The sequence below is a fragment of the Sphingobacterium spiritivorum genome, from assembly GCF_016724845.1.
Lineage (GTDB): Bacteria > Bacteroidota > Bacteroidia > Sphingobacteriales > Sphingobacteriaceae > Sphingobacterium > Sphingobacterium spiritivorum_A.
This window is the reverse complement of the sequence record NZ_CP068082.1, coordinates 57,672-115,342: the sequence shown is the minus strand read 5'-3', so window position 1 is coordinate 115,342 and position 57,671 is coordinate 57,672. Positions and strand designations below refer to the sequence as shown.

The following is a 57,671-nucleotide window of genomic DNA, read 5'->3' as shown; positions in this document are numbered from 1 at the left end:
ATCTCTTATTTTTGATACTATTGATGATACTTTTTCACTTGTAACTATGAACTTTTCCCTTCAGCCCCTTTTAGAAAATGACTATGTAGCCTTAGTCCCCTTATCCGAAACTGATTTTGAACCGCTATATGCTGCTGCTTCAGATGAAAAAATATGGGAACAGCATCCTAATAAGGATCGGTGGAAGAGAGAGGTTTTTCAGTTGTTCTTTGAAGGTGCTGTGAACAGCAAAGGTGCTTTCAAAATTGTAGATAAGCAGACGGAGGAGATCGCCGGAAGTACACGCTTCTATGACTATGACGAAGAAGCCAGAAGCATTCTGATCGGCTATACTTTTTACGCGACGAAATATTGGGGTAAAGGAATTAATCCCGCGGTCAAGAAGATGATGCTGGATTATATTTTCCAATATGTAGATACGGTGTATCTGCATGTCGGAGCAGATAATATCCGTTCACAGACTGCCGTTGAGCGAATAGGTGGAGTAAGTCTGGGTAAGCGGGAGGTTGCCTATTATGGCGAACCATCCCGTACAAACGTCGTTTATCAGATTACGAAGGAGTCCTGGCTTTCCGCCCAGGGTAATTCCTGAAGTACGATTAATAGACTACTGTTTCTTTGACTTCACAGTTTTGGGAAATCCATGCTTCATCAAAGTCACTTATTTCTTTGCGTTTGCCTTTGTAGATATAATAGCTTCTTTCTTTTTCTCCTTTTACAGCCGGGCCGGGCATTTTGTTGGTGATCTTTTCTTCGGGACAATCTCTGATGAGTTCTTTAGGTTTCGATGTATTTTGCTTAACGGCATTGCAACTGCTTAACAGGAAGATAAAGGATAAGTAAAGTATAGGTTTCATATCGTATTTGATTTGCTAACAGAACGAGTATTAAAGGAGATACGATACACAGACCGCATAAAAAATATAGCGTAGATAAAGGAGCACGGACCGCTAAAGAAAGATTTTTGAAACAAGATGTGCAGTTTATTGTTACTTTTTTAGCTTTGGACTTATTGTTAAAAAGTACATATGCTGTTATAGGAATGAAAAACAATAGTATGAAAAGATCTATTTTAAAAGGAATTTTAATCCTGACATCCGGAATATTACTTGTATCCTGTCAATCTGCAGGCCGTTCGGATTCGACTAAGGACAGTGTTGCCAATGTCGATGGCAATCCTGTACCTGTAACGTACAGCTATCAGAATAACGGAGATACTATAGTGCTTCAACTGACCAATCTGGAAGGTAAGGTGACAGGTGAACTGGCTTATCAGATTAAGGAAAAAGACCGCAATACGGGAAGTATTGAGGGTGTATTGACGGACAGCCTGTTGCTGGCGGATTATGTGTTTCAATCTGAGGGTACAACTTCTGTGCGTCAGGTCGCTTTTAAGTTTAAAGGAGACACGGTAATCGAAGGGTATGGAGATATTGAAGAACGGGATGGTAAAATGGTTTTCAAAGATCCGGAAAAACTTCAGTTTCTCTCTGAAATGCCTTTGGTGAAAAAATAGTATGAGAATAAAAGATATCGCTGTTTCGGCGTCCGTAATACTTATTTAATCGTTACTCCTGCTCTGGCGCAAGGATGTTGCTTGTGCCTTTATAGTTTAATGTTTGTAACCTCTCTGCCCTGTGGGCATCTCTCCTTGAAAAGGAGAGAATTGTTCAGGCTTAAGCATTGTCATTTCTCTGGCGCAAGCATTTTGCTTGTGCCTTTAACAGACAAATGTCTAAGGTGTATATATTCCGTTGAATAAAACAACCCGCCAGCCATCGGGATCTTCATAGGTTTTACTTTTTCCTTCCCAATATGGGTTTTCAGGTGCCACAGTTTGAATATTCATGTCCTGTAATCTTTTATTGGCTGCTTCATACTGTTCCGGAATATCATAATATAGCACCAGTAAATTTTCCTTTGTAGGAGCTGGCAGTGAAACAGGGTCTGCATATTGAGTGAATTCGAGATGATGTCCGCTGTCCGGAAGCCCTAACATGACACCATCGTATCCCTGATGTCCCTTGAAGGCGCCTATCTCTGGCAAACCTAAGCCTTCTTTGTAGAATCTGACGACCTCTTTTAAGTTGTTGGTCGGTCTTGCGATCCGGAATTGTACTGCTTTTATTTTTGCTTTTGTCAAGGTTGAGGATTGTGCATACACAGGATTATTTACCATAGCACTAAGAAGAGGGATAAGAGTAAGGCAAATGAATGTTGATTTTTTCATAAATGTATTGTATTTGATAATAATACAAAAGTCACCTGTTTAGGACTGCAGTACAATATCGATACTACGGTATGACGTACCAATTTTACGGATTTTGGCGAAATTCTGTTGGAGAAATGCCTTTTGCCGTTTTAAAATATCTGGAAAAATGAGAAGCGGTGTCGAAATGCAGTTCCTCCGCAATTTCTTTGATACTCAGAGAACCGTAGTTGAGCAGGAGTTCAGACTCCAGGATTATGCGCTGTTGAATAATATGGATAGCAGGTACGCCCAGTTGGCCTTTGACACATTCGCTTAGGTATTTGGGAGAAATATGTAATATTTCCGCATAATCCTTTACGGTTTTCCATTCTTTAAAATGCTGTTCTACCAGTTTTCTGAATGCGTACAGAATCTGAAAAGGTCTGTTGAGCCCCGTGCCTGAATTTAATAAACAGATCTCACAGATACGGTTGTAATCATACAGCAGCTGCAATGCATAGAGCCGGATAATGTCCGGAAAGAAAGGGGATTGTAACCTGATCTCGTGCTGTATGCGGTTTAGCTTATACAGGGTATCTTCATAATCTGCTTCCGGCAGATCAAAAATAGGGGGGTACTCCGGATTGATATATAAAAGTTCGTCCATGACTTCGCTTCTGACAAATCCTTTTTTTATGAAGGCGCTATCAAAAACAAAGACAACAGCATGGAAATCTGCACTGTAATGCTGCAAACTGTAGCTGATCTCTGCTGGTATGATGGAGATGGATGAAGGCCGGATCTCAAACTGATGCCGGGACACGGTTGCATGACCTTGTCCTTCTATACCGAGGATAATCAAATAAAAATTATTCCGGGCAGCAACAACTTCCTCCGATAAAGCATGAAGTCTGACAAAAGCAAATTCTGCAGGCTTTAGCAATATTGTATCCTGGGTGCAGGTATATTTTTCTGAGAAATCGTTAATGGACAGGAGCATAAGCTATGGATATTATATTATCCCTCATGGGTAAGAGCCTGATGCAGTCCTATTCTGTTGCCTTCACTATCTTTAAATTCAGCAACAAACCCCCACTGACCATTAGAGGTCACCGGATAAAGTATCTCTGCACCATTTTGGACGGCAGTATTCAGTGTTTTTGTAATATCCTGTGTATAAAAATAGACCAGAATGCCGGCCAGAGAAGGCTGATAGATCTCACCTTTAGCTAAAGCTCCGGATATTCCCTTTTCTTCCTCTTTAAAAGGAAAGATAGCCATTTCATTGTTATCAATATTATCCATCTCAAACTCAAAACCGAATACCGCTTCGTAGAAAGTCCGTGCACGGTGCAGATCAAGAACGGGAATTTCAAAATAAACAACCGGATTGGAAGACATAGTATACTCCAATTAAAATGTTAATAAACTTGTATTAAAAAGGATTTAAATATAAAGATCTTTATCCGTAATTCAGGTCTGAGAAAAGTCTTTAAAGGAAGTTTATTTCTTATTGCTGATAACTTTAAGATGATTTGCTATTTCTTTAAGACTTTCATTGCTCTCTTGATATAGTTTTACAAAACGTTTTGTAAAAACCAATCCTACGTAATAGACTAAGGAAATTATAAATACGATCCCAGATTAAATAACGATCATAAATTCGAGATGATCTTCATATTAATGATGTTAAGAATTCTTATGAAACGCTATTACTGATATTGCTCAGCAAGCATTACTTTTTCCTCTCTAATGTTATTCTTAAAATCCAGAGTTGTCATGCCCAGTTTTTGTCGATGATAATAGAAGTAAAAATCAAAAGAGCCTCCAACTATACCTCTGTCAGGCACATAGATAAACCGGTCAATACCCCTTTCATACTCATAATAAAAATCAGGTTCATGCCAGTCAGTATATGTCCAGAATTGGAATGCACTATTTCCGTCTTTAAGTTCCCATTTTTTAGAAAGATATTCTCTTCTATCTCTAAGACGGTCAAGGGTAGCTACATACGTTTCATTTGGTAAAGTATAAATAGGAAAGTCTGTTTTAGTATAAGTAGACTCAAATATTAATTCGAAATCTGATACAGTTACAGGATTTAATTTAGTATTGATAGTTCCATAAACATTGCTGAAGATTTCTGGTCGATTTCTGATAGCATAAAACTGTAAAAGGCAATTATAAGGTGTAAAATACTTTCCATCTTTTCTAATCACTATTTTATATTCGTTAAAATACTTTGTTTTTTCACCATATTTTTCAGAGAATATAGACATTGTATTTCGTTGAAAAAGGTTTTTAAGCTTTCCAATAGATAGCAATTTGGATTGTATACTGTCTAAGCTAATTTCTTTCCAATTATCGCTGCTGCCTTCTAAATTTGGCAGTACTGAAAACAATATTAGGTTCTTTTCTGGATCTTCATATTTATCGTAGATGTTATTTATATATACAATATTATAGAGTTCTACACTATTATCTATTCCATATAAAGTTTTTGTAGATACTTTATAAGTATGTAAATCATAATTTTGATTTTCCTTCTTGGGTTCAATTATGAAATATTTTGCCTGTCCAGATAAATATGAGTTACAAATTATTAGAAACAAACCTAATAGTGTAAATCTACGGATTGCATTTTGTGCCAGTTTTTCCATTTTTATGATTATAATTTACACTACCCTCGATTGTGTTCGTATCTGAAATTACTCCTTAAAAATACTTTTATGTAAGAATACTCTGATTAATCGTAGTGAACTCGTCCCACATAATTTTTGATATAAACTTCCGGATATATATTAATATTTCCTTCTAATTCTTCTCCGGAAAAATGTAGAAGATTTAACCGGTCGTTTGGAAGAATAACAGATTTGCAGCCGTTAATATATTGTATACCAATATGTATAGGGATAAGTACAGAGTTGTTACTGGCATCAATTTTAACGATGTCCTTATATACACTTTTAAAATCTAATTTGTCTTTTATTCTAAATATTTCATTTACAAATTGTGAAAATGCACTATCTGAAAATTTAATATAATCTATATCTCCGTTACTTTTAAACTGGACAAACATCATTGTAAAAATAGGGATGCAACGTTTAGCTAACTGGTTGGGATATTTGAAATTTGTGTTAAGACTGTTATAAAAACTGTCGAATCCCTCATGTCTCGTAATATTTTGAGCAGAGGTATTATTTATATATATGAGTATCATTAGTGTTGTAATAATACTCTTTATGGTAAAAAATAAAATGTGTTTCATGCAAGTAATTTAAACTGTTTAGAAAGAATTTGCAGGATCAATCAGATATAAGGTCTTGTACAGATAATAATTGCCTGAAATTGGCTGTCCTTGAAAAGAATAAAGTTTTTTAAGTGATTCTTCATCCACAATTGATAAACATCCATTATCACCTTTCTGATCTGCATCAATCTGTATAGGTATCAAGACATTTCTATTTTCCTTATTGTTATTACTTACGGCTTTATATATACTCTTAAAATCTAGCTTATCTTTTATTCTGAGCATTTCGTTCACAAATGGGGGGAGAGCACTATCCGAAAATTTTATTGCTGTCACATTCCCATCAATTGAAAAATGAATAAACATAAGTGTCAATGTGGGAATACATTTGTTATCCAGTTCTGACGGATATTTGAAATTTAGAACAAAGCTTCGTTTGAATTCTGCAAAATTTGAATCTTTATTCGGTTGTTGGGCATAGCTTCCCTTTAAAAATAATAGGATAGCAACTAATAATAGAATAATTCCTTTCATAAACTCAACGGTTACTATATTAATAGTTGGGTATCCCAACAAAATTTTTGAAATAAATTCCCGGATACATAAAATAATTACCCGTTAATCTTTCTCCTGAAAACTTAAATAAATCTACTATGTCCTGCGGTATGATAGTAGATTTGCATCCTCCTATCTGTTCAGTGTCAATATGTATAGGGATTAATACAATATCATTATTTCTGTTTATATCGACCAGATCATTATAAATGCTTTTAAAGTTCAAATTATTTTTTATTCTAATAACTTCAGTTACAAATTGTGGAAATGCACTATCTGAAAATTGTATTGAATCTATATTTCCTGTTTTTCCAAACTTGATCATCATTACGGTATATACTGGAATACATCTCTTGGACAGCTGTTGAGGATATTTAAAATAGGTGTTAAAGCTCTTGTAAAATGCTTCGTAACCTTTGTAATCATTATTTTTTTGAGCTGAAACAGAAGCATTTAAAAAAGTAAGTGTAAAGAATAGTAGGATTATATTTTTCATAAAGAACAGAATTGTTGAAATAAATACTTTTGTTTTGTATTCCTCAGTTTAATACAACTGCATTGATAATATAAAGACTAGAGTATAAGTAATAATTTCCTGCTATTGGCTTTCCTGAGAAATTATAGAGGTTTTTGAGGTCCGAAGCAATGATATTAGATTCACATCCTAAAGGCCCGGTTTTTTCAGATTCTATAAATATGGGGATGACAGCTATTTTATTCTCTTGATTTATATTAATGATGTCATTAAAAACACTTTTAAAGTCTATTTTATCTTTTACTTTAAAAAATTCATCCTTAAATTGATCAAGTACACTATCTGAAAACTCGATTAAGTCAACACTTCCATCACTACGAAATGTAACCATCATCAAAGTTACAGTTGAAATACATCTATCTTCTAATTGAAAAGGATATTTAAAATTTTTAGAAAAACTGCGATTGAATTCAGCAAAACCAGGATTACGATCCTTTTGTTGAGAAACTCCATAATTTATTAGAAGGGTCATTGCAAGTAAGAATATGATTGCTTTTTTCATCTATTATACTTTATAATTTTGCTATTTCTTTTAGACATTCGTTGCGCTCTTGATATAGTTTTAAAAAAACTTTTTGTGAAAACCAATGCTAAGTAATAGACTAAGAAAATAATAAATACAATCAGCGCCAGATTAAATAATGGCCATAAATTTGAAACGGTGTGCATAATAATATCTGATGAACGCTATTACTTATATTGCTCCGCAAGCATTACTTTTTCTTCTCTAATGTTATTCTTAAAATCCAGAGTTGTCATACCCAGTTTTTTTCGATGATAATAGAAGTAAAAGTCAAGAGAACCTCCAACGATTCCTTTGTCAGGTATATAGATAAACCGATCGATTCCCTGTTCCCAACTTTCTCCATGACTTACTCCATATCTGGGCTTGAAGGTCCAAAACTGATATGCATCCATATTCTTAATCCTAAATTTCCTTGACAGATAGAAACGCTCTAATCCCATATTATCAAATCCCTGAAAATAAACGTTCGGAAATATGGGTAAATCTTTGTCACTATAATTTGCTTCATATACTTTCTCCATATCTTTTATCGATAGAAGTTGTTGATTAGTATTAATTACGTTTGCTGGAACATTAAAGACACCTGGATAATTATTCACATAAAATGTCTGCATATAAGATATGTTTGATTTGTAATATTTCTGACCTTTCTTTATAAGTATCCCATACCGCTCAGGAATTTTTGGCTTATTTTTTAATTCAATATTTGATGGTCCATCTGCTAAAAGCTGTTTAAAACTTAGAATGTTAATATTATGAGGAAATTCTTCATATGTTGTCCATTGTTTAACCGAATTTAATGTTGGGAATACTACAAACAAGAATAGATATTTTATTCTATTTTTAGCAAATTCAGGATTTTCTCTTGGATTTTCTATATATTTTGGCATTATATTAAAAAGATAGACAGAATCATTAGTTCCATAAACATCACGAGTTGATAAAGAAAAACGGCTTACAGAATATTCATTATGGACTGAATCAAGGTCTATTAAAAAATTGGTCTGTTGAGCCAGTGCCGTAATGGCAAATAAACTTATAAAGATACTAATCAGGACATTTTTGACCACTTCTGTTTTGTGTTGCATTTTTCTCATTTCTATTGCTTAAAGTGCTTTGACGTAATCAATAAGAAGATTTTACATAAATAAAAGTCAGAGTATTCTTGTGAAAATTATTGATTAATTATAGCAAACTAATCAGTGTATATCTTTAGTAAACTTCATTATTTTAATAATTTGCTCTCCCTACAAGGTTTTTGATATATACTTCAGGGTATATGTAGTAGTTGCCAACAATTGGTCTTCCTCCAAATTGGAAAAGATTCTTTATATCATTTGCAATGATTATTGATTTACAGCCTCCTATTTGCTCAGAGTCTATGTGTATAGGTATCAACACTGTTTTGTTATCTTTCTTGGCCTTTATTATATCTTTATATACACTATAGAAATCTATGTTATTTTGTACGCGTTTTATTTCATCAACAAATTGTGGAAATGCTCCATCTGAAAATTTAATAGATTCGACAATTCCTTCCGTTGAAAACTGTACAAGCATTAGAGTAAAAGTAGGAATACATCTGTCAGAAAGTTGGGTAGGATATTTAAAGGAAGAAGAGAAGCTCTGATAAAAATTTTCATATCCCATTTGCTTATCATTATTTTGAGCAAATACATTGGTGGAAAATAAAATGATTATACTTGTTATAAATTTTCTCATAATTCTAGCGACTTAATTTAACACTTAATATGTATAGCATTGGATATATATGATAATTTCCGGAAACCGGTTTCCCAGAGAAATTATATAAATTTTGTTGATCTGCTTCCATAATTTGAGGTAAATGTCCTGATATTCCTGTTTTTTCAACATCAATCTGTATTGGTATCAGAACAACTCTAGCTTCTTTGTCTATTTTGGTTACATCATTATAGATATATTTAAACTCTATTTTATCTTTTACTCGGTGAATTTCATCGACAAATTGTTGTAAAGCACTATCCGAAAATTTGATTTCCTTTACAGTTCCGTCATTATTAAACTTTACAAGCATTAGTGTAATTGTTGAAATCCCCCGATCTTTAAGTTCTGATGGATATTTAAAATTATCGAGAAAACTAAATTTAAACTTCATAAAACTTGGATGAGAATCGCTTTGCTGTGTAAAAGAACTGTTAACAACAGCAAATAGAATTAATATCAGAAAATATGCTTTTAATTTCATAAAATAATGTTTTATTGACATTTTTGTCCTTTATAACCAGATTGATACTGATCCAACAAGTTTAAACGTTCGCTTTCAGTAGTTAATTTTGAACCAAGTTTATCTTTTATATTTTGCCAAGACTGATTATTAAGACTATTCTTATAAGCGTCATGTAATCCACTAAAAGATAAGGCATATGCGTCCTTGTCCGATATCTGAAAATTGGTTGTCAAATAGTTTGCCATTAATGTAATGTAATTTGATAACATTATATCATGTTGGTTTGGATTGAAAATAAATCCTTTGTAATTAAGATAGGCATGAATTGATTCGTGAATGATAACAGTAGTAATAAATTCTTGTGAAGAATTTGGTAATGTTTTAACATTTAGCTTTACGTTTATATCCATTGTAATATATTGACCTTGATTATTGATTTGTAGATTTGAAGGAATTGCTCTTCCAAAATTATAATCCTCAAGATCAGTTGTTTCGCTGTAGAAAATATTAAATTTATTACTTTCTCCAAAAATGGATAATAATGTTTCTTCAATTGCAAATTCTATATCTTTTTTTATGATTTTATCGACCATGTTTTTAAGACAAGGATTCTCAATTTTATTTTCTATGTTTTCCTCTTCATCTTGATTTCCATTACCACCACCACCGCCAGGAGCCATTTCGCTGTCATCAACCTCTTCTGTAATATCTTCCGGAAAAGGTGATTTTCCCCGGTCATCGCACACTTTTTCGTATCTAGGACTGCAATAATTTCCTACGCAAACTTCCCCAACTTTAATCCTTGCACAAGCTTCTTCTCCTAATCTTGCAATCATTTTAAATCCTTCTCTATTTTGAAGTGAATTATTTGTTGGATAAATACTGTATGTCGTTTGCCCCACAAAATAATCATCTGTAAGAACAACTCCTGAAAATATTTTTGCATTACTCTTCTTATCAGGAAAGAATGTCAGCATTTCATACTGTGGTATATTGGCTTTAGGATCAATCCGTAAAAGTACTTTGAAACCATAATCTTTAGAGCCATTTTTGAAGGTTGCTAATTGGTTAGCCGGAAGTGATAGTTTAACTGGTATATATACAAAGCCATCTTTACTATGAATGGCTTTATCCCACATGATTTTCCTTTGTAAAGATTGTCTGAAATTAAAGTCAGGCGGAACATTGAATTTAGAAAAAGCAATACTATCTGAATGAAATCTGGCTTTAAGCAATTCAACACTTACTTTGTTGCCAGATTCCTTTTCTAAAGGAAAATCTTCTCTTTTACAGTTATATAGGAATAGGGTTGAAACTAAAAACAGCAATATTTTATATTTCATAATTAAACAGGTTTTTAATAGTTGTCATCAAATGTATATTTATTAAATTGAAATAAAAAAAATATCGACAAATATCTTATAGCCTGAGGTTATAATTATGAAAATTTATCTGAAAATGAGGGTAATACGATGAAAGAGTTCTTATCAGCTCTTAAAAGAAATACTAAGAACTGATTATCATTGATGAGATATAATAACTGTCAATTCCAGAATTCAATGAAATGTAGCAATCAGAGAGGTATTACAATACTATATTATCAGTAATCCATTAACTCCGCTTTAAAACCTTACTCAACAGCTTGTGTTCCTCTTCTGTCAATGGAGTTAATTGTTCCATAAGAGGCAATATATTTTCACGTTGTGGGCTGGACAAGAGTAAGTGCAATAACCCAATTAATGTTTTTTCGGTTTCTGCTTTTATACCCATGAATATCTTGGGTTGTATACAGTAGAGTTCTTTGATCACCTGGAGCAAGTCTTGTTTTTGATTCTGCTCATCATAGGAGAATACCGGAAGTACAGCCTTTTGTTCTATATCTGCGAGGTAAGTGGCCGCACCCTTTTCTTTGATGTACTTCTTCTGTTTCCGATAGAGAAATTCTTTCAGATCACTGTTGAGTTTCCGATAAACAATATGGTGATTGAGCTGACTGAAAAGATTATCCTGTTCTCCGTCAGCTAAGGATTCCCGTTCAAAGGAATCAAAAAACGGGGATTCGATATAGACACTATGATGAAAATCTATCGCATTGTTATTGTAGCTGGTCAGTTCCTTTGCGATCTCTACTTTATCCTTATTCAGAAAATAGTAATAGTAGCGGTCACCGATGCTGTCTCCCCAGCGGATATAGTTGATGCGGAAAGGGTAGACCTGCTCCTGATGATCAGCTATAGTCCATACAACAGCATCTTTTTCCAAGATGAGCTGCTCATAGGCCAGCGGTTCGTCAGAGACAGACAGGTTGAATCCCAGGTCCTTATTTAACAATAAAAACCAGCCAAATTCCTGTGCCAGAAACGTGTTAAATTCCGCACTGTTCAGTTGTGCTGCAGTGATGCCGAATACACCCTCCAAAATCACCTTTGTACCGGCATGTGCAGCTTTGGAGATCACTTTATTAATATCTTCATATTCGTCTTTCTGATTGCGTTCTATAACAATACTGTATTCCAGAAGACTTCCTTCGTGAAGGTAAACGGTCTGCCAGGTCGCCCGGGTCGCAAACAACGAAAAAGAAAAACGACCTTTTCCTTTTTTACCCCGGGTGTAAGAGGAGCGTTGTATATTTTTCTTTTTAAGGGAATCCAGAAAATTTCCGAAAGAAATATTCAGAGTTTCCAAAGGAATCCCCTCACCATTGTCCTCTATGACTATACGCTGAATATGTCCCAGTTCATTGGCTTCAGCATACAGATTGACATGTGTCGCTTTGGCATCAAATCCATTCCAGATATACTCGGCAATTGCCTGGCGGTAATCTTTTGGAAGTCCTGCTGAATCAATACTGGCATTTGTGACGTTGGCTTTGTTCTTCATTTCGGAGAAATTATATCAATATACGAATGTAAGAAAACTTTAAATGTTTATCATCTTTTGCTTTTTAAGGAGCTGATCGTAAAAATATGAACGATCATAAGGGAAGATTGTATAATAAGCAGTATTTTCATGTCGGACAGTATATTGCGCTTATGCTATATCTGCAAACTTACGCTCTGTAAAATTGTTAATGCATTAAATACATGCGTATATGAACCTTTTATATTCCCGGAAAAGTATGACTGCAATAGTTGTAGCATCTATCTGTGCAGCGTTTGTGGCCTGTAATTCGTATAAATTTTATCAAAATAAAGACTATTCTTTTTACCAGCCGGACTTTGGGTTGAGCGACACCTCTATGTTGCGTACAGACGGAGTGTATGTCCTGCAGGAAATATGGACCAGTCAGCGTGACACTAAAAGAACAGTGACAGCGAAGGAAAGAGAAATTTATAAATTTTATCCCGCAGGTCAGGTGAATATGGTGCTGGATCCGGAAGATACTATATCCCGTAAAGGTGCCTATGCAGCTGCATTTAATAACAGTATTGCGGATCAGATCGCAAAAAAAAGCCGTACGCTTTTTCAGAGTTATTACAGAACAGAAGGGGACAGGTTAGTAGTACAGCGTATGAATACCCCTTTGGCCCGGTTTAATTATACCTATTTTACGGTAAAAAAGGATACATTGATACAGGTCTCCTCTACTATAGATGGAGGTGGGAAGATCAGGGATAAGTATTATACGGATTATTATAAGGCATACTATATATTTGTGCCGGTGAAGGATACTTTTACGGCGCCCAACTGGTAAGCTGTCGGGTCGCAAAAGAATTTAGATATCATCTGCTGAAATTCATTTAAAAAATAAAGTACATGGCAATACAGATCAACTGGGGTATGATCGGAGCGGGGGATGTCACGGAGGTGAAGAGCGGACCTGCCTTTAAGAAAGTTGCAAATTCGGATCTGATCGCTGTTATGCGCAGAAATGAAGAAAAAGTTAAGGATTATGCCGAAAGACATGGCGTGCAAAGATGGTACACGGATGGACGGGCATTGATCGGGGACAAGGATGTGAATGCTGTATATATCGCTACTCCTCCGGATTCACATGTGGCGTATGCGATAGCAGCTATGGAAGCCGGCAAGGATGTGTATGTTGAAAAACCTATGGCATTAAACAGTGCGGAAGCAGAAAAACTGGTACAGGCTCAGCAGTTATACGGACGCAAACTGGTGATTGCTCATTACCGCAGGGCTCAGCCTTATTTCAGAAAAATAAAAGAGCTGCTAAATAATGGGGCTATCGGCACCGCAAGACTGGCTTCTGTTCGTTATTTTCAGAAGACACTGACTGCAGAACAGTTGCAACAGCCCAAGATGCAGTGGCGTATAGATCCGCAACAATCCGGAGGGGGGTTGTTTCATGATATTGCACCGCATCAGATCGATCTGATGTATTATTTTTTCGGTAAAGTAACAGCAAGCAGCGGTATCTCTCACAATCAGGCCAAAGTATATCCGGCCCATGATATTGTATCAGGACAGATCTTATTTGAAAGTGATGTCGTGTTTCAGGGGACATGGGCATTTAGTACATATGAAGAGCGGGACGAATGCGAAATCATAGGTTCAGAAGGGCGCCTATCCTTTTCGTTTTTTGATCAGCGTATTATACGGTTATCCAATAACGATGGGGAGCAAGAGTTTAAATTTGAGCCTTTACCTCATGTACAGCAACCTATGATCGAAGAGGTGGTAAATTATTTTGGTGGTAGAGACACGAATCCCTGCAGTGCCGCTGAAGGTCTGGCAGTCATGCAGGTAATGGATAGTTTTACTGGAGATGAATCTCTATCTGTCTTAAAATAAAATATTTTGGCTATTGAGCAGCAGAATAATCCTCTTCTTTACCGATGTTGTTGTATACCTTTTATTGAAATTTCTTTTTTTTCAATCGTATTTTTAAATTTGTATCACATTGTTACCTAGTACCTATAAAAAACGACGTCTGTTATTCGTCCAATTCATTCTTCATGAAACTTGTGTTTTACTTTTTGTTATGGTTTATTCTGTTGGTAGTTCCTTACCCATTGCTCGCACAACAAACCGCAGCTGACAGCCTATTGGCTAAGATTGATAAAGAACCTTCCGATTCTTTAAAAGCCGTTTATTATTACAAGCTGGCTTCTACAACGTATCTGCAGGATGCTAATCGTGCTCAGGAATGGGCAAATAAGGGCATGCAGCTGACAAAAGAGCGAAAGTTAAAAGACCTGGATCTGGACTTTCTGAACCTTAGCGGTGTTATTTATCTGAAACTGAATGAGTATGATAAGAGTATTGAAACTCATTTTAAGGTATTAAAACTCCGGGAAGCGAAAGGTGACAAAAAGGGTATGGTGCGTGCTTTTATGAACATCGGAAATGTGTTTAATAAAAGCGGAGACACCAAGCAAGCTTTACGCTACTATCAGGAGAGTCTGACGCTCGCCGAACAGATCCGGGACAATCAGTCTATCGGCAATCTGTATAACAATATTTCAAATATATACAGTCAGGATGCACTGGATAACGGAAAGCCTGATGCCATCAAACAGGCGGTGCAGTATCTGCTGAAAACAATACAGTTTGCAAAAAAGAATGTGCCGGATCAGGATCTTTCAAATACGTATATCTTATTGAGCTATGTCTATCTGAAAGACGACAAACTGGAACTCAGTAAGAAATATACGGATCTTGCTGTAGCCCTTACTGATAAGACAAAGGATAAGCTGGCCGGTTCGTATGCACGTATTAACCGTGCTAATATTCTGGTAAAACAGGGTTTGTTTGAGGAGGCTACACAGGAGGTTGCCCGGATCAAAAAACTGATCCGTGAAAGTGGATTGGATTATCTGAATGATGAATTCAGTACCGATTTTGAGAAAATAGCAAAAGCTGTAAAAGAAAAAGATACTTCCGTCTTATTAACGGACAAGGATAGTCTGCTGCGGGTGAGTGAGGAAGAGGCCGGGCTGCAACGACTCAAAGTAAGAGAAGAACTGCGTGAAAAATATGAAAGTGAGAAAAAGGATCTGGAGAATAAAAATCTGTTACTGGAAAACCGCAGTATAGAGCAGGAAGCTAACCGGATCAAGATATTATGGGTGGCTACAGGAGCTATTGTGCTGATACTGGCAATGCTGTTTGTACTGATACGCAAGAAAAATCATTTGTTAAATGAAGAGCGGGAAAGACTGCTGGAGGCTAATGAAGAAATACGGCAACAAACGGAGATGATAAAGGAGCAGCATCGATCCCTGATGGAAGCAGAGCGGTTCCGGTCGCGTATATTTTCGGTGGTTTCGCATGATCTGCGTGCACCGATCAGTACTTTTCAATCTTTATTATCTTTTTCCAAGATAGCCGAGATTCCGCCGGAAGATATCCGAAGTTCGTTGCTCAAGATTGGCCTTGAAGTCAATATTGCCTCTACGATGCTGGATGAATTGTTAGTCTGGTCTGCGGGACAAATGTCCAGCGAGGAGTTGCGGTTAGTACCTATTGAAGTCCGCGAAATCGTGCAGTCCAGTCAATTGCTGTTTCAGGAAAGAATTACAATGAAGAGTTTAGCGCTAATCAATGATGTATCGGATACATTGGTTGTGCAGGGAGATAGAAAACGCTTTGAGTTCATTATCCGTAATCTGATCAGCAATGCCATTAAATTTAGTTTTACAGGCCGTCCTATTACAATAGGCGCAGAGCAGTCGGATACTGAGCTACAGATCTATGTGAAAGATGAAGGCGTAGGGATGAGCGAAGAGCAACTGCTAAGTCTGAAGAGTATCTCGACGAAAAAAAGCCATCCCGGCACCTGGGAAGAAAAAGGTACCGGCCTTGGTCTCTTGTTATGTGATGACTTTGCTGCCCGAATGGGCTGGTCCATTTCTGTCAGTAGTCAGGAAGGGTTCGGAAGTATATTTTATATCCACATACCTCTTTCTGATATTAGATAAGCAGAAGGCTTACTTCGATATATGGATTCGTCAGATTTTAGACGGCTTTCGCAATCCGTATGTCAGAGCTACGATAAGCATCAGGAAGGCAATCAGCAAAAATGCCGTATCTATCGAAAAACGGAAGGATATATAACCTAGCATTGCCGGACCAGCCAGCTGACCTGCATATCCCATGGTACTGATAACCGGTATTGCGATAGTGGCCGGAACATTCCGGATGCGTCCGCCTTCGCTAAAGAATACAGGAACAATATTCGCAGCACCGATTCCCAAAAGTATAAATCCGAACAGCGTAAGCGGTAGCCAGGAAGCAGCTACAGCAATAAAGATACCTGCAGCAGCGATGACTGATCCGCCTACTACAACTGTCTTCCCGTCTAATCGGGAAATAATACGGTCACCTAACAGGCGCATGGTTGCCATGGCTACAGAGAATGCGGCATAGCCAACACCGGCAAGCTCCGGTGCTACACCTTTATTTTCCCGAAGGAATATTGCACTCCAGTCTAACATTGCCCCTTCAGAAAGAAAAGTGATAAAGCACATCAGCCCCAAAAACAGTATACTTGCCTGTAGCCAGGATACACCCGTCTTTTTCTTTTCGTCCGGTGCAGCCGCAAATTTTGCAATCAATTCCTTCTCTGTGTGCATATCAAACAAAAACCTGAAATTCCAGGAGACAATACAGATGAGTAAAATACAGATAGCGACAATGGCGGTGATAGGGGGAAGTCCCATCTTAATCAGAAAACCTAAGCCCAATGATCCCAATAATCCGCCAACACTGAAAAGTCCGTGAAGGGAAGACATAATTGGTTTTTCAGCACTATTCTGTACCTGTACCCCGTGTGCGTTCATGGCAACATCTACAGTACCGAGCGCTCCTCCGAAAAGGAATAAGGAAACACCCATCCATATTGGCGAGCTGATAATCAGCAGTAAAGGCAGGATAAAAGCCGTGGCCAGTGCTGCCACCAGTATAACCCGGCGTGTACCGTATTTGTGTGAAAGAATTCCACTGACGGGCATCATAGCGATAGCTCCGGCACCCAAAAGCAAAAGCAGGATTCCAAGATCAGCATCATTAATTCCTAATCTGTCCTTGGCATAAGGAACCATAGGCGCCCAACTGGAAATGGCTAATCCGCAAACCAGAAATATAGCTTTGGTTGCAGTAGTGGCCCTTGTTGTTTTGAGTTTCATTTCCATCATTATGATAATCTTATTATTGCAAATAAATGCAAATTTTCATAAAATTGCAAAATAATTAAAGCGTTGTCGAAAAATAAAATTGGTATTTGCAATGAAAATAGAACATTTGGCCATATGGGTAGCAGATCTGGAAAGAATGAAAAACTTCTATATAAAATATTTTGCTGCTGTGGCGGAGGAGAAATATATAAATGAGAAAAAACAGTATATGGCTTATTTCCTGCAATTTTCTGAAGGGGGTACCCGTCTGGAACTGATGAACAGGCCGGATATCTTTCCTGCTACATGCCGGGGGATTATGGAAGGGCTTACGCATTTTGCGATTACTGTAGGAAGTAAGGAGGATGTGGATAGCATGACAGAAAGATTGCGCAGGGACGGATATACGATCTACAGTGAACCCCGGATTACCGGAGACGGGTATTATGAGAGTGTAGTGTTTGATCCCGAGGGTAATCATCTGGAGCTTATTGCTGCTTAAGGTTGGATGTATAATCATTAAATTTTTAAGTCATGTTAAAGGAAGAACGTTTTGATCATATTCTGACTGTTCTGAGGGATTCTGGAAAAGTGGGATATACTCCGCTTTCAGCTGATCTTTCTGTTTCAGAAGATACGATCAGAAGAGATATAGATACCCTGTCAGACCGGGGACTGCTTGTAAAAGTAAGGGGCGGGGCTATACTGCCGGCCAAAAATCCGCTTAATTTTCAGGACCGCAGCTCTTATTTCACTACAGAAAAGGAGATCATTGCCTTGAAAACGCAACCATTTATCAAAGCCGGACAGACGATATTTATGGACGGAGGTACGACTATTTGCGAGATTGCAGCTCATTTGCCTGCTCATTCAAATTTCAGAGTTATTACCAATAATCAGGCTTTGATTCCTCTGCTATCCGTATACAAAGGGATAGAAATTATTGTTTTGGGAGGAATTTACAACCGGGAGGCGCAGGTAAACATCGGTTTACAAACCTGTGAAGAAGTACGTACATATGTGGCCGATCTGTATCTGATGGGGGCCTGTGCTATTCAATATCAGTACGGTATTACTGCCGGCACTAAAGAAGAACGAGATCTAAAACAAGCTATGTTAAAGTCTTCCTTGCAACAGATCGTGGTGAGCCATACGGATAAACTGAACAGTACGTATCCGTTTAAAGTATGCGATGTGTCGGATGTAGATACCTTGATAACGGAAGCAGCAAGTGATGATAAGCGGCTGGATGATTTTCGCGGGTCGGGAATTCAGTTGGTTTAAGATATCCGAAATTATCTTTGCAACAAATGTTCTTCAAAGATGAACGTTGGTCTTTCCGGTTTTTTATTCTTATTTTAGATACAAAATGTAGCAGATGCTACAGGATGTTTACCTTCTAATGAGAAACAGTTATGATTAAAAGAATCTTTTTATTTACACTTTCGGCAGGTCTTCTTGCGGTATCATGTCAGTCTAATACAAATCAGAACAACAACAGTACAAATACATCTGATACCAGCGAAAATGTGCTTTCTGAAAAGATACCTGACATTCCGTTTACAGAAGCTGAACGATACTTTGTCAAAAACACCTATAATAACAGCAAAACCGAAGAGTTAAAAATTACTTCGCAGGAAGAATTTGATCGTATTTTTGGTATGGCAGCTGTGATGGGAGAGGATGGAACGCCTACCTCTATCGACTTTGCTAAAGTATATGTCTTAGCAGTGATCGGTACGGTCACAGATACAGCGACTACCATATCGGCTTCCTCACTGAAGCAGGTCGGTGATCATCTTGTGCTGGATTATATAGTCAAAGAAGAAGGTAAACAGTCATTTACAGTACATCCTGTACTGTTGGTACTTGTTGATAAACAATATCAGGGAGAAGTCAGGTTCAATAAACAATCCTGATTACTGCATTTAAAATTACTGTATGTGCAGAGAAAACGTATTTCTTCTGCACATACAGCTCTTTTTGAAGTGAGCTAAAAAGGGGGACATATCAGTACTCTTGCCGTTACGAGTAATTGTCCCGTATGACGCTGTGTATGCTCTGCTGCATGGAAAAGCAAGCCCGTTAAAGTCGTCGGTATACGCTTACGACCCAGATAGCGGATAGCAGTCAGCTGATCAGTATCCGTACTGCACAATTGGGAGATAGCGGATTGCAGTTGTATTTCCAGTTGGAGCAGGAGACTTTCTACAGTCACTGTGGGATCTACCAGGCCCTCCTTTGCCAGATAGCTCAATTGCTGCTCAGAAAGCGGACGATCCTGTGCATAGGTAAACATACGGTCTATAACTCCGATCATATGCTGTAAGTGAAATCCTATAGACGCAACTCCGGAAGGACGTTGCCAGAGGCTCTGTTCATCTATGCCTTTTACAGCATCAGTAATATCTTCCTGCGCCTGTAAAAGGGCGTGCGCGACAGGCTGCAATAACCCTGGTACGCCGGCAATCGGCCCCCGCATCCACACTTCAGGTTCTGTTGCCTTTTTCATATTTATCTGTAAATACCATAAGTTAGTAATTATTTTTTGTATATGAGGGCTTTCTAACTACCGGTTTTCTTATTTGTATTGTCTTCGCAAACTGTGTTTTCTTTTGTGAAAAGCATCCATACTCCATAGTGCCCAGATAATAAGTACAGGCTGCATAAATAGCCGAAACAGCCGGAGTCCGTCGGTATTTAATCCGAAAGCGTCCCTCTGTTCTGTGTATTGTGCTATGTTGCCCGGAAAAACAGCAATAAAGAACAGTGCTACAAACCAGGGGATCCAGTTTTTACGATGTCCCCAGATAAGGATCAGTAAGGCAAGCCCGATCTCTGCAATACCGGACAGGATGACAACCAGATCTACATCCATCGGAACCCATGGCGGTACTTGTGCACGAAATTCCAAACGGGCAAAACTCAGATGACCGATACCCGCAAATAGAAGAAATAATCCCAATGCAATACGGGCAATATGTTGAATCGTTGATATCTTTCTGTTTCTCATGGTCAGGGTAATTGATATGTAAGATTAGAAACAGCCAACGATGGATAAAGTTTAGTAAAATATAACCCTTTTTTGAAATTCCGTAGTCCGTAAGGTTAGAATATAGCTAGTGCTGTGTAATAACAAACCATAGGCAGCCTTGTTAGGCTGTCTATGGACTCTTTTGTATTTAACGTGTAGTATAACCCCCATTTGCAAAAATGGTCTGCCCGGTGATCCACCAGCCTTCTGTAACCAGAAACCGGATCAATGGCGCGATATCGTTGATATCTGTCAGTCCGCCAAGTGCAGAGGCAGATTTGTGATAGGCGACAGCATCTGCTGATTCCTGACCGTAGAAGAAAGGCGTGTCCATCGGACCGGGGCCCACCGCCGTAACAGAAATACCCCGTTCCCCAAATTCCTTGGAAGCCATTCTTGTAAAATGCTCAACAGGTGCTTTAGCTCCGGCATATGTGGAATATAATCCTGTATAGGCTGCCAGAAGGGAAGTAACTATTGTACATATCTTGCCATTGTTGTTTAATGTTTTACCGGCTTCCTGTATAAAGAAATAAGCGATTTTGGAGTTGATATCAAACATGGTGTCGTATTCTTCCTCAGTTGTTTCCAGAAATGGTTTTTTGAGGACCATTCCAATGGTGTTGACAGCGATATCAATACCCCCGAATTTTGATATGGTTTCGTTGAAAAGTTTTTTGATATTTTCTACATGAGTCAGATCTGCCTGAAACAGAAACGCTTCTCCTCCGGCATGTTGAATCTCCGCCAACGTTTTTTCGGCTTCGGCTTTTGTGCTCTCGCTATTAAAGTGGATGGCTATTTTTGCTCCCTGACTTGCAAAATTCCGGCTCAACAGTCCGCCGAGGTTTTTACCTCCGCCAGCTATTAATACTACTTTTCCTTTTAAATCATTTCTTGCCATAAGATTTTTAATTTGTTTGTATGGCAAAGTTCTGTAATGAAAATCAGAGTGATATGGTGAACTTTTCGGAAGTTTTGGCAGGATACTTACTTTGTGCCGGAATTACGAAAATTTCCCGGGGTCATACCTGTCCATTTTTTGAAGAACTTGGAAAAATTAGAAGGATCGTATGTAAGTCTCATCGCTATATGTGCGACCGGAAGGCTCGTCTCCGTTAATAATGCTTTTGCTTTTTCGATGATCTTTTCATCATAGAAATGGCAGGGATGATTTCCTTTTTCCTTCTGAATTGTATCTGTGAGGTGCGTATGTGATACTGCCAGTGCGCTTGCGATCTGATTGAGTTCCATGAATTCGTCAGTACGTCCGTTTACGACATCATCTACATGATGATCTAAAAAATCAAAGTATTTTGAAGTTATCTCTACGCTTCTCTTTTCCTGACTATTTTTGATCTTACTCATATACAAGTATACTAATAATGAGGAGAAATAATAATATAGTTATTCTATCAATCCTTATTGTATAATTCAGATCAGTACTATATTTTTGTGGGCGGATAGGGGAAAGTATTTCAATTAATTGGAATTTATAGAAATATAGATCAGTCTGGTTTACTTATATAAGTTTACCGGGAATAATACCTCTATTTACCAGTACCGTACCGAACATACCATATTTTAACTACTATTGCTAACAATAAAATGCTACTAAAAAACCTCAGGGACCTCAGCATAAAAAGATTGATGGAAAGGAGAAATCTTATTAAGGGAATTCTTATCAGTGCTGTAATCGTATGGTTTTTTATAATAGGGATGGCATTTTACGTCTACATTAATATTTCTTCCCTTAAGTTATTTATTCCTGCTGTTGTATTACCTGTAACATTTATACCAATGATTAACGCATTGAAAGTGTTGAATGCCGAGATTAAAACCAGATCAATCAAGTAGAATTATAAACCAAATGACAGAAAAAAATTGCCTGAATTGCCACGACGAGATAACCGGAAATTATTGTAAGACCTGTGGGCAGAAAAGCAGTACGCACCGGTATTCTCTTAAACATTTTTTTGAACATGACCTGGTTCATGGTGTATGGCACGTAGACAAGGGGATTTTGTTTACCATTAAGGAATTATTTACCCGTCCGGGGCACAGTATAAGAGAATATATATTAGGTAAGCGGGTGGGTTATTTTAATTTTGTGACTCTTATACTGATCATCATAGCGATGTCGGGCATCATCGGACATTATTCAGATATCAAATTGAGTGATCTGATGCCTGAGCAGAGCCGCGAGGCAATGGGGCCCATTGAAAAGATTTTATCCAAATATCCTAAGCTGGTTCCGCTAATCACGATCCCATTATATTCTTTATTTAGCTTTTTATGGTTTCGTAAAGCTAAATTCAATTATTCCGAGCATTTGGTGTTGAATTCATATAAGTCTGCAGCCGAGTTAGTTATTGGTTTGCTGTTTACAACCCTTACCGTTTTCTATACCGACAAAACAGTCCTGTTCTTTTTGTATTATACCGTTATCAGTATATCCATGTTGATTTATTCCGTGTGGATATATTATCAATTCTTTTCAGAATCAGGGTATTCCAGGAGAGGACGAATTATAAGAAGTATAATGATTCCGGTGTCATATATATTCCTTTCTATGGTATTTGGTATAATATGGGGAATAGCCAGCAGGTTCAAATAGAAGCTATTCAGGATTAAAACTTATTTTAGCCGATTTTTTTGATATTGTAAACCGGATCAGGCCATGAACTAAATAAGAGAAGGTGACCAAAAGGTCACCTTCTCTTATTTAATTTTTCTTTAAAAATTCCTGAACAAATACATCATCATTCAAATGCGGATACTCTATATATATCCTGTCAATTTCTTCTTTTTGTCCGGGGGACAGTTTTTCATTTGGATTGAGACACCATATACCTTTCATCAGGCCTTGTCGTCTCAATACTTCATGAATGCCGGGGATACATCCATGAAAGTGGTGTGCAGGGTCAAAAAATGCAGCATTAGCATCCGTTACTTCTATGTTTCGGGATAGCAGATCGTCTGCTTTCTCATTGGTTTTGTGTTTACGGTATTCCTTTATTTTTTGCATCAGGTCTACAGCCTTCTGCGTCCATACAGCCCAGTGTCCGAGCAGACCGCCTTTAAAGTTTATTTCTACAGATTCCCCATTTACCGGAAACCGGTAAGTAGATAGCAGATCGGCAATAATATTGTCGTCGTTGCCGGTATACATTGCGATGTCATTTCTTCGGGATGAATTGGCCAGTGCCCGCATTACATCTAAAGTCTGATAGCGGTTGAATGAAGCACATTTAATGGCTTCTACATTGTCAATCTCTACGAATGCCTGCCAGAATGCATAGGAAAATATTCTTCCGCCTACGGATGGCTGGAGATAAAATCCGAATACAGGCATGATCTCAGCGACTTTGCGTACCCGTTCCAGAATCTGTTCTTCCGTCCAGTCCTGCAATCCGCCCATACTCAGTAGTCCGATGTCATAGTTGTATCGTACGGCAGTTTCTGCTTCCCGTACGGCTTGTTCTGTAGGTCCGCAGATACCGGCTACTTTAATAAAGGGACGGTCTAAGTTTGCTTTCTGCACTTCTTCCGCGGCCCACTGAAGTACGGTTTCGAAGAGATTTATCTTCGGATCGCGGATTTCAAACTGAGTCGAATGTACAGCTACTGCGATACCTCCGGCACCACTTGCCATATAGTATCTGGATAACAGACGCTGACCTTCTTCATCGATACTGCGATCCTCATGCAGAGCCAGCGGATGAGCCGGAATGACAGTGCCTTCGTGTAAAAGCTGTTTTAAAATGGGATCTAATTTTTTCATTAGAATTTTCCTCCTCTCTCCTGAAAATGGGTATCCTTATTGAAGAGCTCGCCTCCTTCTGTAAGCCATCTGGCTGTGATATCGATTGCTTCGCGGATAGTAACTCTCGGATAACCAAACAGACGATGACACTCGGAAGCATTATTGAGCAGAGCTGTACCGGCTGGTTCGTGTTCAAAATGTACTGTCTTACCAAATATAGCTGCAAATCGCTCCGCAACCCAACGTGTGGACAGTGTTTCCGGGCCGGTTACATTGAGCATTTTTGCCGGAGCCTCGCAATGCAGTAAGGATCTCAAGGCGATCTCGTTAGCATCTCCCTGCCAGATTACGTTTACATTTTCTGTCCGCAGATCAATAGGTCTGTCCTGAAGTACTGCTTTGGCAATCTCTACCAGTACACCGTAGCGAAAGTCTACCGCATAGTTGAGTCTGTAGATCAATACATCTGTCTGATTTTTTTTTGAGAAATACTGAAAAATCCGTTCCCGGCCCAGACAGGATTGCGCATATTCTCCGATAGGTTCCGGCGATGATTCTTCCGATACGCCTCCGGATGTGACAGGGACAAAGGGAAGTACATTTCCGGAAGAAAAGGCGACAATTTTAGAGCTCCTGAAATGCTGTGCTACCATACCCGGCAGATAGGTATTCATCGCCCATGTAAAATCTTCGTTTCCTGTTGTGCCGAATTTGTGTCCGGCAAGGTAAATAATATTAGGTACCTGTGGGAGTTGCTGTAACTCCTCCTGATTGAGCAGGTCACAGGATATCGTTTCGATACCATAAGCCTCTAATTCTGATTTGACCTTGTTATCCGAGAATCTGGAAACCCCGATCACTCTTTTTGATAATCCGGCTTCCCGAATGGCACGCACGGCAAGTCTGCCCATGCTTGGTCCCATTTTGCCTCCTATGCCGAGGAGCATAATATCACCTTCTATACGTTTGATATCTGCAATAAGTGCGGCAGAAGGAGCCAGGATCTCTTCTTCTAATTGTACTAAGTCTCTGTTCATATGCTTTATTTTATTAAAGTGATCAGGTTACTTACAGCCAGACCTATGATCAGGATCAGGCCCAAAGCACCCCATATTTTGGTTGATGTTGAGTTGACGCGTTCCTTCATGAGCGTTTTATCATTTCCTATCAGATATAAAGTGAAACCGATAAACGGAACGAGTAAGGTGGTAATACTCTGCGCAAAGACAATGAGCTCCAGAGGAAGCTTGCCAAATGCCAGAGCGATTATAGATCCGAAAATCATAACAATGGAGATAAATAATTTCACCATTTTATTGTTCAGATTGTTGCCGTATCCGAAAGTATCGCCTAACAGAGAACCCCCCAGCACGGCATTCCCGATCAGGGATGAAAAGGAAGCTCCGAACAGGCCTATATAGAAAAGCTGTGAAGCATAGTCTCCGAATAAGGGTTCCAGAGCTTTCCCCATTTCTGTAGCTGAGTTAACTTTGATTCCTTGCGGATGCAGAATATTAGCCGCACATACCAGTACGCCTGTACTCATAATACCGAGAATAATAATTCCGACCCGGCTTCCCAACATTTCCGTCCCGTTTTGCTGATTGGAAGCACCCATTTTTTTACGTTCCTGTACCAAATAGGATTGGTAAAAAGCTCCTACAAGTGAAAAACAGGACGCTATAAATGCAATAATGAGTACCATCGAGCCATCCGGTATACCTGGGATAATCCCTTTGCTCATGTCAATCAGGTTAGGCTGTACCAGTATGGCAGTGGTAAGAAATGAAAACAGCATGATAATAATCAATACCAACATGAGCTTTTCCAACACTTTATAAAAAGATCGAAAGAATAATAACAGTATCCCGAGAACATTGAATACCACTATCCAGATCTTCGGATTGGACCCTGTAGCTTCACCTACTGATATCGCTACTCCGGTAGAATTGCCTGATTGAAAAGATATAGCGACCAGGAATATTCCCAGGCCTATGAATATAGCTACAGGCTTCCCGAATTTGTTTTTTATCAGGGTAAGCAGAGAGTCACTATGCTGTGCACCTATCCTTGCAGCCATTGTGGTGAATACCATCATAAAGAAAATGGCGAGAATAATGACCCATAGCAGGTCGTAGCCATAGTCGGCCCCCATTTTGGAAGTAATGGTCATTTTACTGGGGCCAAATACCAGGGCTGCGGTAATAATACCGGGACCGAGTACAGAAAGCAAGTTTATTTTAGCTTTAGGAGTGTTTGTAGGTTGTGTTGACATTATCGGTTAGATTTTACTTGGGTAGCAGAGATGGCACTTGCCTGGTTGTTAAAATTGCTGCGGATATAAGTTGCAATCGATGCAATCTCCTCATCCCTGAGAAATGAGAAGGCAGGCATTGCGCCTTCATATTGTACTTTGCCTGTCTTCTGGTTCGTCAATCCTTTTAACAGGATATGGATCAGGGGTTCAGGAGCTCCGTTGACAAGGGCCGATTGTTTCAGAGGAGGGAAGGAGGACGGTACTCCGCTGCCGTCATCCTTGTGGCAGGAAGCACAATAGGCTTTATACAACTCCTGACCACTTTTGGTCGTCTGGGCAACAGGCTTTGTCGGTTTGATCGTTTTTTCGGGACGAACATCCGTTTTACTTAATTTATAGATCACATCATCGGCAGGTTTCGGAAATCCTTTTTGCGGATTCCAGTCCCTGTTGCTGCTGCAAAAGTATATATCACCATCCGGCAGCACCAGTACCGACCTTAGTCTGCCCAGCTTATCTGAAAACAATATATCTTCATCTACAATCCGGCTGCCGTCATCCGAGAGCTTCAGGATACGTAACGATTGACTTTTTAAGGTTGTTAACAGTAATGCATTTTTCCATTCCGGGATCGCATCGTTACCATAGTAAGCCAGCCCTGCCGGAGCGATGACCGGTGTCCATGAACGGATAGGCTCCGTACGCGGAGATTTTGTAGCAATAGCTTTTTCCGTTTCCGTATCGTGCATACCTTCTATTTGTGGCCAGCCATAGTTATGCAGTGGTCGTATGAGGTTTATTTCATCTTCAATGGCATCTCCGTGTTCTGATGTATAGATATTTCCGGTGGGAGACTGTGTCAGTCCCTGCATATTTCTGAATCCCCATGCATACACATAGCTGCCCGGGATCGGATTGTTTTTCGGGATAGACCCGTCCGGATTGAGTCGCAGGATTTTACCGTTGAGAGAGGTGCTGTCTTGTGCATACGTATCGCTGGCTGCATCACCGGTAGCCCAGATTATTTTCTGATCATGCGTAACAATTATGCGGGAGCCATTATGTCCAGTATTTCCGGGGATTTTGAGCAGTGTCTTTGGATTACTTAATTTGCTCGTGGTACTGTAATCATAGCGCACCAGATTTGAAAAGATGCTGTCGTTGGATTTGGACGTGTAAGAAAGATACAGATAAGAAGGTGATCCTTTTTCCTGAAATAAAGCCATACCCAGTAATCCCAGTGTACGTTGATGATATACTTCCGGGATAGTAATCAGGTTTTCAACTTTTGATGTTTTAAGATCCAGTTTTTTGATTTCTCCGGCTATTTCCGAAAATATAATCGCATGAGCTGCCTGATCATATTGTAAATCCCAGGGAACATCCAGGCTGTCTGCTTCCGGTGTCAGGGACAGTACTGTCTGCTGCAATTGCACAAATTCAGCATTTTCAGGTAGTTTTTTAGGTCCACAGGATGCCATAAACACAATAACAGCAAGTATAATAAAGGTGTTAAATCTAAGCATGTGTCAAATTTCAGGTTTACAGGCATCTATCTTCAGGTAAAAGATAAAGCCTCAATTGTTGAGTCAAATGTAAATATTAATCTGAGAAAATCAAATAATATTGTATACAATTTTAAACTTTATTTGTTTACAATGTTAAATGTAATGTTACAATTGCTTTAGTGGGTCAAAACAAAAATGTGCGATTTGATTTCTTCCTGCAGATAGGCTCCGGGTTTGATTATTCCGGAATGAAAAAAATGCATAAATAATTTTTGTTGTTTACAAATTATTGATATAATTGTATACATTATTGTTGTAATAATGTTTATGAAAGGATAGACATATATCCTAAATTATGGAGAACCGATAGTATTTAACAGTACTTTTTTATCTCATATCATTCCTTACTGTCTGTTTAACTCCGGTTACAAGATAAGGACATGATCATTTAAGAGAAAAAGTAAAAACGTTACCTGAAAATGGATAAACCGAGAATTACCTATGGAAAGGAGGCCTATGATCACTAGATAATTACCTTATTGTCAAGATAAAATGATCAGCTTTTATCAGTCTGGATGACGGGTCCAGTAAATTTTCAAAATGTTTACAATTATAAACCATGATAAATAATGAAAACAAACATTAACCGGAACAGGCTTTTTGGTAAAACAAAAAACCATCTTTTTATCATTCCAGTTATTCAACTTCTGGCACTCAGCCCTTCTATTACTTTTGCTACGGGGACACATCCTGTTAAAGATCCGCATGCTAGAGGTATGACCGGTCGTATACAGGTGTATGCTACTTCTTTTCAACAGACGACAGTCAAAGGGAGGGTAGTAGATGGCAATGGAAACGGACTGGGGAGTGTAGAAGTAAGAAATCTGACCAGTAATGTAGTTGCACTGACACAGGCAGATGGTAGTTTCAACATCGTTGCAGCACCATCTGACAAGTTACAGTTCAGACTTATCGGTTTTCTGTCACAAGTAAAGGACGCCAAAGATGCGGCATCCGTGACACTGCAGACTTCACTGGAAGAACTTGATGAAGTTGTCGTTGTCGGATACGGAACACAGAAGAAAGTCAACCTGACCGGTTCTGTGGCTTCGGTGAAGATCGATGAAGCCGTAACCAGCAGATCGATGTCTAATGTTTCTTCTGCTTTACAAGGACTACTTCCCGGATTGGCCGTAAGCCAAAACTCAGGAATGGCAGGGAATAATGCCGCAGATCTGATGATTCGCGGGTTGGGAACAGTCAATAATGCCGGACCATTGATCGTCGTAGACGGAATGCCGGATGTCAGTCTCAACCGGATTAATATCAATGACGTGGAAAGTGTATCCGTATTGAAAGATGCTGCTTCAGCCTCTGTGTATGGTTCCCGGGCAGCAAACGGGGTTATTCTGATTACAACAAAGACCGGAAATCGAAATGCTAAACCTAAAATAAGCGCTTCAGGAAGCTGGACCCTGGTGAAACCAACACAGAGTTTTGAGTTTTTGAGTAATTACGCAAAGGCATTGACAGCCACGCAGCGTGCGCAGGCTGCCACGACTTTGCCGGGCAACTTTCAGTTCAAAAACGGAACTATAGATCAATGGCTTGCATTGAGTATGATCGATCCTAAGCGCTATCCGAATACCGACTGGTGGGATGTGATCCTTCGCGACGGAAAATCCAATACCTATAATGTATCAGTAAACGGCGGAGGTGAAAATTCAAACTACTATGTCTCTTTCGGGGCTCTTGATGAAAAAGGTATTCAGATCGAGAATGATTTCAAACGCTATAACGCCGCATTCAACTTTGATCTGAAAGTGACCAATACTATTAATACCGGTGTTAAATTTTCAGGTAACTGGTCCAAATATCATTACAACTACGAAGAGGGGATGACCGCAAATAGTCCGAATGGTCTGGATATCTTTACCGCACCTGCCGGTATTCTTCCTTTTGATCCTGTGACCGGCTATTATGGCGGTGCTATGGCCTACAATGAAAGTTCCCAGTCTACCAATCCTTATGCGGATTATCTGGTTCGCAACAGGAATACCATGAATCAGAAAGAAGCTTATCTGAATGGATACCTGGACTGGAAACCTTTTCAGGGATTTACGGCCCATGTAGATTATTCTTTAAAATATAACAACAGATTTGACTGGCGTGCGGATCTGCCTACACGGGCATATAATTTTCAGTTAGACGACTGGGGACCACGAATCTATGTGGGAAATAATGAACCTATTTATAATGTAGACAGAGAAGGTTATAAAACCCAATTAACAGGAAGATTAAACTATGAGCGCAAATTCGGTGATCATGATCTTTCTATTATGGGGGCTTACAGTGAGGAATTCTGGAGTGACCGCTATCTCTCTGCCAGCAGAGGGGATCGTCTGAATCCGCTGTTGCATGAAATTGATGGCGCATTGAATAATGTGCAGACTACAGGAGGTTCTTCTGACAATGAAGGTCTGCGCTCCTATATAGGTCGTATAGGCTATATTGCCTTCAACAAATATCTGTTGGAAACTAATTTCCGTGTAGACGGATCCTCTAAATTCCTCAAAGGAGATCAGTATGGATTTTTCCCTTCCGCATCTGCAGGATGGCGTTTTACGGAAGAAAGTTTCTTCTCGGATCTGAAATCTAAAATTGCGCTGAGCACAGGTAAGCTACGTGCTTCGTATGGTGCATTGGGTAACAACAGTGGTGTGGGCAGATATGAACAACAGGAATTGCTGACAGCAAGTAATTATATTTCTGGTGGAGTGCCTGTTATCGGTCTTACGAATAAGAAATTTATCAACTATAACCTGACCTGGGAACGTACAAACGTGTTGAATCTGGGGATGGACCTTGTTTTCTTCAACAACAGACTATCCTGGGAAGTAGATTACTACGATCGTCTGACTAAAGGAATGAACCGCCCTTCGGATGTTTCTATCCACCTGAGTGGTGCATACATCGCTCCGAGAAGAAATATAGGAGATATGCGCAACAGGGGTGTAGAATCCAATCTGACATGGACAGATCGTAAGCAAGACTTCCAGTACATGGTCAATTTTAATTTTTCTAAAAACTCAAACCGCCTGCTTTCCTGGAATGAACAATTGCCTAAAGGCTCTACTTTCCTGGATATGCCTTATAATTTTGTTTATGCCTTTGAGTCTCTGGGTATTGCGCAGACCTGGGAAGATGTCTATAAAGCTGCTCCTCAGGGTGCTTCTCCGGGAGATGTGCTGATCAAAGATGTAAACGGAGATGGTAAGATCGATATCAATGACCGTGTAGCTTACCCTAAATCGCAATTAGGAAGACCAAGTACCAACTATGCGTTGAGAGGAAGTGCAAGCTGGAAAGGATTTGATTTTGCATTCCTGCTTCAGGGAGCGACCGGACGTAAAGAGTTTTGGATGAACAGAATTAATAGTCCGTTTATCGGTACCACTAATCAGGCTATCACCGAGGATCAGTGGAACAATACCTGGAACCTGGATAACAGAGATGCTGACTATCCGAGATTGTTGCCCAGCACATTGGGTTCTACAAGTACCAGCAATTACCTGAGTACGCATTGGTTACAGGATCTGTCTTATCTGCGTGTCAAGAATATACAGCTGGGGTATACCTTTAGTAACGGGATAGTAAAGCGTCTGGGAGTCAATAAACTAAGAGTATACGGATCCGCTGATAATCTGGCTGTAATTACGAGTTTCAAAGGATTGGATCCGGAGAAAAGTTCGTATGCAAACGATGCATATCCCATTACCAAAACTTTTGTATTAGGACTGAATGTGGAACTATAAGAGATTTATAAGGATGAGAACGAAATTAAATATAACAGTTGTTTTTAGTGTTATAATAGCAACTCTGACAGGCTTGTCATCATGCCGCAAGGATCTGCTGAATCAGGTGCCTACAACAGCGCCCAGCACACAGACATTTTGGGCAAGTGAAGATGATGCATTGAGTGCCCTCATGGGGAATTACGCTGTTTTTCGCCCCTGCTTTGACCGGGATTATCATTTTGACGGACATGGCGATTTTCTGAAGGTGTGGAATGTAGGAGCTGCACCGATTACAATGATGGTGAATAGCCCCAGCAACTATGGCGGTGGTGCTTCAGCATTATACCGTGCATTATATGGTTCGATTACACATTCAAATTATGTGATCGAGAATATCAATAAGCTTATGCTGCCGAATGCAAAAACGGAGACTTCGCTTAAAAATCTGGAAGCAATAGCCGGAGAAGCGAAACTGTTACGAGGTATCGCTTATTTCAGATTGATTTCACTTTGGGGAGATGTGCCTTATTTTTCACATATTCTGCGTGATCCTATAGAAGCGGATACGGTGTCACGGATGCCTATCGCACGGATCAAAGATTCCATTATGGCTGATTTTACTTATGCATATGATAAACTGCCGGTGAAGGGTGCAACATTAGGTCGTGCCGCCAAACCTGCTGCATTAGCTTTCCGTGGTAAACTGCAGTTATTCTGGGGATCCTGGAATAAAAATGGCTGGCCGGAACTGGAGCGTTTTACGCCATCTGCAGCTGTAGCTCAGGAGGCATACCGCGGTGCTGCAGAGGATTTTAAAAAGGTTATCAACGACTATGGATTACGGTTGTTCCGGAATGGAGAACCGGGTGAATGGGGAGAAATGGGTAAAGCTGATGTACTGCCAAACTATTACTACATGTTTATCCCGTCTACAGGAAACCCGAATACCGACGGAGAGATGATTATGGTACTGACACACGGCGGAAACGGTACAGGTCAGAGTGAAGAGTATATGCGTGTATGGACCGGTGTGTCTGTAGGTTTGTCTCAGAATCAGGTGGTAGCCCGTTATGAGATCGCTAATCGCTACCAGTCGACCATTACTGGAGATTTTCTTCCTCCAATGATACAGGTAGCACCAACTGTAGCAGGTGCGCGTACGATGCCTAATTCAGCCATTAATCCGGAATCTTACCGTAACCGGGATTATCGTATGAAAGCGACTTTGCTTTGGGATTATGAGAAGATCATGGGTATGGGTACTACTGAACTGACAGGCTATGTTCCTTTTATTTACAAGACCTGGGGTGCAGCAGTTACTATTGATGGTGTACGCTATACTTCCTTCAATGATAACGGTACCAACCTGTCCGGAATAGAGACACGTAAGTTTGTGCGTAATTATGGCGGTCAAAACAGAAGCTCAGGAGACTACAACTGGCCGATGATGCGTCTGGCGGACGTATTTTTGATGTATGCAGAGGCTACAAATGAGGTGGGTGGTCCGCAGGCTGATGCAATAGACCTTGTTAACAGAGTGCGTCGTCGCGGTAATCTGCCGGCTTTGTCCGGTACAAAAACCAGTTCTAAGCAAGCATTCTTTGATGCAATAGAGCAGGAGCGTATTGTGGAGTTGTTTGGTGAAGGTCAGCGGGCATTCGATCTGAGACGATGGAGAACCATAGAGAAAGTCTTCGGAGCAGCATATGGCAATGGAAAATGGTTTCAAGATACCTATGGCAACAATTGGGAGCGCTTTTTCTTTAATGAGCCGGAGCTGACCTACCAACGGTGTTATATTTACCAGATCCCGGAGACCGAACGTGACCGCAACAGCCGTCTGACGCAGAATATTCCCTGGAGATAATTATATATTAATCGATATCAATATGAAATCATCAGGATGTTTCAAAAGAAAGATCTGATAGTTTCATCCACATTAAAAAATAAATTATAGACAGATGAAAAATATTATAAAAGGCCTTTTATTGACATTGTGCATCTCGATGGCAGGCTGTCAAAAAGACTATCCTATGGATGGTGACGGGTTGCTGATCACGAATCGGGCAGAATGTTACGTCAGCAATTTTGAATTGCTGGGTGCTGATTTTCAAACTGTACGTACCAAAGCTGCAGTTATCGATACCGTAGCGCAGACCATAAAAGTAGAAGTGATGTTCGGTACCGATCTCCGCAACCTTTATCCGCAGTTTAGCTTAGTGGCAGATGCCTTATTAGATCCTAAAATCGTCGGTAAAGAGGATTTTTCTAACCTGAGCACTCCACGCAAATGGACAGTGGTATCAGGCAATCGTAAGGTGAGAAAAGAATATACCGTTACACTGACTGTTAAACAGTAAAAAACTGATAAAGATGAAGAAATTAATAAGTTATATCGGAATCGTTAGCATGCTTACGCTGTTTGTAACGGCATGTAAAGAAAATTCCTATCAGATTCCTGAAGCGGAATCCGGATTGCATAACGATGTGATCAAACGATCCATGGGGCCTAATGTTGTCGGTACAAATATTGAATTCGCCTATGCGATGGCATTATTGCCCACAGAAGGTAAGATCGTCTCGGCTACAGTGGAAGCTTCCATTGCCGGAGCCAGCGGTACATATCTGGACAATAAGTCATATTACACGAATAATTCGGGAGTAGATGTAGGTGTGCAGATCGGAGATCCTTCTGTCACAAGCAGTACGACCACTACAGTCAATTTTTCAAGAGATACAAGTGCTGCTACCTTACGGTACTATTATAAAATACCGGAAGAAGCCCGCGGAAAGACTGTTTCCTTTAAGTTTTCAGCAAAAGCAAGCAACGGACAGACGGTGACCTATAATCTAGGTCCGTATGATATCCGTAAAATGGATATGAAACTTGATCTCGTTGCTAAGGATGCACAGGCCTGCTATATCTCTATTGCAGACATGGCAGTATATGATGCTGCATATGCGGCTCAGAATCCTGATAAAATCGATTTGGTATACCTGTATCGTGTTATTCCGAATATAGATTTTAAGCATGCTGTGGTAGCTCCGTCAGCTAATGCTATCTATTTACCGGGAGTAACGCTGCCTGCAGCAGTCAAAAATAACACAAAGCTGATCAAAGCATGGACAGTACGTGATCAGCAGCTGGCGCGTCTGCAGTACGGTGTATTCGTGGATGATCTGGATCTGATACAGAAAGACTTTGCGGATGCCCCTGATTTCGCTGTCAATGTGCGTAATGAAGGCGGACTGTGGGTGGAGACAGCGGATAAGAAGTATAGAGCATATGTGTATATCAATAGTTCAACTGATGCAACAAAAGAATTGAAAATCAGTATGAAAAGATTAGCGATGAACTAATTTCAGTATAATTGTTTTAGATTGTGTATTCCGGATTTCCTTTCCGCAGAAAGGAAGTCCGGTTTATTAATTTGTTTCAACAAGTAGAATATGTACAGCCAAAGATTCTTAAAGAATAAATATTGCCGTATCCTCTTTATAATGACATTATTCATGGTGATAGCGGTGTCTGTTATATCCGTACATGCACAGACATCTCCTTTGTCCGTATACGAAAAAGTATACCATGCTTCTGATGTCGGAATCAATGCGCATACCGTGACAAAATCCAAAGGAAATAAGTCGTCAGAAGGTTATATAGTGTTAAAGAATAACATTAGTAATAAATTGCAAAAAATTGATTATAAATATGATATAATTTTTAAAGTAGATGTTCCGGCTGATGGTAAGTATACCTTCGAAACTGTAGTTGAGCCAGTGGATCCGGAGGCTTTGAAAAGAGAGGATAAGACGGGGCGCATGACTCAGAATGTCAAACTGCAGATCGATGAAGAGCGGCCTACAAGCCGTATCCTGTTTGATGCACACATGGGAGGACGGCAGGTGCTCGGCAAGTTTCAACTGAAAAAGGGGCAACATCAGATAAAGATGTGGTTGCCCGGAAATGTCAGGTTTCAAACGATTAAAATCCGGAGTTTTGGAGCTCCTCAGGTGCCGCAGGAGGCCCTTCATTATAAGCCAGCTATTGTACCTCCCAAAAGCAGACCACGTATATGGGTGAATGAAGAAAGTCTGGTGACGGTCAAAAACAGATTGAGCAGCGAAGAGAACAGACCAGAATGGGAGAAAGTAAAATCGGCAGCTACTGCCGCATTTACTTTCAATATCAATCCGGCAGAGGAACAGTTTTATAATGAAGCGCTGGAAAAAAATATAGAGATAAAAGCTTTTTATTATCTGATGTCAGGAGACAAATCGGTTGGAAAAGAGGCTGTGCGTCTGGTTTCAGATTACCTGTCTGTTCTGGAATTCGGAAATATTACCTACGGGGATATTACCCGTGAGATCGGACGTGCGATCTACACATCAGCAGTCGTGTACGACTGGTGCTATGATCTGATGACAGCGGAACAGCGCGCGCATATCCGTCGGCATATGTACCGGCTGGCGGATGATATGGAAATCGGCTGGCCTCCGTTCTATGGTCAGGAAAGCATTATCAACGGGCATGGCAATGAAGCACAGATATGCAGAGACCTGTTAGCTATGAGTATAGCGGTGTATGATGAAGATCCGTTGCCTTATCAATACGTGTCGTATACCGTATTAGAACAATTGGTTCCTATGCGTAAATTTGAATATCAGTCTCCGCGGCACAATCAGGGGATAGATTACGGTGGCTATCGTTTTGGTTGGGAAATGCATGCTGTTTGGTTCTATTACAGGATGACAGGTCAGGAAGTTTTTGATGAAAATATTAAAAACATGCCTTACTACTGGCTTTATATGCGTACGCCGGATGGTAAAATGTTACGGGACGGCGATATGTTCAATGTCAAGTATGCTTCCAGTACTAACTTTTACTGGAAAAATCCCCAGACCATGTTGCTTTGCTATGCATATTCGCACAATCCTCTGATCAAAGCCGAATTCTACAAACAAGGTGCATTGCCGGATAATCCGGTTTTGTTTCTGCTGTTAAACGATCCGTTGCTTAAGCCGGACTACAATCTGAATCAATTGCCTAGAACAAAAGATTTTGGCCCGGTATTGGGAGCTATGGTTGCGCGTACAGGATGGAATATGGATCGCAGCAGTAGTGATGTGGTCGCTGAAATAAAAGGCGGAGGTTATCATTTCGGAAATCATCAGCATGCAGATGCCGGAGCATTGCAGATCTACTATCACGGGATACAGGTGGGTGATCTCGGGTTGTATCTGTCTTATGGATCGCCATATGATTTCAATTTTAACAAACGTTCAGTGTCTCACAGTATGATGCTTGCAGTAGATCCTCAGGAGAAATTATTGTTCAGAACAAGGACTAATGACGGGGGTACACGTTTCAGTCAGCGTTTTCCGAGAACGGCGACAGAGGCAAAGACCGATCCCTGGTACAATGTTGGTTTCGTACGCTCTTCTGCTGTAGCTGCCGACTCCATGTCGCCGGATTTTAGTTATTACAATATAGATCTGACAGCCGCATATACGTCTAAAATGAGTAGCTATACACGCGGTTTTCTGTTTCTCGATCTGAACCGTAAAGATGTGCCTGCAGCCGTTATTCTGACGGATGACATGAAAGTAAATGATCCGGCCTTTAAGAAATACTGGCAGATCAATACACTGAATGCACCAAAAGAAGAGCAGGGACAGCTGGTATTACATAGTGAACTGGAAGGAAAGACCGGGAAAACCTATGTCAATATGTTGTTGCCTAAGCCTGAGCAAAGAGCAGTCACTGTTTTGAGTGGAGAAAAAGCTAATCAGGTCTTTGGAGATGATTATGAAGTCAAGTCAAACTGGCCGGAGGCACGTGCGCATCGTATCATGGTTACGCCTCAACAGGAAAATCCAGAAGATCGTTTTCTGACTGTTTTTCAGATGGTGGAAGGGCAATCCGTTCCGTTGCCTGTTCAATACGAAGAGAAAGCAGGTTATTATGTGATCCGGTTGGATGATCGTATTGTATGCATCAGTAAAGGCGGACAACTGATCAGTGAGCCGATTGAATTAACAGTTCCGGCAGATAAAAAATACAAAATTATTCTGGCAGGCCTGAAAGAAGGATTCTGGACTATTCAATCCGGACAACAGATTTCAGATAAAAATATTCCGGTTGATCCGGGTAAGAATGTTATCCGTTATGAATCTCAGGGAACTGTATTGCGGTTTGCTCCCGGAAGAAAATATGGAGCGGATGAAGCAGGGTTGAATAATAATTAATTTATTGTTTGTGCTGTCATTGATTTTTTTAGTAAGTTACAGGAATGCATTTTATTATTGCAATAAATACAAGATGTATTCTTATTTTTGATATTAAATTGTATACAATATGAAGGAAGACTCGTTGTCTTATAAGGCGTATTTAGAGATCAGGAAAAAAATATTGTCCAATCAGCTTGTTGGCGGTGCCAGACTGATCGAGAGTTTCTGGGCAGATAAACTAAGTGTGAGTCGTGTTGCTATCCGTGAGGCTTTTATGCGTTTGGCCGGAGAGCAGCTTGTAGAGTTTGGAGGAAAAGGCGGTTGTTTTGTTAAAAAAATGACAGCTGATGATATCAAGGACATCCGCGAACTGCGCGAACTTCTGGAAGTCGGTGCACTCAAGATCTTGTTTACAAAAAGAGATAAAGCAGTGATCAAAGAGCTGGAGCTCATTTGTGACGATTTTTCTTCCATGGTAGAAAAAGGATATTATGGCGGAGCATGCGAAGCAGATGTGCGTTTTCATGAGAAAATAATCGAATCTACAGGCAATGAGCGCTTGCTGCATATCTATCATAACAGTAATATTCCTTTGTTTCATCTGAAGCTGGGCAATGCTCTGAGCCATATGGATGACTATAAACAGACTGAAGTAGAGCACCGTAAAATTGTGGAATACCTGAAGGAGGGTAAATTAAAAGAATCCATAGATACTTTGCTTGAGCATCTTGACAGAGGAGAGAAGGAATCTATTGAATTTTAGGTTGTTAAATTCACTAATCTGTATAATCTGACTGACGGCCGGAAGAGAAATCTTCCGGCTTTTTTTACTTTCCAGAACCTGTTCCAGCATAATATCCTCCCGATCTGCAGTCCTTATAAAATACCTTTGCATACGGTCTTATAACTGACCAGCACCCCCTTTTCTGCTTCTGTAATAACCAGTCCCAGGCTCCCGATGGGATCGAAAGCGCAATTTGTCGGATTGTTTCCTCCGGTATGTATTTTTGCAGACAATTGTCCCTGAGGATCATACTGATGTACCGTTCCTGATCCGTACACAGCAATATACAAGTTGCCTTCCTCATCAAATGCCATCCCGTCAGGACCAACAGGTCCTCCGGTATTTGTGAAACAGACAGGATTAGTCCATTCCATATTCTGGCTATCCCAGTTGCCTGTCCAGATGTTGTGTGTGCCGGTCTCTGCTATATAAAGTTTGCTGTGATCGGCATTGAAAGCCAGTCCGTTGGGGTAAAAAGAGACAGATCGAAATACCTTTAATTTTTGTTTTGGCGATAGCGCGCATATATATCCGTCACCTTTGGTAAGGCTGTCTCCGGAACAGGTGAACAGCAGATTGCCGTCTTTGTCGAACGCCAAATCGTTGGGCAGGTTTAAAGCATTGCCTTCCACCTGACTTACGATTATTTCCAGATCTCCGGTCAGACTGTTGAATGTTCGTATCTGATTGCGTTCCGAATCACAAAACCAGATCAGGCCGTTGTCATCTGTAGCGATGCCATTAGGTCTGCCACCGACTTCATACCGCTCTAATGAACCGTTCCGGTATCGGCTCAGGCAATTCCGCTGCTGCTCTACAAACCAAAGATCTCCGTTTGGAGTAAATGCAGGACCTTCCGGAAAGGAGAGGTTATCCAACAGGATAGTGGTGGTATTGTCGTTCATAACAGGTCAAATATAAAAAAGTAAAAATATATTTTAATTGTATACAAATATAATGTAATTTAGTATACAAATTAATCAGTTAGTTATAAGCCTGAATATACAGAACCGGACGATCTTACGATACCTGTACGTGTATATTAAAAAGCCATAGTACATCCGTTCCTGCATACAGCATATAACCGCATGTGATTATTTTTCACGGTAGTGACAAGGAGTAAAAAAATAATTGACAATCTAATATGACAAGATCTAAATCGTCCGGTGTATTGCTGGAAAATGAAAAATGGATTCCCGGGGGAGTAGTGTCCCTAAATAGAAAATCTGAACCTAATATTTGTTTCAAAAGCGGTAACGGCAGTAAAGTACGTGATCTGGACGGAAATGAGTACATTGATTATCAGGCTGGATTTGCGGCTTCCTTTCTGGGGCATAATGATCCGGATATAAATCGTGCGGTACAGAGTACATTAAGCGATCAGGCTGTATTAATGGGAGCCGGGCCTACTACGCTGGAGGGAGAGTTTGCTTCTTTATTCTGTCAGTCGGTGCCTACTGTAGACAGTATACAGATTACTACTACAGGATCTGAGGCAACTTATCACGCTATACGCATAGCCAGAGCGGTGACACATCGTGATCATATTATTGTGATGCAGGGCGGATATAACGGCTGGCACAATGATGTTTCCTGTAATGTAATCAGTGCATTGGAAGATATCGGTCCGCGTGTAAGTCCTGGAGAATATCCATTTGATTCTTCATCTGCAGGAGTACCCAAAGCACATAGTTCTTTAGTGCATATTGTCAATTACAATGATCTGGATTCTGTAGCCTATCTGCTAAAAAGATATGAGATAGCCTGTATTATTCTGGAGCCGATTCTACAAAATGTCGGAATTGTAAAACCTAAAGAAGGATATCTGGAAGGTTTGCGTAAATTGGCAGATGAAAATGGTTTTCTCCTTATTTTTGATGAGGTAAAAACAGGCTTCAGACATGCCCTGGGCGGATATCAGTCTATCTGTGGAATCAAGCCGGATCTGTCTACTTTTGGAAAAGCAGTTGCCAATGGCTATCCTTTAGGAGTGATTGCCGGTAAAAAGGAATACATGGATTACTTTGTGCATCCGGATAAGAAAGAAAGAGTACTTATTGCAGGTACCTTCAATGCTTTTCCGCTTACGACTGCTGCTGCTATTGCGACCTTACAAAAGTTGTCATCAGCAGAACATAATGTATATGGTCATGTGGAGCGTCTGGGTGAAATGCTGGAAAACGGACTGAAAGATATTTTTACCGCTAAAGGGATTACGCATTATATTGCAAGACAAGGGTCTGCCTTCTGTACTTATTTTATGGATCATGCTCCGGTAGATTTTCATGATATCGTCAATCATCATGATTTTCAGCTGGATACGGTATACCGTAAGAAACTGATCGAAGAAGGAATTTTTAATTTCCCGGCTCCGATCAAACAGGGAAGTATTTCTTTTGCACACTCAGTAGCAGATATTGAAGAGACATTGGAGAAAACCAGAAAAGTAATAGATCAATTATAACAGGAATACATACATGAAAATTACAGCTATAGAAACTTATGTGTGCCATGCACGGATGAGAAACTGGATTTTTGTAAAAGTAGTGACGGATCAGCCTGGATTATGGGGTTGGGGAGAAGCTACTTTGGAATGGCATACAAAAAGCGTTGTTGGCGCTATTGAAGATATTTCTCAACTGCTTATCGGAGAAGATCCCAGACGCATAGAACACCTTTGGCAGATGATGTACCGCCAACACTTCTGGCATGGAAACGGAATTGTCAGAGGAACGGCTATCAGCGGGATTGATATTGCACTATGGGATATTCTGGGTAAGATTCATAATGTGCCTTGTCATGAACTCTGGGGAGGCCGTGTCAGAGACCATGTTCGTCTGTACTGCCATTTGGGAGGCGGCAAGATGGAAGACTTTTATGAGACTGCTCCGGGAGATGCAAAACGATTTGGTGAATTAGCATTGCAGGCGGTAGAAGAAGGTTTTACAGCATTCAAATCAATGGCTGTGCCGGAGACTATGTCGCTGGAAGGCTTACAGCCTATCAAATATGCAGAAGCCTGTGTACGTGCGATGCGGGAAGCTGTCGGCGATCAGATCGACATTATGGTGGATTGCCATGCACGTCCGAGTCCGCGTATGGGGATGATGTTTGCAAAAGCACTGGAACCATATGGCCTGTATTTCTTTGAAGAACCCTGCTGGCCGGAAACTATGGAAGATATTGCGTTGATTCAGCGTGCGGTAACGACTCCGATAGCATCAGGAGAACGTCTTGTAGGTGTACATGCATTCCGGGAATTATTGGAGAAAAGAGCAGTAAGCGTTATTCAGCCGGATATTACCCATTGCGGAGGATTGACCGAGGCACGTCGTATCGGTGCACTGGCCGAGGCCTACCGGGTATCTATGGCTCCGCATAATCCGCAGGGACCTGTCAGTACAGCCGCATCTTTGGAACTAGGCTTTTCCAGCCCATCCTATATTATTTGTGAAAGTGTACACAGTGATGTAGAATGGCGTTCGGATGTTGTATCCGAAGGGTTTACCGTTCAGAAGCAGGGACGTATTGTACTTCCAAATCAAAAACCGGGATTGGGAATTGAGATCAACGAAGAGGAAGTCAAAAAGCATCCTTTTCAACAAGAGATATTACAGCGGACCTTCTACAAAGATGGTAGTGTAGGTGACTGGTAAAGAATATAGAGATGAACAAGGAAAGTTACTTTAATAATCAGGTCGTTCTTATTTCCGGCGGACTGGGAGATATAGGCCTGGCAACTGTCAAAGCTTTTGCAATGCAGGGAGCACGTGTGGCTATAGGAGACAGGCTAAGCCCGGAAGCAGCAGCACCTCAACTTGCCCGATTGCAGGAAGTCGGATACCTCTGCAGATACGATCAGGTGGATGTGCAGGATGCGGAGGCAGTAGAGCTGTGGGTGGAATCGGTAGCACAGCATTGGGGGAAAGTAGATGTAGCGATTGCAAATGCAGCAACAGTTACTTTAAAAGACTATCAACAGATCAGTACTGCAGAGTGGGATCAGGAGATAAAAGTAAACTTAAACGGTTCATTTTACCTTGCAAATGCAGTAGCCCGAAAGATAGTACAGCAGGGGAGTGCTGGTAATATCGTGTTTCTGGGAAGCTGGGCGGCACATGTTGTGCATCAGAATCTGCCGGCTTACTCTGTTTCTAAAGCTGCCATACGTATGTTATGTCAATCTATGGCATTGGAATATGCTCCTCACGGAATTCGGATCAATGAAGTCGCTCCTGGCTATGTCAATGCCGGATTGAGTAAGGAGGTATGGAGTCGGCATCCGGGACTGGCAGATCAGGCACGCGAAACCGTCCCTGTACGGGCGCTGATCGAGGCTGAAGAAGTCGCCGGTCAGGTGGTCTGGATATGCCATCCGAAAAACAGACATCTCACGGGAAGCACCATTCTGATGGATGGAGGTCTGTCCCTCAGCAGAAAAAGTTAACCGCCAATCAAACCTGAATTATGACCTTAAATGATACCTTAATAGCTGCTCACCATTCTTTTACAGGCTACTTTGGAGTAGCTGAATGCGATATTACCCCACCACTGGAGATCTATGCACGCAACTGGGGTGCCGCGCCATCTGATCAGGCTTCCGGATTACATCGGCCATTGCTGATGCAGTGTGTACTGTTCCGGGGTGAGGGAGGAATTTCTCTTGCAATGATCACTGCGGATCTGGGCTGGTGGAAAAATGAATCGGATGAACGAAACCTACGTCATTATATCCTGCAGCAAACAGCTCTTCAGGAAGAACAACTGCTGTTTTGCCTTTCACATACCCATTCGGGACCTGTTATATGTACTGCGGATGCCGATAAACCGGGAGGAGAATATATCCGGCCTTATCTGGAATCTCTGGCTGTACAGTCTGTAGAACTGATTCAGCAGGCTGAGCATAATCTGATAGCCGGAACACTCACCTGGACCTATGGAAAATGTGACCTGGCTACAAAACGTGACTTAAAGATTGATGACTCCTATCTGATCGGGTACAATCCATCCGATCGGGCAGATGATACGGTATTGGTGGGATGTATCAGAGATAATGCAAATCAGACTTTGGCAACATTAGTCAACTACGCCTGCCATCCCACAACATTTGCACATGAAAACAGTCTGTTATCTCCTGATTTTGTAGGTGCCATGCGTGAAGAAGTAACTGCAAAGACAGGTGGAATCTGTATGTTTTTACAGGGAGCATCAGGAGATCTGGCACCTATGGAACAGTATGTTTCAGATCCGGCAATTGTAGACCGGCATGGCAGAAGACTTGGTTTTGCGGTCTTGTCTGCTCTTGAATCCCTGTCTGCTAATAATCAGGGATTATATTTTAAGGAAGCACTGGTTTCGGGCGCACCGCTGGCTCTCTGGAAAATCTGTGATCTGCCTCCTCAGCAACTTCTGACAAAGAAAATAGTAGAAGTCGTTGTCGATTATAAAAAACTTCCTACTGTAACGGAGATTACAGCCGAGTATGAGGCTTGTACAGACCGGGTATTGAAAGACAGGCTTTGGCGCAAACTGAATACACGTAAAAGTATAGGCGATCAGAAGCAGGCTGTTATCAGATTGTGGGTATGGCAATTAGGAAATAGTGTCATTGTCGGGCAGGCAAACGAAGCATATTCCATTATACAGGAGCAGATACGTGCGGCATTTCCGGACAAATCGGTTGCTTTTATCAATATTGCCAACGGTTATGTCGGCTATTTGCCTCCGGCCGAACTCTACGGGCTTGATATCTATGCCGTCTGGCAAACACCATATGCAAAAGGAAGTCTGGAAATATTAATTAATAAAACTATTCAAGCCATTCAAGAATTAAAGTAGATGAAATTAGAGTTAATAGACATTACGATTTTTGTAGTTTACATTCTTGGTATACTATTTCTGGGTCTTTACGCTTCCAAATTCAATACCCAGACAAAAAGAGATTATTTTTTGGCAGGTGATAAACTACCCTGGTGGATGATCGGAGGAAGTATTATAGCCGCCAATATCAGCAGTCACCATCTCGTAGGGGCTATGGGTGCAGCCTACAGCAGAGGATTTGTGGCCATTACACTGGAATGGGGAGCGATACTGATCGGTTTCAATGCATTATTGTGGGTATTCCTTCCTTTTTATCTTAGAAACGGGTTTTATACTATTCCGGAATATCTTCAGAAGCGGTTCGGAAAAGCTACGCGAGCCGTCTATGCGATACTTATTCTGTTTACCTATATTTTTGTAGAGATAGGAGCCGTCCTTTTTCTGGGTGCTCTTTCCCTGTATGCATTATTCGGAGTTCCTATTTTGTACAGCGTATTCGGACTGGCTGTATTGACCGGAGTGTATACCATTCTGGGCGGTTTGCGGGCTGTGATCTGGACTGAAATGGTACAGTTGGTTGTATTAGTGGCAGGAGGTATTATATTAACCTTTGCAACAGTTAAAGAAGCAGGAGGGATGCAGGCGGTATGGGATTCAAGCCGGGACTGGAAAATGTTCTATCCGGCTGATGATCCGGATTTTCCATGGACCATGTATCTGGGTGGACTCTTATGTATCAGTGTGTTCTATTGTGCTACAAACCAGTTTATTGTACAGCGAGTACTGGCAGCCAAAAATGAATGGCATGGCCGTATGGGCGTGATTTTTGGCAACTACCTTAAATTTCTGGTTCCCCTGATCATCACTGTTCCGGCTCTGGTGGCACCGGTTTTTCTGCCTCATCTTGATAAACCGGACTTATTGTTCGCCACTTTGGTAGAAAAGCTACTGCCGACAGGATTGATCGGGTTAGTAATGGCAGGGCTTATTTCAGCTATTATGTCTCATATTTCAGGAGCTATCAACTCGTGTACAACCATTATGACAGTAGATATTTATCTGGAATATTTCAATAAAAATGCAACAGATAAACAGGCTGTTACTTTTGGCAGGAGATCCGGAGTAGCCATTATTCTGGTAGGTATTCTGAGTTCAATCTTATTAATCAGCTATTCAGATAAGCCTGTATTTCTTTACCTGATGAATTTGTATGGTTTATTTACTCCGGGTATCGCTACCATGTTTTTAATGGGGATTTTCTGGAAAAGAACAACTTCTTCAGGAGCCCTGACAGCAGGATTGCTCACTATTCCTCTATCCCTGATACTGGAGTTTTTGTTGCCCGAAATGCCGTTTTTCAACAGAACTGGAATTGTTTTCTGGACATGCATGATCGCTTGTGTGCTGGTGAGTTTGCTAACCAAACCTGTGCCGGAAGAAGTGCTGAAAGGATTAATATGGAATAAAGACAGTCTTCAACTGCCGGAATCCGAAAGACTGCGTAACAAGGGAATTCGAAATCCATTCTATTGGTGGTTGCTGATCACGGTAATTGTACTCTATTTTTACATCAGATATCATTAACCAAATCACAATAAAGTATAAGACTATCCCGGATCTCTGTATTCTTTTCAGTGTCCGGGATTTTTTTATACTATTTCAATTCATATAAACTGTTTTTACCGTATTCTCATTATATTGGGTAACAGGGAAGTGTAGCTATGTTCAAAACAGGGATAAGCTTTTTTTAACCGGATATTAAAAAGAATAGGAAATGATTAAATTATTACGTTTTATCGATCTGCATAACGGAGAAGATGCTAAGGAAAAAGTATTGGAAAATGTAACCTCCAATATTTCTTTCAGGGGTTCTAATCTCTGGATATTGGCCTGTGCTATTGTTGTGGCTTCTGTGGGCTTGAATGTGAATTCTACAGCAGTGATCATAGGTGCGATGTTGATCTCTCCTCTGATGGGACCTATCGTAGGTGCAGGATTTGCATTAGGGACCTATGACTTTGCGTTGCTGAAAAAATCGCTCAAAAACTTGCTGATAGCAACACTGGTCAGTCTTTCTGTCTCTTTTATTTATTTTTTGCTCAGCCCGTTTAAAGATGCACAATCCGAATTACTGGCCCGTACTTCCCCAAATATCTATGATGTACTCATTGCCTTCTTCGGTGGATTGGTCGGTGTGATTGCCATTACAAGAGTAGAAAAAGGAAATCCTATACCCGGAGTAGCAATTGCTACAGCTTTGATGCCTCCGTTGTGTACAGCAGGCTATGGTCTGGCAATAGGCAATCTGTCTTATTTTGCCGGAGCACTATACCTGTATTCCATAAATTGCTTTTTTATCTGTATCTCGACATTTTTTATTGTTAAGTATCTGAAGTATCCGAAAGTGAAATTTGTGGATAAAGGTAGAGAGAAAAGAATAACACGAACGATCACCTTATTGATAATGGTGATGATAATACCGAGTTTCTATCTGGCCTATGTACTTTTACAACAAAAGAAATACACCCAGTTAGTAGATCATTTTATCAATACTGAATTAGTTCAAAAAGGATATACTGTAGTCTATGAAAAGACATCGTTCAACAGCAATCCAAAAAAAATAGAACTGGCTTTTCTGTCCCGGAAATTCACTCCTGAAGAAATAAAGAAACTTAATCTGAGTTTGTCCGGATATGGTATCTTCAATACGCAATTGATTATTCGTCAGGATAGTACTGATCTCAAGAAAGATATTTTAGAGGAGATCAACAAGCGCTCTGAAAACCTGTCACAAAAAGATATTGCTATTCGTAACCTGACCAATGAACTGGCAATGTATAAGTTTGATGACCCGAAATTGATCAACGAAATTGATATTCTGTTTCCGGAAATAAAAGTCTATTCCGTAGGTAAGCAACTCCATGTGATCCGTCAGGATAGTACAGTAGTCAATACAGTGTTGCTGTACGAAGCAGAATCGCCTTTGACTGATGAAAATAAATCCAAATTGCAGACCTGGCTGGGGAGTAGAATCAACGATCCTCATATTGAGATCGTAAGACGATAAAAACAAATGGCCTTCATTATCAGAAATGAAGGCCATTTGTTTGTTATATTTAAGCAACAATCATTAATTCACTGCTGTCTTCTTACTTGCTGATGATAGTACGAGATATCCCAGTAGTCCGGATACTAATGAACCAATTAAAACTGCAAATTTAGCTTCATCAATTAAGAGCTGATCATCAAAAGACAGGATAGAAATAAAGATAGACATGGTAAATCCTATACCTGCCAGGAGGCCCGTTCCGGTGATGTGCATCCAGTTTGCATTTTCCGGCAGACTACTTATTTTCAGTTTGGTTGAAATGTAGCATGTCGTCAGGATACCGACAGTCTTACCGACAATCAATCCGGCAATAATACCTACTCCCAATGCAGAAGTAAGACCAGCAATCATTTCCTGATGGATGGTAATATTAGTATTGGCCAACGCAAATAGCGGAATAATAATAAAGTTGACAGGATTTGTCAGGGCATGTTCCAGTTTTTCAAGAGGAGATTCCTGCGCATCCGGTGTCGTAGGTAAAGTCATTGCCACCAGAACTCCCGCAATAGTAGCGTGTATACCGGAATGGTGAATGAAATACCATATAAAGATACCCGGTATAAGATAAGCCCAGATGTTTTTGACGCCAAATCTGTTGAAAGCTAATAATACAATGAATATGCCTAAGGCATACATGAGATAGGTGAAATGCAGATCTCCGGAATAAAAAACGGCTATAACAAGGATCGCCAGCAGGTCATCTACAATAGCCAGGGCGGCCAGAAAAATCTTTAAACTAGCAGGGACCTTTTTGCCCAGCATCGTTACTACAGCTAATGCAAAAGCAATATCTGTCGCCATCGGGATACCCCATCCGTGTTGGGTAACTTCACCAAGATTGATCACCGTGTATATAGCTGCCGGAAGTAATGCGCCACCGATGGCGGCAAGAATAGGAAGCATCGCTTTTTTCGGAGATGATAACTCGCCTTCTACCAGTTCCCTTTTGATTTCCAGACCAACCAGTAAAAAGAAAATCGCCATCAAACCGTCATTGATCCACAGGAGTACAGAATACTTTAGCTGCACAGCCTCACTTTCATATCCGATATGATAGTTGAGGATACCCGATAGCTTGTCAGCCAAAGGCGAATTGGCTATAATCAAAGAGATAATCACACAGGCAAAAAGTATAATTCCTCCTGCCGTACTGGATTTCAAAAATTGCTTGAAAATATTCAGATTAATAAGTTTCATACTTCAAATCTACAATTTTCGAATGTAAAACAGGCTGGAAATTGGCTAATAATGCCATCTTCACCGTTATATTTAACCGGATGTGGACTCTCGTATAATCAATTGTGTGTCTAATTCAATACGCTCGATATTGATAGCATAGTTCTTTCTTTTCTTATCCAGCATCTCGATGATTTTGCGTGCTCCAAGCCGGCCCATTTCTGTTGCAGGTTGATATATACAGGACAAAGAGGGATAAAATGAACTGGAATAGGTGGAATTGGAAAATCCGATCAGCGCTACGTCTTCAGGTATTCTGAGCCCCATATCTTTTAGGATACCACTCATTTTATTGGTCAGAAGATCAGTAGCTGTAAATATAGCATTGGGCTTTGTCTTTGTCGCAAACAGTGCTGATAGTCTGGTTTTGATCTCTTCTTCCAGTTTGCTTTTGTCCTGCAGATCAAAGTCCAGAATATAACCTGACTTTACAGGGATTTTGTTTTTCCGCAGACAGTCTTTAAAGCCATTCAGCCGTTCCCGTATTACCCCGGCATTTCGGCCGGTGACATGCACGATCCTTTTATGTCCCAGGTCCACCAGGTGCTGGGTAGCATCATAGGAGCCTTCAAAATTCTTAACACCGATTTTGTTTGATTTAAGTCTGTTGTTGATGCGGTCTACCACTACAATCGGAAAACTGGTGTCATGCAACCTTTGCAAATAGTCGATATTGGGAGTGTTTGCAATAGGAGAGATGATAATCCCATCTACTCCTCTTGAATTGAGGATATCTATACACTTGCGCTCGCGCTGTACATTTTCCTTACTCTGCATAATGACCAGCGTAAAATCTGTCTCTACGATTACTTCGTCAATTCCTTCCAGTAATTGAGAAAAAAAAGAATTTCCAATGGTAGATACAATGACGCCAATGATATTACTTCTTCCCGTTCTCAGGCTTCGCGCTGAAGAATTGGATTGAAAGTTGTTTTTTTCTGCATATTCGCAGATCATTCGTTTGGTATCTTTATTTACCTCATGGCTGTCCGATAATGCTTTAGAAACAGTGGATATAGATTTATTGACCGCCAGAGCAATATCCTGGATCGTAATTTTTTTCATCTGTATATGAATTGTCTTTAAACAGAGATGAAACTGTCATCTTTTTCACCTGAATTCAACGGGCTTTTGTGTTGAATAACGCAAGCTCATATATTTTATTTGTAAATAGGTTTTAAAAATCATGATGGTTTCATAAGAAATAAAACAAACTGACCTTAAATCTATGCATTTTGTAACGAATTTTCAAGACAAACCCGATTTATTCTGTTAATAAAACAGAAGTAAAGTTTTCAGACTCCTCTGGGAAGCAACCGGAAAAACTGACGACATGTACATCACCTGTAAAATGAAATCTTTATTGTGCGTGAATTTTAGAAATGTATTGTTTGAATTGTGTAAATTAGGGTATGAATAAGAGTGAGAGTATATCCGAATTTTATGCCCGTGTTCCGCAGGTCAGCAGGGAGCTGCTGCCTGAGGCACAGGCGGTAGGTGTCGGCCACTTTAATGTGTTCACGCGTGATGCCTGTTCATTTCTTGCACCTTACAGCCGCAGGGACTTCTTTAAGGTCTCCTATATTATCGGAAAGGGACGTCTCTATTTTGCGGATCAGTGGATTTATATAGATAAACCTGCTTTGCTTCTTTCCAATCCTAAAGTACCTTATGCCTGGGAAGCCGAATCAATGGATCAGAAAGGCTGGTTTTGCCTTTTTACTGACAGCTTTCTGAATCATGATGAAAAGTTTAAGTTCTTTCAGCAGACACCCTTATTTCAGACGCATATTCACCCTGTTTTTTTTCCGAACGAAGTTCAGCAACAGGAAATTTCAGCGATTTTCAAGCGCATGCTGGTAGAAATTAATTCCGAATATCTCCATAAATATGATGTTTTGAGAAGTTATCTGCATGTGCTGGTTCATGAAGCATTGAAGATTCAGCCCCCTGATACATTTGTCAAACATAAAGATGCGTCTGCCCGTATTACCGAACTATTTCTCGAACTATTGGAGCGGCAGTTTCCTATAGATACACCTGAGTTCAGACTGCAACTTCATACACCTAAGGAATTCGCAAACTGCCTATCAGTTCATATCAATCACCTGAATCGATCTGTCAAGAAAGAAACGGGAAAGACAACAGGCGAACTTATTGCAGGTCGTATTCTGGGAGAGGGAAAAGCGCTGTTGCAGCATTCCAACTGGTCCGTTTCAGAAATCGCATACAGCCTTGGTTTTGAATCTCCGGCATATTTTACCAATTTCTTTAAAAAATATCAGCAACAATCCCCGGTGGAATACAGAAAGAATTTTGTTTGATTAATGTAAGTCGCATGCTTGCTGATAAAAGGCGGTTTTCATTGTGAAGAAAGGTGTTAAAGGAAATTAAATCTGATGAAATTGTATCAGAGATTTTTGTGTAGTTTTATGAGATACAAATAGCGTTATTCCCAGATAATCAGGATGAATATATTAAAGATCAATAGATGAAAAATTTATTCAAGGCAATAAGAAATAGAAACATTGGCGAAGTCTCCGGAATTATAGATAAGAATCCGGCATTGATAAATGCTGTTGCAAAAGGCATATCAGAAAAAGACGATGGCGAAATTCCGTTACAAACTGCTATCAAGACTGATAATTATGAAATTGCCGAATTACTTATTAAACGGGGAGCAAATATAAAATTTGGGGAAACAGAAAGTGAAAACCAGGAATGGCGAAAACCGGTCTTACATTTTGCAATTTCGGCCGTTGTTCACAATTCAAGATTTGCCATTTATATACCTAAGTACAGCAGCCAGAATAAATCAGGATTTTTAGGTTTATTTAAAAAGGATCAATGGAAGATACAACCTGAACCCACTGTAAATTACCGGAAAGCAATTGAACTATTACAATTGATTATCACACAAGGTGCGCATATTAATGCAACTGACAGTTATGGAATTGGTGTTGTTGAAGTACTGTGTAATGAAATTGAGAATGTTCAACTAGATCGTTCAAAACCATTGACTCAGGAAAGTATAGATGACTTATATCCGGTTTTTGAATTAATAAAAGCGACAAAAATCAGTGATTTTAACATACCAAGTAAAAGAGGGAATACTATTTATGATAACTATAAGCATACAATCGATCAGATTATCCTGAATAAGAAGTATAATTTTGTTTGAAGTGTGTTAGTTGTTTTTAAAGTTTATAAAATTTTGTCTTTTAAAAGTAATAAGTTATATTTGAGAAAATATAAACCGTAAGTCAAATCATCATGGAAGCAAATCAAGTAGAACTTTTGGTTTCATTGGCTAAAAGGATAAAATCTGAACAAAAGGATAGAGATAGAGTCGTGGCTACTTTACAGTCAGCAAAAATTCTGACCAAAAAGGAGAACTTTACAGGGCATTACAGCAACTTGAAAAAAATTTTTAAAGGTATTAAGTAATGTATAGAAGACGACCAAACCTCATGCTTGGTTTTCACGGGTGTGATGAACTCGTCAGAAATCAATTAGTAACTACACCGGATATTGTAAAAAAAAGTCAGGAAACTTATGATTGGCTTGGTCATGGATTCTATGTTTGGGAGAATAATTATAAGAGAGCATATAAGTGGGCGTTAGATAAAAAATTAAGAGGAACACTTGAAACACCTTCCGTTGTCGGAGTTATATATCAACTCGATTATTGCTTGGATTTTACTGATTCTGAATTTATAGATATCCTTTCATCCTATTATGAATTGATGAAAGATGATTTATATGTTGCAGGTAAAGATCTTCCTAAAAACAAGAATTTGACAAATGACAAATATCAGGATCTGATTTTGAGGGAATTGGATTGTGCAGTAATTGAATATCTGCATCAAAAAATAAATGAACAAATAAATGCTGATGTTTCTTCCAAAGATTTTAGCGAATTGAAACATTTTGATACCAGCAGAGGAGTTTTTACAGAGGGAGGGCCTGCTTTTGAAGGTGCCGGAATCCAAACTAAAAACCATATTCAAATCTGTATCAGAAATCTTAATTGTATAAAAGGTTTTTTTATACCCAGAAAGGAAACTGAATTCCCATAGAAGACATTCTGCAATAAGAATTTTGAGAAGTAGGTTTGCAGTTTTAAGTCTTTATTTTATTATCTTTTCTCAAAATTTATCAATAGCCAGATGAAAATCCTTGAATTAATTTTACTGTTGTCGCTATTCAGTAGTCAGGTTTTTGCGCAAAAAACTCAGGAAGCTCTTCTGATTGAATCTTTTGTTGATACACATACGGATGATAAGGGGAAATTTTCGCATCAACTCCGGTCTGTACTGGAAAATCATGATATAAAGACATTCAAAAATTTTGAAAGAGTTTTAGACAGTCTAAATTCAACGTTTACAATAAAGAATTCTGAAAAAGGGGATTATGAATTATTTACTTTAGCAAATGGATTTGATCATTGGAGTTATATTCTTAAAAATAAGGTGATCATAAATCAGTCAGAAATGACTTTTGATTTTTTTTATGAAATTCACAATCTGCCAAATGGGGAATATCTGCTTATAAAAAGAAGCGATGATATGTCTTTCTCCTGTTCTGAGGCCATTATTTATAATGGCAATATAAAATATGACTATTCTGATATCTCTGCTAATGGGTCGGATGGAAAGAAAGTATTATCCGTTTGCAGCTGGACAAATGTTGATGAGAGCTATCCGGGTAAAATTGATACAGAAGCAGGGCGTGAAATTGCCGAAGGCGGATTAAAAAGCTATAAACCCATAGAAATTGAATTTGATCCGAAAAAACAGCTTATTTTTTACTCTTTTCACCGAATGAAAGACGGACGAAAAATAACAAGAAAGGCAAAATACAGGAATTCTGATTTTAAAATCAAAAGTTATGATGCGAGATCATTCGAAGAATAAAAATACTTTAAAATAAGTGTTTACCGCTCTTCTCTATATGCACCAGCAATACATTGGAAAACACGTAACATGAAAGACAATAAAAAATACATATTTACATCTGACCGGCTTGGATTTAGAAACTGGGATCTGGCCGATATAGACAAATTGTATAAAATAAATACAGATAGAAAAGTAATGGAGTTTTTTCCGGATGTTTCTACAAAAGAACAGACAACAGAATTTGTCCATAGAATGAAACGTCAGTTTGAGGACAAAGCATTTTGTTATTTTGCCGTTGAAAAGCTTGAAGACACAGCATTTATTGGCTTCATCGGACTTTCTGAACAGACATATACAGCAGATTTTACACCTTGTGTTGACATCGGCTGGAGAATCAGTAGTACCGAATGGAATAAAGGTTATGCGACAGAAGGAGCGAAAAGGTGTCTGGATTATGCCCGGAATGTACTAAAGCTTCAGGAAGTATATGCAGTTGCACCAAAAATAAATCTGAAGTCTGAACATATTATGAAAAAAATAGGACTGAAAAAGCAATATGAATTTGAACATCCTTTACTGACAAATAACGAACGCCTCAGAACTTGTGTATTGTATAAAACTGAAAAATAAAACGCCCCATGATACTGCCGATCAAACCGTTTGACGGACAACACTGTGAAACGACTGCAACGGGAACGTTGTTGAGACAGCTTGATATTGATCTGTCTGAACCTCTTCTTTTTGGTCTGGGAGAAGGATTGGGGTTTATATTCTGGAATATGAAATCCATGACATTTCCCTTTATTGGAGGGCGTATTAAAACAGACCTCTTAACTCAAAACATTGCAGAAAATCTGAAACTTGAACTAACGGTCAGGGAGACAGCATCCGTTCAAAAAGCCTGGCATAAGGTCAAAGAGTGTTTAGATAGCGGAAAAGTTGTTGGTTTAAAAATGGACTGTTTTCATTTGCAGTATTTTTCACGTTCCTTTCATTTTGCAGGACACTATGCCGCTATTTACGGTTATGATGATGAAAATGCGTATCTGGTTGATACTCGACAGCAGGGCGGGCGCGTAAAAACGAGTTTAAAAAGTCTGGAATTGGCAAGAGCAGAGAAAGGACCGATGTCTTCCAGAAATTTGTATTACACGTTACAGAAAACAGATCATAAACTGGATATGAAAACTGCAATTACAGCAGCCATCCGCAATAACGCTGCAGATTATCTGAATCCGCCTATTACAAATATCGGTTACAAAGGAATTTTAAAAACAAGCACAGAAATAGTCAAATGGTTCAAGACCAGTAAAGACATTCAAAATGAATTTAAGACATCTGCTATGATGATGGAGAAAGCCGGGACAGGAGGGGCTTTGTTCCGGAACTTATACAGAGATTTTTTAAAGGAAAGTTACAACCTGCTAAAAATTGAAAAACTAAATACAGGCTACGAATCCTTTTCAGAGATTGCAGAACTATGGACTTCGATTTCACAATTGTTTGATAAAGTGAGCGAGACAGCAGACTTAAGCTACATACTTAAGGCATCAGCAATTTTGAAAATAATAGCAGACAAAGAAAAAAAGACTATGGAACTATTGCTGACTGTATAATCACTTCATGAGTTAGAAACATTTGAAAAATATTTCGATTCAAGTCTGTTTTTTTGCAGAGTATAAACTATTAAATGCTTAGAGATTTCCGGATGAATTAGAGTAATGTGAGAGCTTTTAATGGAAAGCTTATCAGAAATAAATCAATTAAACTATCAATATTATGAGCTTAAAAACATTAATAACAAACAGCGTTGATTATAACGTTTGGGTAACAGAACAATTAGTAGCCTGGTTGCAAAGTTTTGATGAAGAATTACTGTACAAAGAATGTCCGTCCAGTTTCAGCAGTATAGCAAAAACACTTAAACATATCAGTGATACACAGCTGTATTGGTCTGCAATGATACGAGGAACGGCAATTCCAACTTTTGATTACATAGCTACTGAGGTTGACATTAAGACAGAAATGGAAAATCTGGTAAATGAAGCTAAACTTCTGGCAGCTTATGTAAAGGAAAACGAGGAAGGGATGAGTGAAACCTATTTAATAAAATCAGAATGGTTTTCTTCAAATTTTCCAAAATATGAATACTTACAACATCTGATTATTCATACGACCTACCATCGGGGGCAGATCGTCACCATCGGACATCATGTAAAAGGTACAAAAGCTCCGATGATGGATTATAATTTCTGGAATGTAATGAGTCAGCAAGCTACATAGATGTTTATCATTACGAATTTAAGAGTGCTTTAGATTCTGTTTGATTTCTGTAAGTGATGGTTTGATCTTTGTAATTACTTTACTGCGGGTATACCTAACTTTGAATATCAAAATATAAGAGGTATGAAGTATAGAAAATTAGGAAAATCAAACGAAGACGTTTCTGCCGTTGGCTTAGGCTGTATGGGGATGAGTTTTGCTTATGGTGCATCTGACGATCAGCAAAGTATAGCGACTTTGCATAAAGCTTTGGATCTGGGGATTAATTTTTGGGATACAGCCGACATGTATGGCAACGGTGCCAATGAGGAATTGCTTTCAAAAGTACTTGTGCCTAACCGGGATAAAGTCTTTATTGCTACCAAGTTCGGATTTAGATTCCGGGATGGGATTGCACGGGCAAGCAATGCCAATGAAACTTACTTTGACGGCTCTCCGGAATGGATCAGGGTAGCCGTAGAAGATAGCTTGAAGCGACTAAAAGTAGATGTTATCGATCTGTATTATGCTCATCGTGTAGATCCGAATATCCCTGTCGAAGAGACTGTAGGTGCAATGTCTGAGTTAGTGAAACAAGGCAAAGTCCGGTATCTGGGTCTTAGTGAGGCTTCTCCCGAATCACTCAAAAAAGCGAATGCAGTACATCCGATCATGGCTCTGCAGAGCGAATATTCTTTGCTTACAAGAGATGTGGAATCAGAAATATTGCCGTTATTAAAGGAAATGGATATCGCATTGGTGCCTTATTCACCCTTAGCGAGAGGATTGGTCACCAATACGCTGGATGTAAATCAGCTGGAAGATCAGGATTTTAGAAAATTTCTGCCACGGTATCAGGGCGAAAATCTGGAAAACAATACAAATCTGGCGGCGGCATTTGCTTCCTTTGCCAGAGATAAAGGCGTTTCACCAGCACAGCTTGCACTGGCGTGGGTGCTTGCACAGGGAGAGCAGATTATTCCGATACCGGGAACACGCCACACAGAGCGCCTGGTCGAAAATGCAGCAGCTGTTGATGTGTCTCTTTCGCCTGCAGAATTACAGGAAATCGAAAAGATACTGGCGCAGTATCCGAATGTCGGAGCACGCTACAATGAGGGATCTATGAAACTGGTCAATCGTTGATCCGATAGATAAGCAGAAGAATTTTTCTAAACTCACAGGCTCAGGTTTCTGTCTTCACAAGACAAGAGACCTGAGCTTTTTAGCTATATAAGTATTCTTAAAACATATAATTTAAAAAAATATTCAAGTTTCTTTTTTTAAATTAAACACCTGTTATTCAGTTATTTAATTTAATATTCAGCTGTGCTCGTGATCTTATTTATACGTGCAGAAGAAAAATAATCAGAAATTTTAAATCCATATCTCATCCGTTGTCGTAGATGAGGGAAACTACTGATTATAATTATAAACGTTAAATAGGATAACTATGAAAAATCTAACCACAAAAAATCCTACGTCATCAATACAGGAAGAAATATTGACTGACGAAAGGTTGAGAAGAAGAGACTTCTTAAAATTTGCAGGAGCCAGTGCCGCAGGTTTGGCCATATTGGGGATGAGCAGTTGTAAGGACGATGATGATATGGTAGATATGGGCGGTA

56 protein-coding genes (1 of these 56 only partly in view) are annotated in these 57,671 nt (G+C 39.7%); 31 read left to right on the top strand and 25 right to left on the bottom strand.

What is annotated here, in order from left to right:
• The first annotated feature begins 46 nt into the window (after positions 1 to 46).
• Positions 47 to 592: a GNAT family N-acetyltransferase gene (locus tag I6J03_RS00570; protein ID WP_236586212.1), complete on the top strand. Its 546-nt coding sequence runs from the start codon at positions 47 to 49 to the stop codon at positions 590 to 592.
• A gap of 7 nt (positions 593 to 599) precedes the next feature.
• Here the strand turns inward: I6J03_RS00570 and I6J03_RS00565 are convergent, their stop codons facing one another.
• Positions 600 to 857, bottom strand: a complete 258-nt coding sequence (locus I6J03_RS00565) for a hypothetical protein (protein ID WP_003007245.1) — start codon at positions 855 to 857, stop codon at positions 600 to 602.
• 200 nt (positions 858 to 1,057) lie between these two features.
• Here I6J03_RS00565 and I6J03_RS00560 point away from each other — a divergent pair, with 200 nt between their 5' ends.
• Positions 1,058 to 1,516: a hypothetical protein gene (locus I6J03_RS00560; RefSeq protein ID WP_232279710.1), complete on the top strand. Its 459-nt coding sequence runs from the start codon at positions 1,058 to 1,060 to the stop codon at positions 1,514 to 1,516.
• Positions 1,517 to 1,735: 219 nt separating this feature from the next.
• Here I6J03_RS00560 and I6J03_RS00555 read toward each other — a convergent pair whose 3' ends face one another.
• The 12 genes from I6J03_RS00555 to I6J03_RS00500 form a co-directional block, all read right to left on the bottom strand.
• Positions 1,736 to 2,230, bottom strand: coding sequence for a VOC family protein (locus I6J03_RS00555; protein WP_003007242.1), 495 nt, complete (start codon positions 2,228 to 2,230; stop codon positions 1,736 to 1,738).
• Positions 2,231 to 2,315: 85 nt separating this feature from the next.
• Positions 2,316 to 3,191: an AraC family transcriptional regulator gene (locus tag I6J03_RS00550; RefSeq protein WP_003007241.1), complete on the bottom strand. Its 876-nt coding sequence runs from the start codon at positions 3,189 to 3,191 to the stop codon at positions 2,316 to 2,318.
• A gap of 17 nt (positions 3,192 to 3,208) precedes the next feature.
• The gene (locus I6J03_RS00545; protein ID WP_003007239.1) at positions 3,209 to 3,592 is read right to left on the bottom strand and encodes a VOC family protein; all 384 of its coding nucleotides are present in this window, start codon (positions 3,590 to 3,592) and stop codon (positions 3,209 to 3,211) included.
• A 311-nt stretch (positions 3,593 to 3,903) separates the two neighbouring features.
• Positions 3,904 to 4,851, bottom strand: a complete 948-nt coding sequence (locus I6J03_RS00540; RefSeq protein WP_003007238.1) for a hypothetical protein — start codon at positions 4,849 to 4,851, stop codon at positions 3,904 to 3,906.
• A 626-nt stretch (positions 4,852 to 5,477) separates the two neighbouring features.
• The gene (locus I6J03_RS00535; protein ID WP_003007234.1) at positions 5,478 to 5,975 is read right to left on the bottom strand and encodes a hypothetical protein; all 498 of its coding nucleotides are present in this window, start codon (positions 5,973 to 5,975) and stop codon (positions 5,478 to 5,480) included.
• Positions 5,976 to 5,994: 19 nt separating this feature from the next.
• Entirely contained in the window at positions 5,995 to 6,492 is a 498-nt protein-coding gene (locus tag I6J03_RS00530; protein ID WP_003007232.1) for a hypothetical protein, read from the bottom strand.
• Between the two features lie 43 nt (positions 6,493 to 6,535).
• A complete protein-coding gene (locus I6J03_RS00525; protein WP_003007228.1) occupies positions 6,536 to 7,033 on the bottom strand; it encodes a hypothetical protein in 498 nt (165 codons plus the stop codon).
• A gap of 188 nt (positions 7,034 to 7,221) precedes the next feature.
• Positions 7,222 to 8,154, bottom strand: coding sequence for a hypothetical protein (locus tag I6J03_RS00520; protein WP_003007226.1), 933 nt, complete (start codon positions 8,152 to 8,154; stop codon positions 7,222 to 7,224).
• Positions 8,155 to 8,287: 133 nt separating this feature from the next.
• Entirely contained in the window at positions 8,288 to 8,779 is a 492-nt protein-coding gene (locus I6J03_RS00515; protein ID WP_003007224.1) for a hypothetical protein, read from the bottom strand.
• A gap of 4 nt (positions 8,780 to 8,783) precedes the next feature.
• Complete coding sequence (locus I6J03_RS00510; RefSeq protein WP_039990035.1) at positions 8,784 to 9,284, bottom strand: hypothetical protein; 501 nt, start codon at positions 9,282 to 9,284, stop codon at positions 8,784 to 8,786.
• An 11-nt stretch (positions 9,285 to 9,295) separates the two neighbouring features.
• Positions 9,296 to 10,609, bottom strand: coding sequence for a hypothetical protein (locus I6J03_RS00505; protein ID WP_003007220.1), 1,314 nt, complete (start codon positions 10,607 to 10,609; stop codon positions 9,296 to 9,298).
• A 268-nt stretch (positions 10,610 to 10,877) separates the two neighbouring features.
• Entirely contained in the window at positions 10,878 to 12,146 is a 1,269-nt protein-coding gene (locus I6J03_RS00500; protein WP_003007218.1) for an ATP-binding protein, read from the bottom strand.
• 238 nt (positions 12,147 to 12,384) lie between these two features.
• Here I6J03_RS00500 and I6J03_RS00495 point away from each other — a divergent pair, with 238 nt between their 5' ends.
• The 3 genes from I6J03_RS00495 to I6J03_RS00485 all read left to right on the top strand — a co-directional run bounded on the left by I6J03_RS00495 (position 12,385) and on the right by I6J03_RS00485 (position 16,150).
• Positions 12,385 to 12,960: a hypothetical protein gene (locus tag I6J03_RS00495; protein ID WP_003007216.1), complete on the top strand. Its 576-nt coding sequence runs from the start codon at positions 12,385 to 12,387 to the stop codon at positions 12,958 to 12,960.
• Between the two features lie 62 nt (positions 12,961 to 13,022).
• Positions 13,023 to 14,021, top strand: a complete 999-nt coding sequence (locus I6J03_RS00490; RefSeq protein WP_201694065.1) for a Gfo/Idh/MocA family protein — start codon at positions 13,023 to 13,025, stop codon at positions 14,019 to 14,021.
• Positions 14,022 to 14,185: 164 nt separating this feature from the next.
• Complete coding sequence (locus I6J03_RS00485; protein ID WP_003007204.1) at positions 14,186 to 16,150, top strand: tetratricopeptide repeat-containing sensor histidine kinase; 1,965 nt, start codon at positions 14,186 to 14,188, stop codon at positions 16,148 to 16,150.
• 30 nt (positions 16,151 to 16,180) lie between these two features.
• Here I6J03_RS00485 and I6J03_RS00480 read toward each other — a convergent pair whose 3' ends face one another.
• A complete protein-coding gene (locus I6J03_RS00480) occupies positions 16,181 to 17,356 on the bottom strand; it encodes an MFS transporter (protein WP_198137110.1) in 1,176 nt (391 codons plus the stop codon).
• A gap of 100 nt (positions 17,357 to 17,456) precedes the next feature.
• On the opposite strand from I6J03_RS00480, the gene I6J03_RS00475 reads away from it, so the two are divergent.
• The 3 genes from I6J03_RS00475 (at position 17,457) to I6J03_RS00465 (ending at position 19,263) form a co-directional block, all read left to right on the top strand.
• Entirely contained in the window at positions 17,457 to 17,846 is a 390-nt protein-coding gene (locus I6J03_RS00475; RefSeq protein ID WP_003007200.1) for a VOC family protein, read from the top strand.
• 32 nt (positions 17,847 to 17,878) lie between these two features.
• Complete coding sequence (locus tag I6J03_RS00470) at positions 17,879 to 18,628, top strand: DeoR/GlpR family DNA-binding transcription regulator (RefSeq protein ID WP_003007198.1); 750 nt, start codon at positions 17,879 to 17,881, stop codon at positions 18,626 to 18,628.
• Positions 18,629 to 18,759: 131 nt separating this feature from the next.
• The gene (locus I6J03_RS00465) at positions 18,760 to 19,263 is read left to right on the top strand and encodes a hypothetical protein (protein ID WP_003007197.1); all 504 of its coding nucleotides are present in this window, start codon (positions 18,760 to 18,762) and stop codon (positions 19,261 to 19,263) included.
• Positions 19,264 to 19,337: 74 nt separating this feature from the next.
• Here the strand turns inward: I6J03_RS00465 and I6J03_RS00460 are convergent, their stop codons facing one another.
• From I6J03_RS00460 to I6J03_RS00445, 4 genes are all read right to left on the bottom strand, one after another.
• Positions 19,338 to 19,856, bottom strand: a complete 519-nt coding sequence (locus I6J03_RS00460; RefSeq protein ID WP_003007195.1) for a DinB family protein — start codon at positions 19,854 to 19,856, stop codon at positions 19,338 to 19,340.
• A gap of 69 nt (positions 19,857 to 19,925) precedes the next feature.
• The gene (locus tag I6J03_RS00455) at positions 19,926 to 20,357 is read right to left on the bottom strand and encodes a DoxX family protein (RefSeq protein ID WP_003007193.1); all 432 of its coding nucleotides are present in this window, start codon (positions 20,355 to 20,357) and stop codon (positions 19,926 to 19,928) included.
• A gap of 169 nt (positions 20,358 to 20,526) precedes the next feature.
• Positions 20,527 to 21,282 carry an SDR family oxidoreductase gene (locus I6J03_RS00450; RefSeq protein ID WP_003007190.1) on the bottom strand — a complete coding sequence of 252 codons (756 nt, stop codon included), beginning with the start codon at positions 21,280 to 21,282 and terminating at the stop codon, positions 20,527 to 20,529.
• A gap of 86 nt (positions 21,283 to 21,368) precedes the next feature.
• Positions 21,369 to 21,746: a helix-turn-helix domain-containing protein gene (locus I6J03_RS00445; RefSeq protein ID WP_003007188.1), complete on the bottom strand. Its 378-nt coding sequence runs from the start codon at positions 21,744 to 21,746 to the stop codon at positions 21,369 to 21,371.
• Between the two features lie 502 nt (positions 21,747 to 22,248).
• Here I6J03_RS00445 and I6J03_RS00440 point away from each other — a divergent pair.
• Positions 22,249 to 22,995 carry a DUF3667 domain-containing protein gene (locus I6J03_RS00440; RefSeq protein ID WP_039989944.1) on the top strand — a complete coding sequence of 249 codons (747 nt, stop codon included), beginning with the start codon at positions 22,249 to 22,251 and terminating at the stop codon, positions 22,993 to 22,995.
• A gap of 108 nt (positions 22,996 to 23,103) precedes the next feature.
• On the opposite strand, the gene I6J03_RS00435 is transcribed toward I6J03_RS00440, so the two are convergent.
• The 4 genes from I6J03_RS00435 to I6J03_RS00420 are packed head-to-tail and all read right to left on the bottom strand — an operon-like array spanning position 23,104 to position 27,927.
• Positions 23,104 to 24,162: a dihydrodipicolinate synthase family protein gene (locus tag I6J03_RS00435; protein WP_003007181.1), complete on the bottom strand. Its 1,059-nt coding sequence runs from the start codon at positions 24,160 to 24,162 to the stop codon at positions 23,104 to 23,106.
• The gene (locus tag I6J03_RS00430; RefSeq protein ID WP_003007179.1) at positions 24,162 to 25,181 is read right to left on the bottom strand and encodes an NAD-dependent epimerase/dehydratase family protein; all 1,020 of its coding nucleotides are present in this window, start codon (positions 25,179 to 25,181) and stop codon (positions 24,162 to 24,164) included. Before I6J03_RS00430 ends, I6J03_RS00435 begins: the two co-directional genes overlap by 1 nt.
• A gap of 5 nt (positions 25,182 to 25,186) precedes the next feature.
• Positions 25,187 to 26,419, bottom strand: coding sequence for an Nramp family divalent metal transporter (locus tag I6J03_RS00425; RefSeq protein WP_201694063.1), 1,233 nt, complete (start codon positions 26,417 to 26,419; stop codon positions 25,187 to 25,189).
• Positions 26,419 to 27,927 (bottom strand): PQQ-dependent sugar dehydrogenase, encoded by a 1,509-nt coding sequence (locus I6J03_RS00420; RefSeq protein WP_201694055.1) that lies wholly within the window; start codon positions 27,925 to 27,927, stop codon positions 26,419 to 26,421. The genes I6J03_RS00425 and I6J03_RS00420 overlap by 1 nt, the downstream gene beginning before the upstream one ends.
• A gap of 611 nt (positions 27,928 to 28,538) precedes the next feature.
• Here I6J03_RS00420 and I6J03_RS00415 point away from each other — a divergent pair.
• From I6J03_RS00415 to I6J03_RS00390, 6 genes are all read left to right on the top strand, one after another.
• The gene (locus I6J03_RS00415; RefSeq protein WP_003007162.1) at positions 28,539 to 31,724 is read left to right on the top strand and encodes a SusC/RagA family TonB-linked outer membrane protein; all 3,186 of its coding nucleotides are present in this window, start codon (positions 28,539 to 28,541) and stop codon (positions 31,722 to 31,724) included.
• Between the two features lie 13 nt (positions 31,725 to 31,737).
• On the top strand, positions 31,738 to 33,573 hold the full coding sequence (locus I6J03_RS00410; RefSeq protein ID WP_232279709.1) for a RagB/SusD family nutrient uptake outer membrane protein: 1,836 nt from the start codon (positions 31,738 to 31,740) through the stop codon (positions 33,571 to 33,573).
• 94 nt (positions 33,574 to 33,667) lie between these two features.
• Positions 33,668 to 34,066 (top strand): hypothetical protein, encoded by a 399-nt coding sequence (locus tag I6J03_RS00405; protein ID WP_003007157.1) that lies wholly within the window; start codon positions 33,668 to 33,670, stop codon positions 34,064 to 34,066.
• A 13-nt stretch (positions 34,067 to 34,079) separates the two neighbouring features.
• A complete protein-coding gene (locus I6J03_RS00400) occupies positions 34,080 to 35,066 on the top strand; it encodes a DUF4466 family protein (RefSeq protein ID WP_003007155.1) in 987 nt (328 codons plus the stop codon).
• 141 nt (positions 35,067 to 35,207) lie between these two features.
• A complete protein-coding gene (locus I6J03_RS00395) occupies positions 35,208 to 37,952 on the top strand; it encodes a hypothetical protein (RefSeq protein ID WP_003007153.1) in 2,745 nt (914 codons plus the stop codon).
• Positions 37,953 to 38,061: 109 nt separating this feature from the next.
• Positions 38,062 to 38,697, top strand: coding sequence for a GntR family transcriptional regulator (locus I6J03_RS00390; protein ID WP_002994377.1), 636 nt, complete (start codon positions 38,062 to 38,064; stop codon positions 38,695 to 38,697).
• A gap of 113 nt (positions 38,698 to 38,810) precedes the next feature.
• On the opposite strand, the gene I6J03_RS00385 is transcribed toward I6J03_RS00390, so the two are convergent.
• Positions 38,811 to 39,623 carry an SMP-30/gluconolactonase/LRE family protein gene (locus I6J03_RS00385; protein ID WP_003007151.1) on the bottom strand — a complete coding sequence of 271 codons (813 nt, stop codon included), beginning with the start codon at positions 39,621 to 39,623 and terminating at the stop codon, positions 38,811 to 38,813.
• Between the two features lie 239 nt (positions 39,624 to 39,862).
• Between I6J03_RS00385 and I6J03_RS00380 the strand changes: the two genes are divergently transcribed.
• From I6J03_RS00380 to I6J03_RS00355, 6 genes are all read left to right on the top strand, one after another.
• Positions 39,863 to 41,182 (top strand): aspartate aminotransferase family protein, encoded by a 1,320-nt coding sequence (locus I6J03_RS00380; RefSeq protein ID WP_003007149.1) that lies wholly within the window; start codon positions 39,863 to 39,865, stop codon positions 41,180 to 41,182.
• A 13-nt stretch (positions 41,183 to 41,195) separates the two neighbouring features.
• The gene (gene dgoD / locus I6J03_RS00375) at positions 41,196 to 42,374 is read left to right on the top strand and encodes a galactonate dehydratase (protein WP_002994381.1); all 1,179 of its coding nucleotides are present in this window, start codon (positions 41,196 to 41,198) and stop codon (positions 42,372 to 42,374) included.
• Positions 42,375 to 42,385: 11 nt separating this feature from the next.
• On the top strand, positions 42,386 to 43,165 hold the full coding sequence (locus I6J03_RS00370) for an SDR family NAD(P)-dependent oxidoreductase (protein WP_003007146.1): 780 nt from the start codon (positions 42,386 to 42,388) through the stop codon (positions 43,163 to 43,165).
• A gap of 20 nt (positions 43,166 to 43,185) precedes the next feature.
• Complete coding sequence (locus I6J03_RS00365) at positions 43,186 to 44,556, top strand: hypothetical protein (protein WP_201694053.1); 1,371 nt, start codon at positions 43,186 to 43,188, stop codon at positions 44,554 to 44,556.
• Entirely contained in the window at positions 44,557 to 46,122 is a 1,566-nt protein-coding gene (locus I6J03_RS00360) for an SLC5 family protein (RefSeq protein WP_003007141.1), read from the top strand. It abuts the gene before it with no gap.
• Between the two features lie 190 nt (positions 46,123 to 46,312).
• On the top strand, positions 46,313 to 47,605 hold the full coding sequence (locus I6J03_RS00355) for a DUF389 domain-containing protein (RefSeq protein WP_003007139.1): 1,293 nt from the start codon (positions 46,313 to 46,315) through the stop codon (positions 47,603 to 47,605).
• 63 nt (positions 47,606 to 47,668) lie between these two features.
• Here the strand turns inward: I6J03_RS00355 and nhaA are convergent, their stop codons facing one another.
• Both nhaA and I6J03_RS00345 read right to left on the bottom strand, forming a co-directional pair.
• The gene (gene nhaA, locus I6J03_RS00350) at positions 47,669 to 48,844 is read right to left on the bottom strand and encodes a Na+/H+ antiporter NhaA (RefSeq protein ID WP_003007137.1); all 1,176 of its coding nucleotides are present in this window, start codon (positions 48,842 to 48,844) and stop codon (positions 47,669 to 47,671) included.
• A 72-nt stretch (positions 48,845 to 48,916) separates the two neighbouring features.
• Positions 48,917 to 49,948: a LacI family DNA-binding transcriptional regulator gene (locus I6J03_RS00345; RefSeq protein ID WP_003007135.1), complete on the bottom strand. Its 1,032-nt coding sequence runs from the start codon at positions 49,946 to 49,948 to the stop codon at positions 48,917 to 48,919.
• Between the two features lie 347 nt (positions 49,949 to 50,295).
• Here I6J03_RS00345 and I6J03_RS00340 point away from each other — a divergent pair, with 347 nt between their 5' ends.
• From I6J03_RS00340 to I6J03_RS00295, 10 genes are all read left to right on the top strand, one after another.
• Positions 50,296 to 51,207 carry a helix-turn-helix domain-containing protein gene (locus tag I6J03_RS00340; RefSeq protein ID WP_201694051.1) on the top strand — a complete coding sequence of 304 codons (912 nt, stop codon included), beginning with the start codon at positions 50,296 to 50,298 and terminating at the stop codon, positions 51,205 to 51,207.
• Positions 51,208 to 51,374: 167 nt separating this feature from the next.
• Positions 51,375 to 52,064 carry an ankyrin repeat domain-containing protein gene (locus I6J03_RS00335; protein WP_003007129.1) on the top strand — a complete coding sequence of 230 codons (690 nt, stop codon included), beginning with the start codon at positions 51,375 to 51,377 and terminating at the stop codon, positions 52,062 to 52,064.
• A gap of 92 nt (positions 52,065 to 52,156) precedes the next feature.
• Positions 52,157 to 52,330 (top strand): hypothetical protein, encoded by a 174-nt coding sequence (locus I6J03_RS00330; protein WP_003007127.1) that lies wholly within the window; start codon positions 52,157 to 52,159, stop codon positions 52,328 to 52,330.
• Complete coding sequence (locus I6J03_RS00325) at positions 52,330 to 52,962, top strand: hypothetical protein (protein ID WP_003007125.1); 633 nt, start codon at positions 52,330 to 52,332, stop codon at positions 52,960 to 52,962. Before I6J03_RS00330 ends, I6J03_RS00325 begins: the two co-directional genes overlap by 1 nt.
• Before the next feature lie 90 nt (positions 52,963 to 53,052).
• A complete protein-coding gene (locus I6J03_RS00320; RefSeq protein WP_003007123.1) occupies positions 53,053 to 53,799 on the top strand; it encodes an MBL fold metallo-hydrolase in 747 nt (248 codons plus the stop codon).
• A gap of 69 nt (positions 53,800 to 53,868) precedes the next feature.
• A complete protein-coding gene (locus tag I6J03_RS00315) occupies positions 53,869 to 54,411 on the top strand; it encodes a GNAT family N-acetyltransferase (protein ID WP_003007121.1) in 543 nt (180 codons plus the stop codon).
• 8 nt (positions 54,412 to 54,419) lie between these two features.
• Positions 54,420 to 55,397: a BtrH N-terminal domain-containing protein gene (locus I6J03_RS00310; protein WP_003007119.1), complete on the top strand. Its 978-nt coding sequence runs from the start codon at positions 54,420 to 54,422 to the stop codon at positions 55,395 to 55,397.
• A gap of 163 nt (positions 55,398 to 55,560) precedes the next feature.
• On the top strand, positions 55,561 to 56,064 hold the full coding sequence (locus I6J03_RS00305) for a DinB family protein (protein ID WP_003007117.1): 504 nt from the start codon (positions 55,561 to 55,563) through the stop codon (positions 56,062 to 56,064).
• 123 nt (positions 56,065 to 56,187) lie between these two features.
• Positions 56,188 to 57,189 (top strand): aldo/keto reductase, encoded by a 1,002-nt coding sequence (locus tag I6J03_RS00300; protein ID WP_003007115.1) that lies wholly within the window; start codon positions 56,188 to 56,190, stop codon positions 57,187 to 57,189.
• A 307-nt stretch (positions 57,190 to 57,496) separates the two neighbouring features.
• Positions 57,497 to 57,671 carry the 5' end (the start) of a ferritin-like domain-containing protein gene (locus I6J03_RS00295; protein WP_002994395.1) on the top strand. The gene runs 545 nt beyond the window's last position, so the window shows 175 of its 720 coding nt (coding positions 1-175); the start codon lies at positions 57,497 to 57,499; the stop codon falls past the right edge of the window.

What these genes read in the sequence shown, in the direction of transcription:
- I6J03_RS00570 (WP_236586212.1), top strand. Translation starts at nt 47, where the DNA reads ATGAACTTTTCCCTTCAGCCCCTTTTAGAAAATGACTATGTAGCCTTA.
- I6J03_RS00565 (WP_003007245.1), bottom strand. Translation starts at nt 857, where the DNA reads ATGAAACCTATACTTTACTTATCCTTTATCTTCCTGTTAAGCAGTTGC.
- I6J03_RS00560 (WP_232279710.1), top strand. Translation starts at nt 1,058, where the DNA reads ATGAAAAGATCTATTTTAAAAGGAATTTTAATCCTGACATCCGGAATA.
- I6J03_RS00555 (WP_003007242.1), bottom strand. Translation starts at nt 2,230, where the DNA reads ATGAAAAAATCAACATTCATTTGCCTTACTCTTATCCCTCTTCTTAGT.
- I6J03_RS00550 (WP_003007241.1), bottom strand. Translation starts at nt 3,191, where the DNA reads ATGCTCCTGTCCATTAACGATTTCTCAGAAAAATATACCTGCACCCAG.
- I6J03_RS00545 (WP_003007239.1), bottom strand. Translation starts at nt 3,592, where the DNA reads ATGTCTTCCAATCCGGTTGTTTATTTTGAAATTCCCGTTCTTGATCTG.
- I6J03_RS00540 (WP_003007238.1), bottom strand. Translation starts at nt 4,851, where the DNA reads ATGGAAAAACTGGCACAAAATGCAATCCGTAGATTTACACTATTAGGT.
- I6J03_RS00535 (WP_003007234.1), bottom strand. Translation starts at nt 5,975, where the DNA reads ATGAAAGGAATTATTCTATTATTAGTTGCTATCCTATTATTTTTAAAG.
- I6J03_RS00530 (WP_003007232.1), bottom strand. Translation starts at nt 6,492, where the DNA reads ATGAAAAATATAATCCTACTATTCTTTACACTTACTTTTTTAAATGCT.
- I6J03_RS00525 (WP_003007228.1), bottom strand. Translation starts at nt 7,033, where the DNA reads ATGAAAAAAGCAATCATATTCTTACTTGCAATGACCCTTCTAATAAAT.
- I6J03_RS00520 (WP_003007226.1), bottom strand. Translation starts at nt 8,154, where the DNA reads ATGAGAAAAATGCAACACAAAACAGAAGTGGTCAAAAATGTCCTGATT.
- I6J03_RS00515 (WP_003007224.1), bottom strand. Translation starts at nt 8,779, where the DNA reads ATGAGAAAATTTATAACAAGTATAATCATTTTATTTTCCACCAATGTA.
- I6J03_RS00510 (WP_039990035.1), bottom strand. Translation starts at nt 9,284, where the DNA reads ATGAAATTAAAAGCATATTTTCTGATATTAATTCTATTTGCTGTTGTT.
- I6J03_RS00505 (WP_003007220.1), bottom strand. Translation starts at nt 10,609, where the DNA reads ATGAAATATAAAATATTGCTGTTTTTAGTTTCAACCCTATTCCTATAT.
- I6J03_RS00500 (WP_003007218.1), bottom strand. Translation starts at nt 12,146, where the DNA reads ATGAAGAACAAAGCCAACGTCACAAATGCCAGTATTGATTCAGCAGGA.
- I6J03_RS00495 (WP_003007216.1), top strand. Translation starts at nt 12,385, where the DNA reads ATGACTGCAATAGTTGTAGCATCTATCTGTGCAGCGTTTGTGGCCTGT.
- I6J03_RS00490 (WP_201694065.1), top strand. Translation starts at nt 13,023, where the DNA reads ATGGCAATACAGATCAACTGGGGTATGATCGGAGCGGGGGATGTCACG.
- I6J03_RS00485 (WP_003007204.1), top strand. Translation starts at nt 14,186, where the DNA reads ATGAAACTTGTGTTTTACTTTTTGTTATGGTTTATTCTGTTGGTAGTT.
- I6J03_RS00480 (WP_198137110.1), bottom strand. Translation starts at nt 17,356, where the DNA reads ATGAAACTCAAAACAACAAGGGCCACTACTGCAACCAAAGCTATATTT.
- I6J03_RS00475 (WP_003007200.1), top strand. Translation starts at nt 17,457, where the DNA reads ATGAAAATAGAACATTTGGCCATATGGGTAGCAGATCTGGAAAGAATG.
- I6J03_RS00470 (WP_003007198.1), top strand. Translation starts at nt 17,879, where the DNA reads ATGTTAAAGGAAGAACGTTTTGATCATATTCTGACTGTTCTGAGGGAT.
- I6J03_RS00465 (WP_003007197.1), top strand. Translation starts at nt 18,760, where the DNA reads ATGATTAAAAGAATCTTTTTATTTACACTTTCGGCAGGTCTTCTTGCG.
- I6J03_RS00460 (WP_003007195.1), bottom strand. Translation starts at nt 19,856, where the DNA reads ATGAAAAAGGCAACAGAACCTGAAGTGTGGATGCGGGGGCCGATTGCC.
- I6J03_RS00455 (WP_003007193.1), bottom strand. Translation starts at nt 20,357, where the DNA reads ATGAGAAACAGAAAGATATCAACGATTCAACATATTGCCCGTATTGCA.
- I6J03_RS00450 (WP_003007190.1), bottom strand. Translation starts at nt 21,282, where the DNA reads ATGGCAAGAAATGATTTAAAAGGAAAAGTAGTATTAATAGCTGGCGGA.
- I6J03_RS00445 (WP_003007188.1), bottom strand. Translation starts at nt 21,746, where the DNA reads ATGAGTAAGATCAAAAATAGTCAGGAAAAGAGAAGCGTAGAGATAACT.
- I6J03_RS00440 (WP_039989944.1), top strand. Translation starts at nt 22,249, where the DNA reads ATGACAGAAAAAAATTGCCTGAATTGCCACGACGAGATAACCGGAAAT.
- I6J03_RS00435 (WP_003007181.1), bottom strand. Translation starts at nt 24,162, where the DNA reads ATGAAAAAATTAGATCCCATTTTAAAACAGCTTTTACACGAAGGCACT.
- I6J03_RS00430 (WP_003007179.1), bottom strand. Translation starts at nt 25,181, where the DNA reads ATGAACAGAGACTTAGTACAATTAGAAGAAGAGATCCTGGCTCCTTCT.
- I6J03_RS00425 (WP_201694063.1), bottom strand. Translation starts at nt 26,419, where the DNA reads ATGTCAACACAACCTACAAACACTCCTAAAGCTAAAATAAACTTGCTT.
- I6J03_RS00420 (WP_201694055.1), bottom strand. Translation starts at nt 27,927, where the DNA reads ATGCTTAGATTTAACACCTTTATTATACTTGCTGTTATTGTGTTTATG.
- I6J03_RS00415 (WP_003007162.1), top strand. Translation starts at nt 28,539, where the DNA reads ATGAAAACAAACATTAACCGGAACAGGCTTTTTGGTAAAACAAAAAAC.
- I6J03_RS00410 (WP_232279709.1), top strand. Translation starts at nt 31,738, where the DNA reads ATGAGAACGAAATTAAATATAACAGTTGTTTTTAGTGTTATAATAGCA.
- I6J03_RS00405 (WP_003007157.1), top strand. Translation starts at nt 33,668, where the DNA reads ATGAAAAATATTATAAAAGGCCTTTTATTGACATTGTGCATCTCGATG.
- I6J03_RS00400 (WP_003007155.1), top strand. Translation starts at nt 34,080, where the DNA reads ATGAAGAAATTAATAAGTTATATCGGAATCGTTAGCATGCTTACGCTG.
- I6J03_RS00395 (WP_003007153.1), top strand. Translation starts at nt 35,208, where the DNA reads ATGACATTATTCATGGTGATAGCGGTGTCTGTTATATCCGTACATGCA.
- I6J03_RS00390 (WP_002994377.1), top strand. Translation starts at nt 38,062, where the DNA reads ATGAAGGAAGACTCGTTGTCTTATAAGGCGTATTTAGAGATCAGGAAA.
- I6J03_RS00385 (WP_003007151.1), bottom strand. Translation starts at nt 39,623, where the DNA reads ATGAACGACAATACCACCACTATCCTGTTGGATAACCTCTCCTTTCCG.
- I6J03_RS00380 (WP_003007149.1), top strand. Translation starts at nt 39,863, where the DNA reads ATGACAAGATCTAAATCGTCCGGTGTATTGCTGGAAAATGAAAAATGG.
- dgoD (WP_002994381.1), top strand. Translation starts at nt 41,196, where the DNA reads ATGAAAATTACAGCTATAGAAACTTATGTGTGCCATGCACGGATGAGA.
- I6J03_RS00370 (WP_003007146.1), top strand. Translation starts at nt 42,386, where the DNA reads ATGAACAAGGAAAGTTACTTTAATAATCAGGTCGTTCTTATTTCCGGC.
- I6J03_RS00365 (WP_201694053.1), top strand. Translation starts at nt 43,186, where the DNA reads ATGACCTTAAATGATACCTTAATAGCTGCTCACCATTCTTTTACAGGC.
- I6J03_RS00360 (WP_003007141.1), top strand. Translation starts at nt 44,557, where the DNA reads ATGAAATTAGAGTTAATAGACATTACGATTTTTGTAGTTTACATTCTT.
- I6J03_RS00355 (WP_003007139.1), top strand. Translation starts at nt 46,313, where the DNA reads ATGATTAAATTATTACGTTTTATCGATCTGCATAACGGAGAAGATGCT.
- nhaA (WP_003007137.1), bottom strand. Translation starts at nt 48,844, where the DNA reads ATGAAACTTATTAATCTGAATATTTTCAAGCAATTTTTGAAATCCAGT.
- I6J03_RS00345 (WP_003007135.1), bottom strand. Translation starts at nt 49,948, where the DNA reads ATGAAAAAAATTACGATCCAGGATATTGCTCTGGCGGTCAATAAATCT.
- I6J03_RS00340 (WP_201694051.1), top strand. Translation starts at nt 50,296, where the DNA reads ATGAATAAGAGTGAGAGTATATCCGAATTTTATGCCCGTGTTCCGCAG.
- I6J03_RS00335 (WP_003007129.1), top strand. Translation starts at nt 51,375, where the DNA reads ATGAAAAATTTATTCAAGGCAATAAGAAATAGAAACATTGGCGAAGTC.
- I6J03_RS00330 (WP_003007127.1), top strand. Translation starts at nt 52,157, where the DNA reads ATGGAAGCAAATCAAGTAGAACTTTTGGTTTCATTGGCTAAAAGGATA.
- I6J03_RS00325 (WP_003007125.1), top strand. Translation starts at nt 52,330, where the DNA reads ATGTATAGAAGACGACCAAACCTCATGCTTGGTTTTCACGGGTGTGAT.
- I6J03_RS00320 (WP_003007123.1), top strand. Translation starts at nt 53,053, where the DNA reads ATGAAAATCCTTGAATTAATTTTACTGTTGTCGCTATTCAGTAGTCAG.
- I6J03_RS00315 (WP_003007121.1), top strand. Translation starts at nt 53,869, where the DNA reads ATGAAAGACAATAAAAAATACATATTTACATCTGACCGGCTTGGATTT.
- I6J03_RS00310 (WP_003007119.1), top strand. Translation starts at nt 54,420, where the DNA reads ATGATACTGCCGATCAAACCGTTTGACGGACAACACTGTGAAACGACT.
- I6J03_RS00305 (WP_003007117.1), top strand. Translation starts at nt 55,561, where the DNA reads ATGAGCTTAAAAACATTAATAACAAACAGCGTTGATTATAACGTTTGG.
- I6J03_RS00300 (WP_003007115.1), top strand. Translation starts at nt 56,188, where the DNA reads ATGAAGTATAGAAAATTAGGAAAATCAAACGAAGACGTTTCTGCCGTT.